Below are 57,671 nucleotides of genomic sequence, written 5' to 3' on the forward strand. Positions count from 1 at the left end.
CGCTGGGCGACGGCTTCGAAGCCGGCACGCAACGCATCCACCGTTCCGTCAGCACCGAGTCGAAAATTGACGCGCATGAAGAACCGATTATTGGCCGCATCGTCAAACTGTTGTGCCTCCAGAATATTGCAGCCCCGGTCCGCCAAATAGGTGGCGACCTGTGCGACCAGGCCGGGACGGTCGGCACATTGCAGACATAGTGTACAGTCAGTCGTCATGTCGAAATCCAGTAAAGTAGCGATGGATCAATGCGCTCGTGCATAGTCGGCGATCCACTGCGCGGTTTTTTCGAGGCCCCCAAAGGGATAGAAGTGCAGGCGAACCAGCCCGTGTTCGGGACCCAGACCGCGCTCGAGCTCATTCAGGAACTTGTCGGGGCCGGCGGAGCCCAGCAGACTTCCGATGGAAATGCCATATTTTGAAAGAACCGAGGTCGATGCGCCGACGCCGCAGCGGGCCGCGAAGCGCACCAGGGTCTTTATGCCGGCAGGACCGGGAACGCCCAGTCGTACCGGCGCATCAATCCCCTCACGCCGCAATTGGGCGAGCCAGGCAAGGGTATGGGGCGCGTCAAAAGCGAATTGCGTGACGATCAGGGGAGCCATGCCGCGCGCGGTGATCTCACTGCACTTTTCGCGCAATACCGCCAGGCATTGGGCCGGGGACATGTTGGGATGTCCCTCGGGATGTCCGGCGATCCCAATAACCTTGATCCCCGCTTGTTCGAATGCGCCTGTTCGAACCAGCGCCATACTGTCTGCATAAGGCCCCTCGGGCTGGGCGCTATCGCCCGCGATAACGAAACAGCGGCGGACCCCCGCTTCGCCGACCGCCGCATGCAGATATTCCAAGAAGTCGTGCTCGCTGGTGATGCGCCGCGCGGAAAAATGCGGCATCGGCTCGCAACCGAGCAAGCGGATTCGCTTGCATGCCGCGATCCGCATCTCCGCGCTTTCACCTGCCAGGAAGGTGACCGCGATCGGGATATCCTTCGGGATGAGCCCGGCGGCTTTATCGAGCGATTCGATATCCTTCGCGGTCATCTCCAGCGAAACGCCGTGAACGATATTCTCCTGTGGCAAATGCCAGCCTGGATGAATCATGGGAGCATTCATTTGCTGATCCTTCAAAAAGACCGACGCACTGCAACGACCGGGTGATCACCTCCCGCCCGCTGCCGGATCACGCCGGGGTGCGATCGCGCGATGCTGCACGGGCGGAAGCATCATGGCGGTGACGCTATTTGTAATAGACGTCACTGTAGGGAACGCGGCAGACCTTGGCCCTGATCGGTGTCTGAACATGCGTTTCGACATGGGCCTTGCCGGCACCGCCGTCCTCTTCGCCCCAGACGACGACGACTTCGTCGCCGACTTCGACAGCCGTATCGAGGGTAGCAAGCGAGAGCATCTTGCGTTCGTTGTAGGTGTACCCGGCGAAAGTTGAGAGCCCGGTCATCGTGTCGCCACTCAGAACCTTGTCATAGGGCCAGGTCGAAAAGCTGGTGACTGGAAATTCGAACCCTTTACCCGGCGTCCCTTTTTCGAAATGCGAGGCCATCACACCGAGCACGTCCTGGGCATTCCACTCGAGCGTGACCTTGCGCCGCTTGGGCTTGTCGGTGACCGCTTCCAACGCCTCGCGCCCGACGAAATCATGATCGAACGCGACCAGCCGCGTATAATCGAGGTCATGGGGCGTCAGATAAAAGTCGCTAATGTCGTTGGACGTGAAGCTGCCGCCCAATCCGCCGGTCGCTTCGAAACCATTCCCGGGCAACCACGACCGGTATTCTTTCAGCGCGTCGCCGGAGTAGATTGCGGGCAACGGTGCCGGAACCCAGCCCGATTCGAGCGCGGCGGAGCCGGGGGAACGCGAGCCGTTTGGCATCAGGCCGAATTCTTGGCCGGCCTCAAGCAACGCCGCGCGGATGCGCGCGGCATCGGCCCACGGACCGATGAGTTCCAAACCCTGCGAGCGCGCCATGCCATGCCCGAGCGCGATGACCTGCGTTCCGTCGATCACCAATTTCGTCGCGCGGAAAAACTTGATCTCCGGTATCTCACCGCCGCCACAGGCCTTGCGGAGCACGTCGAGCGCGCGCGGCCCCTGAAGCTGGTATCGATAAATCTCCGGGTGACCGGCAGGGTTCATCGCCGTGGGAGCGTCGCGCGAGAATTCGACATCGAAATCACCGGTGGCGATATTGAACTCGATCCAATTTGGCGCTGCTGCCGTGCCCGCCAGACGGATCGCCCCATCGTCGAGATATTCGGCGATAGCGTCGCCGATGAAAAAGCCGTCCGCATTGACGGCGACAAATTGCTTGGCGCGACCCGGCTTGAAGTTGGCCCACGAGTTGACGCCGAGATACGACACCAATCGCAGCGCGTCTGGACCGCGTAGCGTGATATCGTGCATGTGATGCGAAAGATCGAACATCGCACAGGAATCGCGCCAGCCGGTCTGCTCGTCGCGCCAGTTGGTATAATCGGCTCCGCCGATCGCTCCGACGTCGGTCCGTGCACGGGAATTCCGTAGCAGCGTGACCGCGCTCCCGGCCTGCTGAATTTTGTCTTCGAGGCTGTCAGTCATCCAAAGGCTCCTATTTTCATTACGGCATTAGTGCGTTTGCAGGCTCGGCTGCGATCTTAACACTAGGTATCAAGGCTCCCCCGACGCGCGCGATCAACCGGCGATCAGCACATCGCAGCCGGGCGAACGTGCGGAAAATGTGGGAAAGCAGGGTAAGGGTGCGGTGACGTGGCCCGCACGCATCGCGATGACCGGTAACGCGAGCCACCTTGGCCAAATGTCGTCGAAGCCATATGCCAGCGTCCTCACCCGTCGTCGCCGCGGCTGACTCGAAGCCGCGATCGTCAAGGCGTGTTACGCGAAGCACATATTGCTGTAAAGAAATATTGGAAATTCGGATCTATATTCTACGATACGGCTCACGATTGGCTCAACGGGTCGGGCACCCGCCGTGCGCGAAGGGGCTCAATCTGTCGGCGGCAGTAGGATGGTGTCGAAAAAGGCGGATAAATCCTCAACCGCGTCGAGCGGGAAAATACCGGCTACATATTGGTCGGGTCTCACGACCACGATGCAACCTGCACGGTTTATGCCGTGCACATCGAAAATGTCCCCCTGCTTGGCATCGACGCAGAACATCTTCTCATAGTCGCGCAGACCGTATTTTCCTTTCGAGGGTAGGAAAACCTCGGGCATCTGCTCCAGTACAAGACCACGATGCCGCTGTTGGAAGATCGCGTTGACGTCGATAAGGGAGTCGATGTCAGAGTGCGATGGCGTGTACCGCAATACCGGCGACGCCGGGGACGACGACAGATATTCGCTTAAAGCCGCTATCGACGAAGACCTATCGGCGGGATTGTCTTGGCCGCCGAACGCAAAGATGCGCCAGCGTGAGTCGGCCTTTGTGACATGGCCAAGGTGCATGGGCTTGGCGTCGCTCAGCCGCACCACCGGCGCGGAATGAAAGCGCGTCCCGATGAACAGCCCCTTTGCGAGGTGTTGATGACGTGCATCTCCGGTCAGCAGCGACGGACGGTAGTACGTCGCCGTTCCCGCGGTATAATGCCCGTGCTGCACGAAGTAGCGCTCGACGTCCGCCGGATCGATCCCTGCCCCGTCCGGATCGTTCGCGGCGCGATGTGGCGCACTTAGCATCGCCGCCCATTCTTGATCGAAATCGATCAATTCCTTGGCGATGGAGCGGCGCTCTCCCGAATAGCTGTGCAGCAGGGCCGGAGCGGTGCGGTCTCGAAGCACCGATACTAGCTTCCACCCAAGGTTGAAGGCGTCCTGCATGGAGACGTTCATCCCCTGCCCCGCCTTCGCGCTGTGCGTGTGGCACGCATCGCCGGCAATGAAGACACGCGGCGGGCGCGTATCCCGTTCTGCGGGGGGCACATCGTCGAAAGTGTCGCACAGGCGTTGCCCGATCTCATACACCGACCACCAGGCAACCTCCTTCACCACAAGCTGATAGGGATCGAGAATCCGTTTCGCCGCGGCGATCAGCGTTTCGAGCGTGATGTTGCAGTTTGTGACGCGTTCGCCCTCGGGAAGCTTGTCCAGTTCGACGTACAGACGCGCGAGATAGCCGCCTTCGCGCGGAATCAGGACGATCGTCCCTTGATCCGCAGATTGGATCACCGCCTTCAGGCGAATATCCGGGAAATCGGTGACCGCCAGTAAGTCCATGACGCCCCACGCCTGGTTTGCCGAATCGCCGCGCAGTTCCAAACCGAGTTCCCGGCGCACCGCGCTGCGCGCGCCATCGCAGCCGACCACATAGTTCGCCCGAATCGTCGCGATCTGCGACTCCTTGCCAGCTTCGGTTCGCTCCAGTTGAACGGTGACGGGGAACTTGGTTGCCTCCTGGTCGATCTCCAGCCCCACCAGCCGGCAGCCATAATGCGGGAGCATTTGGTCGGCGAGCGCCGCATCACGTCCAAATACAGGTCCTGCACACGCGCCTGGTTCAAGATGACGTGCGGAAATTCCGAAAGACCTTCCTCGACATCGTCGACACGCCCTGTCCAGACAATCGAGTTAGGCGCGGCATCGTCCGGTCGCCAGAAGCTGGTTTCATTGATCCAATGGCCTTCCTTCATCACCCGTTCGGCGAAACCGAAGGCGTTGAACATTTCCATCGTGCGACACGCGATGCCGTCGGCCTGGCCGCGCAGCAACCGTCCGGCTTTCTGCTCGATGATGCAGGTGGTGATGTCGGGAAAAGCGGAAAGCTGCGCGGCCAGCGTCAATCCCGCAGGTCCGCAACCGACGACCAGGATATCGACATTCGCCGGCATTTCGCCTGCGGCACCTTCCGAATATTCGCGTTCGTCCGCATCGTGGAGTTCAGGATCGCCAGGCTGATACCCATTCAGGTGAAACTGCACGATCCTGCTTCATTTTCTCAAACATGCATAATTCCTACATTATCGGAATATCGCCGTAAATAAAGGGACCGATCGGACGCAGTGCAATCTACAAGCCCTCCGGCTAACCGTGCAAGGCTGAGCTTACGGCCACACCAGCGTCGCGCACGGCTCGCACTGTCGCATCAAGGTACTGCGGATGCTGCGCGAAGACGTGATGCCGCACGACCAAGCTGATGCTGTCGATGACCTGGCCGTCCGGGCGGAAGATCGGCGCGGCGATACCCAGGACGCCCGCATCGATTTCGCCTTGAGACACCAAGACCCCGGGCCGGGCGAGCTGCCGCATCGTTTTTCGAAAATCGCCCCAGTTCTCCCCCAATCCCGCGGCGGCGATCGCCGAGGGATCGGCATCATAGAAGCGACGTAGCGGCCGAAGTGGCATGTTCGCCAAGATGATCTTGGACGCCGCCCCCCCGCGTGAACGGCATGAGCCGGCCGCGTTCGTAACTGGTTTCAAGGCCTAGCGGGCGCGACATCGCCTGATCGACGCACATCACCTTCAGTCGATAGACACGGCACAACAACCCGATCGCTTTGCAATCGACCGAACAAATCAGCGAACGGAGCGGTTCATCGGCGGCGTGGATGAGCGGATCAAAACGACGCGTAACGCGGTCGAGCGCGATCACTGCCGGCCCGATCATGTATTTGGCCGCTGCGCCTGCGATCAGCAGATCGGCCTGGACCAAGCTGCCGACATATTGATACACCGTACTGCTCGAAAGCCCTAGTTCGGTAGCAATCGCCTCCACCGTCCATTCCGGGTGCTCGATCGTAAACAAACCCAAGATCGAAAGAACGCGATCGGCCGTTGCCATATAACCCATCCCGATCTGCTGCGAGGCCATCGAACCCCATTCGGCATGCCTGATAAAACGAGCCACACTGAAACGCCCGATCGCCGAACGCGCCACCCTTCATCGGTTTCACCCGTCTCGCAAATACGCGAGATTCCTCCCATATGCGCGATCGTCTGGTCCGGCAAACAAAGCTGCTGCGCGGCGCTTGCGGTCGGACGCTCGGATAAGTCGACTGTCCAGGAGTGCGCAACGATGTCCGAAAAAGAACAGATCGACGGCGTGGCCCGGCTCCTCGCCGAAGCCGAAATCGCCCGCTTCGTAGTGCGGTATGCGGCGCTGAACGATACCAGCGATTTTGCGGCACTGGCCGCATTGTTTACCGAACACGGTGTCCTCGTCCGGCCATCGGACGGACAGTCAATCACCGGGCGGGCGGCCATCCTGGATTCCTTCTTCGCCAGACCACCGCGCCATTCGCGCCATCTTAGCAGCAACATCCTCGTCGATTTTGCGGGATCGAACGCGGCAAGCGTGCGCAGCAATATGCTGCTCTACACCGCGCCGTCGGGCCCCCTGCCGGCTGTGGCAGCGTCGCCGGCGCTGCATGGCGGGTTCGAAGATCGCCTCGTCCGCACGGTCAAGGGCTGACGCTTCGCCGAACGTCGCGGCTGGATCGATTTCAGGATTGCCGCGCAATAAGGAGCGACCGCCGCGCCTGCGTGTCCAGTTGACAAACCGACCGCGGCGCGTCGACACACTGCTGATGGATATGCCCCTCATGAATACGATCAAGGAGATGATCCTTTCAGGCGCGCTGAAACCCGGCGAACGCGTAACCGAGGCGGGCTTGGCCGAGCAACTTGCCGTATCGAGAACGCCGGTGCGCAACATCATGCCGCGCCTTGCCGCCGAAGGCTATCTCGAGGCGGTCGGACGGCGCGGCTATCGCATCAAGACCTTCGGCGAAAGCGAGAGTCTGGAAGCACTCGATTTGCGCGCCTTGCTGGAGGGTCACGCCGCCAGGATGGTCGCCTCGGCAGGTGCATCCACGGCAGTCCTCACCGAGCTCGACGCCTGCCTCGCCTTCGGGGATCGGCTGTTCGAAAAGCGGAGCCTCGATCGCGAAGACGAACATCAATATGGCGTGATGAACGGCCGCTTCCACAAGATCGTTATCGACGCCTGCGGATCGCCAACGCTGCAGGCCTTCATCGAACGGCTCAATCGCGTGCCGTTCGTGGCACCGTCGGTGATCCTGTTCGATCGCATCGGGCTCGACCGCGCGTTCGATCTGCTATTCCGCGCGCACGGCGTGCATCATGCCATCGTCGAGGCAATTCGCCAGGGCGATGGCCACCGCGCCGAGGCGTTGTTTCGCGAACACGCCCACCAGCAGCGGATCAGCATGTTCTCGCGCCGGCCCGCTATGGGCGGCAACGCCGGCCGGCCAGCGCGCGCGCGCGCGAAACGACCCTCCGCCTCCGATCAGCCCGCGGCGCCCGAATAAGCGCCGCGCGGTCAGGCGGCGACGGTTTCGCCGACAAATTCGCGCTGCACCACCGCCCAGCGCCGCCCGGTCTCGGTTCCGCCTTCCCGGTAGGAATCGGGCAGGCTGGTGTAGGGCGGGCGCGTCGGGCCGGGATCGATCAGACCGGCGGCGGCGAAGCGCAAATGGCCGATCGGGATGCTGTAGTTCATGAACGCTGCGAGATCGCCGCCTACCATCATCGCCTCCGTCGCCCAGGAGCAGCGCGCGGTGATCCGCGCGGCATCGTCCCAGTCACGTGCCGCGATGGCTTTGGCCAGAGCGACGAGCGGTGCGGGCGCGCAGGCGGTATGGCCCGACCATGCGGCAGTAACCAAATCGGGCTGCTTCCGGGCTGCATCGAGCCAATGGTCGTTGACCGGCAGGATGCGTAGCGAATCGCCGACCGCCGCGACATCGCTGTCGAGTGCCGGGCCACCGACATGCTTTGCGGCGACGACCTCGGGAATTTTCGCCAAAGCGATATAGGCGTCCTGATCGATCTTGCCCTTGAAGGCGACCGGGTTGTCATAGACGATCTGCGGCACGCCCGGCATCGCCTCGGCGAGGTCGCGGTGGAACTCGACGATCTGCTGTTGCGTCATCGCCAGCCACATCGGGCGCCCGATGAACAGGCCATCGGCACCTGCCGCCAGCAAGGCCTTGCTGCGGGTGATCGTATCACGCGTGTTCAGCGTGCCGACTCCGGCGAAGAAGGGCACCCGCCCGGCGATCGTCTGTGCCACACAGGCGGTGAAGGTGATATGCTCGTCGGCCGTCAGCGTCGCGCATTCGCCAAAGGTGCCGTTGGTCAGTACGATGTCGATTCCGGCATCGACGACGATGCGGATCATCTTCTCGGTTTCGGGCAAGTTAAGCGAGTCGACCGTGCTCCATTTGTCGCCATCGGGCGAGGCGGGCGTAGGCACGATGCCGACCATGCCGTTAATGTCTGCTGGATGAATGCGCATGGGATAGTCTCCGGATCAACTCAGGATCAATGGGGTGGATGCGTCTTGGCGCGCGCCGCTTCGCGCCAGACCGACCAAGGCCGGTCGATCTGCCCCTCATTGGCAGCGTCCGCCGCGGCAGCCTCCTGCTCGGTCAGGAAGGTAATCGGGCCGAGCGGCAGCGCCGCGAGTTGCAATCGCGCGTTCAGCTCCGTGTAGATCGCGCGGAACGCGGCGATGCGTACGGTGGACCCCACTGCGGTCATACCGTGCCCGCGCATCAGGATGACGGCGGCCGATCCCAGGCTTTCGGCCAATGTCCGCGCGAGCGTGCGATTGCGGATCAACATATCGCTCGCCGCGCCGGCGTGGTCGCGAATTTCGAACACGGGTGCGCCCACCCCAAGAAAGCCGCAGGTATGGCAGATCGGCTGCAACCGCGTCGTCGACGCGACGCCGAACGGAATGATCGACGGAGCGTGCGAATGGACGATGCCGTGCACATCGGGCCGTGCGCGATAGATCTCGCCGTGGATGAAGCGTTCGAGATACGGGCGCGGCGCGTCGGCCTCAAGCGCCTCGGAATCGAGATCATATTCGACGATGTCGGCGGCGGTGACTTGCGCCGGGGCGAGATTGCGCGCCAGCAGGAAGCGGTCCGTGCCGCTGCGCGTGCTGACATGCCCGAACGCATCGAAGATGCCCTTGTCGGCCAGGATATGGTTCGCGTCCACCAGGTCCGCAACAATCTGCCGATCGGTCATCGGTGCGCGCCTGCAAGGCGCACGCGCGCCGATCCATGCTCAGCCGGGACGAGCCACGCCTCCAAGGCTGCGTTGACCGCTTCGGGGGCCTCGACCGGCGCCATGTGCCCGCAACTGGGAAACACGACATAGCTTGCGCCCGGGATGGCAGCGGCGATCGCTTCGTGCTGGCTGGGCGGGCTCCAGTCGTCCTCGGCACCAACCGCAATTAGCGTCGGACAATGGATGTCCGACAACCACGCTACCGCATCGGGCCGCGACAGAAGCGCCGCGATCTGCGCCTTGAAACGGGTTGGGGTCATGCGCTCGACCATGGCGAACAACGGATCCATCAGCGCCGCATCGGCATGGTGCAACGGATGAACCATCGGCGGTAGCCAGCGCTCGGCCAGCGCCCGCATTCCCCGCTGCTGAGCCAGATCGAGCAAGGCCGTGCGCGCGTCCGCTTCGCCTGCGCGGACACCGTGCGTCCCGGTGTCGAGCAAGGCGAGGCGCGCGACCCGGTCGGGTGCTGCCCGAACGATCGCCAAAGCGACCCGCGCGCCCATCGAATGGCCCCCCAGGGCGAACCGATCGGGAGCCTCGTCGAGAACGCGCGCGGCCATCGCCTCGAACGTCTCGAGCTGACCCCAATCGGGAACTCGCACATCGTAGCGCGTCCCGAAAGCGGCGATCTGCGATGCCCATACGGTCGCATCGCACAACAGCCCCGGGAGCAGATAGAGAACGGGACGATTCATCGCGATTCGGGCACCCGGCGGGTCTGCATGAACGCTTCGAAGCTTTCGCCGCGCATGATCGCATAGACTTCGAGATTGGTTTGCTTAACCACGCGCGCCCATTTCTCGAGGACGAAGAAATTCACGCCATATTGCACGATACCGAGCCAGTCGCGCGCGCGGACCAGCGCCTTTTCCTGGCCGTTGAGGCCAGCGGCGACCATCGCGGCTTCCTCGTCGGCATGAAAAGCGGCGCGCGCCTCGGCGTGGATCATGTCCCAGAAAAACCGGTTGAACGCGAGCGTCCGGTTGCACGTGCGAAGATCGAACGGATAGGTGCCGGCGATCATTTCGATCCCGTCGAGCTGCGGATTGGACATTCCGCTCACGCCGCTTCCAGCGCCGCTTGCGTCGCCTCGGCCGCGGTGGCGACTTCTTCATAGAGCACGACCGTCATCGCTGTCGTCGTGGCGAGATAATAATTGCGGTGCAGCTCGCGCAAATGCGGGCCCATCGCGCCGCGCATCGCCAGCCACATGATCTGCTCGACGCTTTCGGCCCCACCGCGCCGGACATAATCGGCATGGGTCAGCGCGGTCAGCGCCTCCGGGTCGGTGCGCAGCAATTCGAGGAATTCGGCATCCCACTCGACATTGTTGAATCCCGTGCGCTCGCCGTGAATCTGGTGCGACAATCCGCCGGTACCGACGACGACCACGTCGAGATCCTCCGGATAGCTTTCGATCGCGCGGCGCACGGCCTGGCCCAGCCGATAGCAGCGGCGCGCGGTCGGCAGCGGATATTGCAGCACGTTGATCGCGATCGGTACCAGCGCGCCAGGCCAATCGGGTTCGTGCGGCCATAGCAACGGCAGCGGCGAGGCGATGCCATGATCGATCGGCTTGTTCTGCAGAAACGTCAGGTCGAATTCGTCGTTGACGAGCGACTCGCCGATATGCACCTGCAAGTCGAGATGGCCTTTCAGATCGGGCAGGTTGCGCAGGCCCGCCCCTTCATCGGCCACCTGAAACCGCTCGCCGACGCTCAGCGCAAAGGTCGGGTACGCATCGAAGAACAGAGTCGTTGCGTGATCGTTATAGAAAAACACCAGCACATCGGGCTTTTTTTCGGCAAGCCAATGCGCGACCGGCTTGTATCCCTCGAACAAGGGTGCCCAGGCCGGGTCCTCTTGGCGACCCTTGTCATAGGCGACGCCGATCGTGGGTACGTGCGAGGTTCCGATCGCCCCGATGATCCGTGCCATATTCAACCTTTCTGCGACATTGCTCATTCCTCATCATGGGACTGAGCTGCCAAATTACGGAATCACGCCTCGGCGGGGACCCGGATGCGCTCCGGCGCCAAAATCGTGTCGAACACATCGTTGAGCGCTGCATACGGATTCTCGGCCATTTCGGTCGCCCGCCACGCGATGAATCGATCGGGGCGGACCAGGATGGCGCCTTCGGGACCATGCTCGCGCGCGCGCCCCCAGGCCCCACGCAGATCGAGCCAATCACCGGCCGTGCCGCCGATCACGATGGCATCGAGCGCAATCCCGCGTTCTTGCGCGATCCGCTCCGCAGCATCGCGCCAGCCTTGTCCTTGCTCTCCCGCAATCAGCACCAGCTTGCCGCGCGCGACGATATCCCCCAGCGCTATCCGGCCGACCAGCGTGTCGACCCAGATATCGGGGATCGAGCAACCGGGGCGCGTGCTGGGGTGAAAGGGCTCCAGTGGATCATGCGACCAGCGGCTTGGCGTCCCATCGGGCATCAGCGCACCCGTCTCATAGCTATAACCAAAGCCGACATTGAGGCTGCTATAGTTCGGGAGGATACCGACCACCGCGTTGGCCAGCTCCTTGCGCGTCGCATCGCCTTCGGCATCCTCTTGCCACACCCGGCGAACATTGGACCAATTCTGTTCGGGCGTGTTCTTCGGCGAGAAGCCGATCGCCATCATCATGCCGCGCTGTTTTTCCCAGCCACCGAACGACGTCGCGACGATATGCTGGGCGAGCGGCCGACGTTCCGCCTCGTAACTATCGAGCAACGAGTCGCCTGCCGTTCCCTTGATGACCGCAGCCAGCTTCCAGGAGATGTTATAGGCGTCCTGGATCGCGGCGTTGAGACCGTGCCCGCCCGTCGGCGGATTGCGATGCGCGGCATCCCCCAGCATGAACGCGCGCCCGACGCGGTAGCGCGTCGCCACGACCGCATCGAGTGGCCAGCGATTGATGACGTGAACCGTGCAATCGAGGTCGGGAAGACCAAGGCAGTCCTTCATTGTCTGGATCGCCGTCGCGTCATCGAACAGCTTGTGATCGCCCTTGAGCGAGCCTAGATGCACCAACCACTCAGTCGTCTCCGCGCCCCATTTCTCCGGCCCCATCGGCACGAGCACGCAGGGCAGCGCCGCATCGGGGTTCAAGATGCTGCAAGTGAGCGCCTCGGTATCGCGGAACCAGGGTGAAAGATCGGCGCTGAAGTGGATCGACACGCTGGTCGCAACGCCGAGCTCGCCCTCCATCTCGACGCCGACCTGCGGCCCGACCACCCGCCCGCCGTCGCAGGCCAGCAGATACCGCGCGCGAACCTCATACGTGTCGCCGCTCGCGCGGTCCTCGATCGTCGCGACGATGCCATCCTCGACTTCCTCGAAGCGCAGGAAGTTGCGGTAGAAATGAATGTCCTCCGGCGCGAGTTCGTCGGCTTTCGCCTTCATCAACGGCTCGAGCTGGCTTTGCATCAGATTGGTGCCGAGCACGCTGCTAGCCGCGACCCAGTCGACGTCCTGACCGCCGCGACCCCATGCGCCGACGCGTACGATCGGACGGCCATGGTCCGGACCGGTGCCGCCGAAGCCGGCGTAAAACCCGGCATACCGCATATTCTCTTGCGGAGTAGAGTTCCTGCGGACCGCGTCCTCGATGCCGAGCTCGCGGAAAATCTCCATCGTCTTGATGGCGATGACGTGCGCCTTGGGCAGATTGGACGTTTTGTCGTATTTGCTGACGAGATGCGTCTTTATGCCATAGCTCGACAGCAGCATCGATGCAGCCAGTCCCGACGCACCGCCGCCGACGATCAAAACGTCACATTCGTTGGATGGAATCACGCGCCGCTCTCTCCCAATTCGCATCACCCGGTGCATCGCCGCTTCGATGCGGCGCATGCGGTCGATTGACCGACTCGCCTGTATCGCTGCGGTTGATAGCAAGCGAAGCCATTTTAAACCTGCAGGGCCTACTATACCAAAACGAACCGTTAGAATACTGGAAAATACAGGTTGCTTTGGAGATTATCGCAAGCGTAGGAGACACGCAACACGACGTTATGCCGGCATCAGCGGCAGTACGACGCCCTAGGAGGAGGAAGTGATGCAACTGACAGCAGGTTCTCCGCGCAGCGAGGCACGGAAATGACCGATAAGATAGGCTATTCGGAAACCGACGTCTTGATCGTCGGCACCGGCCCCTCGGGCGCCACCGCCTCACTCGCGCTTGCATCGTACGGCATTTCGAACATCTGTATCAGCAAATACAGCACGTCGTCGCCAACGCCGCGCGCGCACATCACCAACCAGCGAACGATGGAGATCCTGCGGCACTTCGATCTGGAATCGCAGGCACTGGCGGTTGCGACACCGCAGCATCTGATGGGCGATCAAGTCTATTGCACCTCGCTGGCGGGGCTGGAGATCGCGCGCATCAAGACCTGGCACACGCAGCCCCGCTTCAAGGCCCAGCACGATCTCATCAGCCCGTGCTCGATGGTCGATCTCACGCAGGACCTGCTGGAACCGATCTTGCTCGCCGGCGCGATGCGGGCGGGATCGCGCATTCGCTTCGACACCGAACTGGCGGATTTCGTGCAGGACGAAGACGGTGTGACCGCCACCCTGCTGGATCGCCTGACCGGGGCGACGTCCACGGTCCGCGCGAAGTATCTCATCGGCGCGGACGGAGCGCGGTCCATTGTCGCGAACAAGCTCGATCTGCCGCTCAAGGGGCCAAGCAACGTCGCGGCGAGCGTCGGCTTCTATTTCGATGCGGATCTGTCGCACCTGATGGAGCATCGGTCGGGCGTCCTGTACTGGATTTTCCAACCCGGCAACGGCATCGGCGGCTATCCGATCGGCGGTTTGCGCATGGTGCGTCCATGGCATCGCTGGGTAGCCAGCTGGGGCCACGACATCGCCTCGGGCCCGCCGCAATATACCGACGAAGAAGCGGTCGCGGTCATCCACCGCCTTATCGGCGATACGTCCGTCCCAGTGAAGATTCGCGGCATCTACACGTGGCCGATGAACCGCGTACAGGCCGAAGCTTACGGCCGTGGTCGGGTCTTTTGCATGGGCGACGCCGTTCACCGTCATCCGCCGATGAACGGACTTGGCACCAACACCTCGATCCAGGACGCGTTCAACCTGGCGTGGAAGCTCGCTTATGTGGTGCGCAGTGACGCAGGATCCGGCTTGCTCGACTCGTACGAGGCGGAACGGATGCCGATCGGCCACGATCTGGTCCGCCGCGCCTTCGACAATTTCAGCGTATATGCCCCCGTTGCCGAAGCGCTCGGCTTCACGCGCGGGGAGCAGCCGGCCGAACGCTTCGACACCTTGGCAGAGCGCCTGGCCGACCCCTCGCCCGAGGGCGCGAAACGGCGCGCGGACCTGCGCGATGCGGTGGCGAACAACGTCATCGGCTTCAGTGCGCTGGGCGGCGAACACAACCAATTCTATCGCTCGAACGCGGTCATCCCGGACGACCAGAATTTGACCATCGAAGATCCGGAACTGCATGTCATCTTCGGTGTCGAGGCAGGACGGCGCTTGCCGCATGTCTGGCTCACTCGCCACCAGCAGCGTGTCTCGTCACTGGACATTTGCCAGCCTGGCCGGTTCACCTTGCTGACCGGCATTGCCGGCGGCGCCTGGTTTGATGCCGTGACGCAGGTGATCGCGGACAAGGCGCTTCCGCTCGATGTGGTGCAGGTCGGGCCGGGGCAAATTTGGCAGGATGTTTACGGTGACTTCGCACGGCTGTGCTTGCCGGACGAAACCGGCGCTGTGCTGGTGCGACCCGACCTCTACGTCGCGTGGCACATGGCCACGCAGCCTTCCGATCCGGCGGAGGCGCTGAAGGCTGCGCTCGACGGCGTGTTGGGGCTCGCCCCCGCCGCCTGATTATCGGCCGGTCGGATCGTCAACGCATGGCATCCGGCCGGCAATATGCCTTCCTATGGTGAGGGATCGCCTGCGAGGTTGGCCACTCGCGCGCGTGGCGCGAGCACATGTCGACCTTTGCGACGAGTCGTTGATCGCTGCGCCAAGCGAAAACAGTTCAGATGACAGCGCGTTTCAGCGGGAGGGTGGTTGCCTGACCACCCTCCCGCACTTCAATCAGGCAATAGTCGTGGTGATTTCGCCGATACCCGCGATTTCCATCCGCACGACATCGCCCTTGTCGATCCAAGTGCTCGACTCGGCACCGACGCCAGCGGGCGTACCGGTCAAGATCAGATCGCCCGGATACAGCGTCGAGAAGCGCGAAAGCGCCTCGATCTGTTCCGCGACCGAGAAGATCATCGTCGCGGTGCTCGCGTCCTGGCGCAACTCGCCATTGACCCAGGTTTTCATGGCCAGCGCTTGCGGATCGCCGATCGCCGCGGCCGGCACGATCCACGGGCCGAGCGGGCAGCCCCCGTCGAAGTTCTTGTGGCCATTCCAGTCGAAGCGGAACGGCGAACCTTCGGCCAGCTTCGTGCGCATGATACGGTCGCGCGCAGACAGATCGTTTGCGACGGTATAGCCGGCGACGTAATCAAGCGCATTGGCGGCCGAAACGCCCCGTGCCTTGCGGCCGATGACGACCGCAAGTTCGACTTCATAGTCGAGCGCCTGCGTGTCCTTGACGACATCCGCGATCGGCGACACGACGGTGCGCGGGGCTTTCATAAAGAAGAAGGGGCCGACCCCCATTTCCTTCGGGCCAGGCTGTAGAGGCATACCGCGATGCCGCGAGACGGCGTCCATATGCTCCTGATAGTTGGCGCCCGTGCAATACACCGCATGCGGATACAGGACCGGCGCGAGCAAATTCGTCGGGTCGATCTTCATCCCGCCACCATTAGCCTTGGCAGCGGCTTGACCGAGCGCCTCTTCGGCTTCGTCCCACTGATCGAGAATGGTGGTCGTTGAAGCATAATCCGCGCGACCGGTGATGTCCGCCACATCGTAAAGGAGATCGCCAACCACGATCGCGGCGCGCGGCCCACGTTCGGACGCATAGTTTGCCAGCTTGAAACCGTTCATCTCATCCTCCGTTGATAGCACGGGTCGTGCTCTTATCGCGAAACCCTACAGTATCTTTTTGGAAATCGAATTACTATTTCCATTGGAGCGCTGTGTGCACGTGCTTGATCTGGGTGAACTCGAGCAACTCGTCGATCGATTCCTCGCGGCCGATGCCGGATTGTTTGAAGCCACCAAAAGGGGCCCCGGGGAAATGCAGGCTGGTGTTATTTATCCAGATGTAGCCCGCCTCGATCGACGCTGCGGCGCGGTGCGCGGTGGTCAGGTCGCGCGTGAAGATCGCCGCCGTGAGGCCATATTCCACGCTATTGACCTGGCGCATGAGTTCGGTTTCGTTACGCCAGCGGATGACGGACAGGACCGGCCCGAAAATTTCCTCCTGCGCGACCCGCATGTCGGCTGTGACATCGGCGAAGATGGTTGGCTCGACGAAGAAACCATCCGCAAGCTCGGGTGCGGCGGGAGCCCCGCCGCCCAGAACCAGGCGCGCGCCTTCCGCTTTCGCCAGTTCGATGTAATGCAGCACCTTGTCGCGTTGCGCACGCGAGATCAGCGAACCCATCGTGGTCGCGGGATCTGTCGGCAGACCAGGACGAAACGCACGGGCGCCTGCAACCACCTTTTCGAGAACCTCGTCGTGGATCGAATCATGGAGAAAGAGCCGGGACGTCGACCCGCAGGATTGCCCCGCCCATCCAAAGTTCATGCCCTTGACCGCGCCCGCTGCGGCGCGGTCGATATCGGCATCGGGATAGACGACCATCGCGTTCTTGCCGCCAAGCTCGAACATCACCCGTTTCAGCCGATCGGCCGCGCCGCGCATGATCGCCCGCCCCGTCGCGGCCGAGCCGACCAGCGTCACGATCGGAATATCGGGATGTCCGGTCAGCGCCTCGCCACACGCCACGCCCCCAGTCAGGACGTTGAGCACGCCGGGCGGTAGAATGCCGTCGATGAGTTCCATCAACCGATAGGCCGAGAGCGGAGCCTGCACCGGCGGCTTCATGATCACGCAATTTCCCGCCGCGATCGCTGGCGCCATCTTGCCGCACAGGAACAGCAGCGGATGATTGTACGCGACAATCCGCGCGCACACGCCGACCGGCTCGCGATGACTGACGTTGATCCAATCGCGGCCCAGCGGCATCGAAGAGCCTTTGATTTCGGGCGCGAGTCCGGCGAACAGATCGATAAACGTCGCCGACGCCCAGCTATCCTTGATCGCCTCGCTGATCGGGTTGCCGCAATTGACCGCGTCGATCAGCGCCAGTTCTTCGGCATGGTCGCGAACGACGGTTGCAATCCTGCGCAGCAGCGCGCCGCGCTCGAGCGGCGGCACATGGCGCCATTCCGCGAAGGCGGCCTTGGCACTGGCAACAGCGGCATCGACATCGCGCGCGTCGGCCTCGGCGACTGGCCCCAGGCTTTCGCCTGTTGCAGGGCAGATCGTCTCACCATACCCGCCGATCGGGTCGTGCCAGGCACCGCCATAATATAGCTTCCGATTGTGCGGCAGCGGCGGCAGGACGGGTTTGGTCACAACCATTGGCTCGGCGGCACGGGCGAGAGCTGGGTCAGTCATCGGATTCTCCTTGAAATTCATGCGCGCGCGGCACCAACGCGCGCGACGCGCGCCGCCAATCTACTCCGGTCGCTTCCTGCATCTCGCCAAACGGATCGCATGCCGACGGAAGCCGTTCAGGCCGCCCGCTCTTCCTTGAGCAGGCCGAACTTGCGGTAGATTTCCCGGTTGCTCGCCAGGAAAAGACGCGCCGGCCCCGTGGCGCAGCGGTGGCTGATCCATTGGTCTTGCGGAAGCGCAATGACGTCGCCTTGTTCCCAGGCGAGCACCTCCTCGCCGATCCAAGTTTCGCCCGCACCCTCGGCCACAACGCAGAGCGTGCTGGCTGAACTGCGCGTCGCTTGCGTCGCGTCGCCTTCGCCGATCTGCGTCAAATAGCAATCTATCGTCGGCAAAACAGCGCCGCCACTCACCGGATCAGCATAGCGCACCGTGCGCGACCCGTCCGAATCCGCTGGCGCGGCAGCGACCGCCCGCTGCGCGTCGGCCCAGGCGTACCGAAAAACCGGCGAATAATTCTTCGGATCGGCTTGCGCGACCACCGGCACGAAGGATGCGCCCGTAAAGGCCGAATCGGGCAATGTGGATGTGGCGTTCTGGATCGGCCCGGGCTGGAACCGCGCGGTGCCGAACGCCCGATGGAACGCGACGTCGAGAATATCGACCCACAGGGTCGGCGCGCCGCCGGCATTGCGATGCTCGTGCCAAGTCCAGCCCGGCGTCACGACCAGATCGCCGGGCTCCATCGCGCACACCTTGCCTTCCACGATCGTCTCGGCTCCCTCGCCTTCGAGAACGAAGCGGAGCGCGTGCATGGAATGCCGGTGCGGTCGCGCAAGCTCCCCCGGCATCAGCGCCTGGAGGCACCCGCTGATCGTGCCGCTCGTGGCCTCCGCCGATACATGGGTCGCGGTCGGATTGGCGAGGTTAAGGACGCGTCGTTCCAAGATCGCTGGGATCGTGATCTTTGCGCTTTCGAGCAAAACGGGTCGAGTATCGCGCCAATGCCATACATGCGCTTGCTCGCCTTGCCCGGGCATCGGCGCCGGTTGGCTTTCCCACAAGGGACGAAGATCATTCGTTCTGTAAGCCTGGCGAAGTGCGGGCGAAACAGGATCAGACTCAAAATTGGCGGAAGGTTGCGCACTCATTATCGCTCTCCGAAGATCGGCTCGATCACCGATCGTATCGTTCAAAATAGGCAGCGCGGAGCCTCGTGTCACGAGTTTTTTGGAAACTTTCTCTTTGATTCCGGAATCTGGGCCTTACATAAGAATGATAGATAGACGCTAGGAGACGTGATTATGCCTGCAATTGCTGTTTCGGATTTAGCCCATGTGAGGCTTCGTGCGCCCGATCTCGGTCAAGCGCGTAGCTTCGTTGAGTCTTTTGGTCTGGTTACGACAGAGGCGGAAGCGGGCACGGTCTACTCGCGCGGTACCGACGCCAATCCGCGGTGCCATATATACGAGCTGGGAGAGCCGGCGTTCGTTGGCGCAGCCTTCCTGGTCGAGTCCGAGGATATTTTGCGCGCAGCCGCAACGCGCGATGATGCCTCCGCGATCGAACCGATCAATGAGCCTGGAGGCGGTGTCCGCGTGCGATTGCACGATCCCGATGGCTTCGCGGTCGACCTGATGCACGGCGTCGAGATTTTGCCGGAGATCGTCGTCGACCTGCACCCGGTCAATTCCGCACACGCCCGCAAGCGCCCGGATGGGAATTTCTACCGTCGCCCGCCCGGTCCTTCGCAGATCAAGCGTCTCGGCCATTATGTGACCTCGACGCCGGATGTGAAGCGCATCCGCGCCTGGTATCGCGAAACGCTCGGCCTACTCGGCACCGACGATATCTATGCCGGCAGCGAGGAAAACATCGTGGCGACCTTTAACCGGCTGCCGCGCGGTCAGGAATATGTCGATCACCATGTCTTCATGACGCATCAGTCGCCCGAAGCCGGGCTCAATCACCTCGGTTTCGAAGTGCAAGATTATGATGACATCTTTTTTGGTCATTATTTCATGAAGGAAGCAGGCCTCACGCATCGCACGGGAATCGGGCGACACCGGCTCGGCAGCCAGGTTTACAACCAATGGTCCGACCCCTGGGGACGCGGTTATGAGCATTGGACCGATACCGACGTCCTCAACGAGGAATACGAACCGGCCATGCATCCGATCGACGTTGCGATGAAATCGCAATGGGGCGAGCCTATCCCCCGGCTCAATCAATAAGCGATTAGAAAGGGTTTATCTGGCGGCCATATCGGTGGCCGCCAGATAGCCAAAGGTAATCGCGGGACCGATATTGCAGCCGCCGCTGGGGTTCGTTCCCATGGTCGGGTTCGCCATATCAGGGCCCGCGGCGTATAGTCCTGCGATCGGGACATTGTCGGCGCCCAGCACGCGCGCCTGCGCATCGACCACCAGGCCGCGCGTCGTGGCGGTGTCACCTGGATACAGCCGGATTGCGTAGAATGGTGCCCGCTCGATCGGGCCGAGGCTGGGGTTGGGCTTGTGCTCAGGATCCCCCTGCGCGCGACTATACGGATCCCCGCCCTTACCGAATTCCGGATCGTCCCCCGTCTCCGCATAGAGATTGTTACGCTTGACGGTTTCCGCCAACCCCGCTGGGTCGGCACCCAGTTGCGTCGCGAGCGCCGCGATCGTGGATGCGCGGACGAGATAGCCGTCGCGAATTAAGTTGCTGTATCCGAACGGTGCCGGCAACACCATGCCGAGGCCGTATTTGCGCAGAAAATGGTGATCGCACACCAGAAAAGCCGGTACGGCGTTCGCGCGGTACATGCCCAGCACGAAATCGGAATAGGCCAGACCTTCGTTGACGAACCGGCGGCCATCGGGGCCAACCGCGATCGCTCCCGGTCGACAGCGGTCGAACGCAAAATGCGGGAATCGCAGCTCTTTGCCGCCGCGCGGGGTATAGTGGGAAACGGGGGTCAGGCAATGATCCGACAAATTGCCCTCTCCGAAGCGCGCGCCGGCCGACGTGCCCAGCGCCAAGCCGTCGCCGGTATTTGTGGGCGGCGGTAGCGACAAATGCACCTCCGCAAAGGCAGCGAATTCGCGCCGCATGGCGGCATTGCCGGGAAAGCCACCGGTGGCGAGCATCACGCCGCGCCGTGCGGCAATGGTCGTCTCGGTACCCGCCGCATCGACATACCGCACGCCGCGCACCCGACCGTCCTCGATCACAAGGCTGGTCGCCTCGCTTTTCAGGCGAATGTCGATGCCATGATCGCGCGCCGATTTGAACAGCGCGCCCACCAGGGCATTGCCGAACACGAGCCGTGGCGAGCGCCCGTACCGCAGCTTGCCTACATAATGCCGCGCGAGGAGCCGTGCGGCATATAATGTCGCGCGGGGCGAGCGGGTGGCTTTGACGAGTTGGGCGATGTCGCGGTGATCGACCTGCATGCCGCCAAAGATCATCGTCGTCGGCAAGGGCTGACGCAGCCGCTTCAAATCGCGCCCCAGCACGCTGCCGTCGAACGGCACTGGCATCACGGTGCGCGGTGAAGTGGTGGCGCCGGGCATGTTCATCCGGTAATCCATCCCGCCGGCAGCGGCGAAGCGCACGACGCTGCATGCTTCGAGCGCGGCCAGGGCCTTTGGTCCGTTATCGAGATAGGCATCAACCATCACCGGGTTCATCCGGCCCTGCATGTTATGCGCAAGATATGCCCGAGCAGCCGCAGGGTCGGCTTCCTGCGGTAGCTGCGCGGCACCAGGCAGAAACGCACCGCCGGCGGCATAGGCGGTCGCCCCGCCGACCAGGTCGGTCTTTTCCAGAACCGTCACCGATAGCCCGTGCGACGCGGCGATCAAGGCCGTCGTGAGTCCCGCTACGCCCGACCCGAGCACGACGACATCCGTACTTTGCATATCCGCTCCTTTGGCAGCGTCGATTCAGCGATGCTCGCTTGTGCGTGTTCGTAGATGCATATAGCGCTATGTCAACACTTTGGAAATTTCGCTGATCGGCTGGTAGCAATATGCCGGCGGATGACGGGCTTCTTGCCATCTTTAACGGCCAGCGCCGTCTTAGCCGCGCGATGAGCATGTTCGGGTTGCGCGCCGGCGCAGGATAAATCTTGCACGCGACGCTTGTCGTCGGGATGCTTGCCGGAATAGGCAGTCGGCTTGTTCGTGGGCATTACGTATTTTGGAAAGGACCCGACGATGAAGCGCTCATTGAAAGCGGAAGCGGCGGACGACGATACGTCGGGTCGCACGATGGCCGACATCGTCTACCGAAAGTTGCGCGACGATATCGTCGTTGGAGTGCTGGCGCCCGGCACGCCGCTGCGATCGGATGAGATCAGGGCGGCTTACGGCACCGGTATCAGTCCGCTTCGGGAAGCCCTGACACGCCTGACCGCCGAGCAGCTCGTGACATCGATCGGCCAGCGTGGTTTTCGCGTGGCACCGTTAAGCGCGGAAGATGTGCTCGACACGATGGAAACACGCATTCTAGTGGAAACGGAGGCATTGCGTCTGTCGATCGCGCGCGGCGGCGTCGCGTGGGAGGCCGAATTGGCAGCGGCAGGCCATGCCCTTAAGCGCACACCGTTTCCAATCGGTCCGGGCGCCGAGTCCGACACATGGGCACCGCTCCATTGGCAATTCCATTTCGCGCTGCTGTCCGCTTGCGGTTCCAAATGGCTGCTGCGGCTGTTCGACATCCTGTTCGCACAAGCCGAACGCCATCGGCTGCACGCAATGACGCTGGGCCAGCCGGCACCACAAGTGCGGGACAGGGTCGGCGAGCACGATGCGATCTTCAAGGCGACGATGGATAGAAACGCGCGACTAGCAACGGCGGAGCTCGACCGGCATTATCGCTTGAGCGCAGAACACGTTGCCGCGGTGCTGCGTGGCTCTGAAAGCGGCAAGGATGCGCGAAGCGTCACCTTGGAAATTGCCAACTAGCCGACCGGCTTCGGATTTTGGGTCAGCGCCGGTTGTGGCCGAGCACTGACTTACCAAGATAGGCTAGTTTCTAGCTTAAACTCTTGATTGTGTCCCATTCGCCCGGGGCAGGCCGCTTTGGCGCAATGATTATCGTTCTATCGAACCCAAAAACTTGTTGTCCCCGCGGACTTTGCAATCTAAGCGAGGAATATCCAAAGTTACCGGGAATCGGGAAAATCCGAGCCGTTCCATAGGGGAGAGATGATGAAAGCGATTATCCTGGGTAGCTGCACAGTCGCGCTGGGCGTGGCACTTGCTACATCGGCGCAGGCGCAGCAGGCGGCTTTGCCTTCCAAAACGCCGGCAGCACCGGCTGCGTCTCCACAGAGTTCGGACGCCGGGATCGGCGACATCATCGTGACGGCGCAACGGCGGTCCGAATCGCTTCAGAAGACTGCACTGTCGGTTCAGGTCCTACAAAGCGGTGCGCTGACGAAGGCCGGCGTCACCAATTCCCTCGATCTGACGTCCGTCGTTCCGGGCGTTCAAATCGGTTCGGCCGGACCTGCGCCATCGGTCTATGTGCGCGGCGTCGGCTCCTATTCGTCAACGGCCGGCCAAAGCCCGGCCGTCCCTTTCTATACGGACGGTGTGTATATCGCTCGCTCGCAAGGCTTGAGCAGCGAATTTTACGATGTAGACCGGGTCGAGGTTCTCAAGGGGCCGCAAGGCACGCTGTACGGTCGAAATGCGTCGGGCGGCGCGATCAATGTGCTCACCAAATCGCCGCAGCTCGGCGTATTTGGTGGTCACGTGGATCTGGAATTTGGGAATTATGGTAACCAGACGGGCGAAGCTGCCATCAACGTGCCGATCGGCAAGACCATCGCGGTGCGACTGTCCGGCCAAATCGTCGACAAGGATGGGTACACGAGCGAGAAATATGGTGACGACAAGCACCAATCCGGCCGCGTCAAAATGCTATGGGATCCGGGTGCGGACATAAAGGTTCTGCTTAATGCCAGTTACGGACATATCGGGGGGCGAGGTCCGGCAAACGTCCTGTTGAACCGCGACGTTCCAGGCTGGTACCCGTGGCTTGATATCAGCAGTCCCCAGGTTCGCAACATCGCCAACGCATTGCCCGTGAACGGGGCGTTTAACCCCGCGCTTGGCCAGTTCGGTCCGGGCACGGTCGTCGCCCCTGGCCCTGAACAGGGTAGGCAGGATATGAACTTTTATAACATCTCCGGTCAATTCGACTGGACGATCTCGCCCTCTGCGACGCTGACTGTCATGCCAGCCTATCGGTACAGTTCCATTCGACACAACACGCTGATCGGCGGTACTTTATTTTCCAACGGGTATGGCGTCGGCAATTTGCCCGCAGACCCTGAGACGTCCAAGCAGACGTCCTTGGAAGTTCGCCTGACGGGAACGCTCGGCGCGTTAAAATATGTAGCGGGCGGCTATTATTTCAACGAGGACCAATTCCAGCTTTACGGAATTAGGGGTGGTGCGCTTCAGAATAACGGCGTTGGTTCGAACTTCGGAACCAAAAGCTATTCCGCCTTCGGTCAGGCGACGCTCAAGATCGTCGACCGTGTTCGCCTGATTGGCGGATTACGCTACACTTCCGACAAGCGTTCCATCTCAAACGGCGTGAGCTATTACGTCGCGCCACAAATCCTCTTGCCGACCGATGCCTGCTTCGTAGCCCTGGCCGTGCTTGGACAAGCGCAATGTGCGACGGACCGCTATGCTGGAACCAAGACGTTCACCGACGTCTCCTGGAAAGGCGGCGTCGAAGCCGATATTGCCGGCGGGGGCCTGGTCTATGCGACCGTATCGCGCGGGTTCAAAGCGGGCGGCTTTAACACGCAGAGCACGGTGGCGAAGCCCGGTAGCGGGACAGTGGTCGGCGGGGCGCTGCCGTTCGAGCCGGAGACGTTGATTTCCTATGAGGCTGGACTCAAGACCCGGTTCCTGGACAACAAACTTCAGGTGAATGTTGAAGGCTTCTACTGGGATTACAGCAATCATCAGGAGCCGCGTATCACCTTTACCCCCGCCGGGGCGTTGAACCTGATCTATTTCAATGCCGGCAAAGCCTATTCTTATGGCGGTGCCGTGGACGTGATCGCCCGCCCCTGGCGGGGCGCTACGATCTCGTTCACGGGCGAATACACCAAATCGAAATATGTCAATTTCGTCTATCAAGTCCCAACCGCCTTCTTCAATCCCGCGTCGAGTGGCTGCAAAGTCGGGGCTTCGGTCGGGGGTCAGACCCCGATCGATTGTTCGGGATTTCAACTGGCACGGACGCCTGAGCTGACGGGCAGTGCCAGTGTCGCGCAGTCGTTCGACCTTGGCGCAGGAAAAGTCGTCGCAAATGCTGACATGACGTATGCGGCTTCGCGCTGGCTCGCGGTTGATTTCATTCCGATCGAACGGGCCAAGGCCTATGCAACGCTCGGTTTGGCGCTCACCTATCGCGCGCCACGTGATCGGTATTCCGTCACGGGCTTCGTCAGGAATGTGACCAATGCGACGCCCTATACGTTCTCGATCACCGGCGGGCTTTTTCCGGTCTATTCGGCCAACCTTAGTTCGCCGCGCAGCTATGGTGTACGGATGTCCGCAAACTTTTGATTAGGCGGACACGGGCTTCGCCACGTAACGACCGGCAGCGACGTCGGTAAAATAAGAGAACGAAGTAACATGACGACGGCACATCTGGTGGGCAGCATCAATCTGTCGGACGCGGCGGAGGTCTTCTCATCGGTTGCGTCGGAAATGGGCCAATGCATCGCGCGCATTCCCGATGGCGAGACCGATCGACCGTTCGTGCAATGGATGATGTCGCAGGTGATCGGCCATCCGGACGTCGAAATGTTGCCCGGCGGCGCGCTGGGGAATGTTGTGCCCCGGCTGGCCTTGAATAGCGACGCCGTCCGGTTCGACGAATTCGGTTTTGCCGATGCAGCGCGGAAATCCTTCGCCGTCTTCAGCGATCTGAAGCGCCGCGGCGCGGTGCCCCAGGCCACGCGGTTTCAGGTCAGCATTCCCACGCCGCTCACGATCGCCAGTGCGGTGTGCCCGCCCGAACATCAGCAGCGCATGGCGGCGGCGCTCGAGGATGCGTTCCTGCGTGACGTGACCTCGATGTGCGCCACGATCCCGCATGACGAACTGGCGATCCAATGGGACATGCCCGGCGAGATCGGTGCCATGGAAGAATATTTCGCGACGTGGTTCGGCACCGATACGACGCCGATAGCCAAGCAGACACAGTGCTTGTCCGCCGCCGTACCGGAGGCGGTCGAGCTGGGGTTTCATCTGTGCTACGGTGATCCGCCCCCCGCCGAGGGCGAGCATGGCAAGCATTTCATGGAACCCCGCGATACCGCGATTCTGGTGACGATGGCGAACGTCATCGCCGCCAATACCGGCCGCCGGCTCGACTGGATCCATCTACCCGTGCCGATCGCGCGCGACGATGCGGCCTATTTCGAAGCGCTCGCACAGCTTGCGATCGACAGCCGCACCGAAGTCTTTCTCGGGCTCGTCCATGAGCAGGATGGCGTCGAGGGCGCGACGCGGCGTGCCGCGGCGGCGCAGCGGTTCTGCGGTGCTTTCGGCATCGGCACCGAATGCGGGATGGGGCGCCGGGCGCCGCACGAGATTGCGCCGTTGCTTCGGCTGCATGCCGACGTCGCAGCAGCGGTAGACGCGCAGGCGAAACAGCCGCAGGCGGCCCGGTGACCAAGGCACAATAAGGCCGCGCGTTTTTGGCACACAGACTTAAATGGATACCAAGGGTGCATTAGATCTCTTATTAACGCCCTTCATGGCGGTTTGTGGGATACCGTATTGCCAGAAGCGCTAGTGCGTCCTATGAGGGCAGAAACGACGGAGGTTGCTATGAAGAGTCTGCAGGATAGGATCGATGGGGCCGGTGGGCCGCTGCCCATGTTGCGCGGCTCGAAGATCGGACAATATGTTTTCCCGGTCGCACCCGAGTTCAGCAACTGGCGCGACGAGCAGGAGGCATGGGCCAACACCGCGGTGCTGCTCGACCAGTCGCACCACATGACCGATCTCTATGTCGAGGGTCCCGACACGATCCGGCTGCTCGCCGACCTGTCGATCAACAATTACAAAAACTTCGGCCGCAACAAGGCCAAGCAGTTCGTCGCGTGCAACCATGACGGCTATGTCATCGGTGACGCGGTGCTGTTCGGGCTCGACGATTACCGCGTCAATATCGTCGGACGGCCGCACGTGCCGAACTGGGTCCAGTATCATGCGCTGACCGGCGGCTACGATGTCGTCGTCGAACGCGACGAGCGCACGATCGTCAACGGCAACGGCCGCGGGCGCCGCAGCTACCGCTTCGAGGTACAGGGGCCGAAGGCCTGGGCGATCCTGGAAAAGCTCAATGGCGGGCCCATCGACGAGATCAAATTCTTCTCGATGGGGCAGATCACCATCGCCGGGCGGCGTGTCCGGGCGCTGAAGCATGGCATGGCGGGTGCGCCCGGTCTTGAATTATGGGGTCCGGCGGCCGAGTCGGAGCTGATCCGCGATGCCATTCTCGAGACGGGCCGCGAATTTGGTCTCGTTCAGGGCGGCGCGCGTGCGTATTCGACCGCCAGCACCGAATCGGGCTGGTTCGCATCAGTGCTACCTGCGGTCTACACCGATCCCAAGCTCGCCGACTATCGCGCCTGGCTGCCGGCCGCAGGGTTCGAGGCGACCGGATCGCTCGGCGGCAGCTTCGTTTCGGACCGGATCGATGATTATTACATTCGCCCGCTGGACGCGGGGTATCGCTTCATCGACTTCGAGCATGACTTTATTGGCCGGGACGCATTGCTCGCACACAAGGATGAGCCACACCTAAAAAAGGTCACGCTGACCTGGGACATCGAAGATGTCATGCGCATCGCGCGGTCACAGTTCAACGATGGCGACGAGCGCTTCAAGTTCATGGAGGCACCGGCGGCTTATTTCGCAACCTTTCCGTTCGATACCGTTCTGGTCAATGACGAGCGGGTCGGCTTCTCGACCTACGTCGTCTATAGCTCGAATCAGCGCCGCTGGATCTCGCTCGCGTTGGTCGATGCAGCGCGCGTCGCCGACGGCGACGTGGTGGAGATCGTCTGGGGTGAGCCTGAGGGCGGATCGCCCCGTCCGATTGTCGAGCGTCACCAGCAGACCAGGGTCCGCGCGATCGTCGGCCCGAGTCCGGTCGTCTCGCAAATACGCGAAGGCTATCGTCCCTATCTAGACCACTCAGCCTAACGAAAGCGCCACTACGTATCCGAATCCTATTTGATGAAGGCTGGCACGCGTCGCACGTAGCGCCGGCCAGCCTTATCGATCCGGCCAGAGTTGGTATTATAGCGACGGCATACCTATCGCAACATTACCGCTATGAGTCCGTCAAAAGTACAAAGGTCAATGAAGAGATATTATAAAGTACCCTATACACTCGAAACAGTTGTGCTGCCGAAATAGCGATGCATTGATTGAGCAGATTTTTTTAATTCGAACTATTCTCCGCTAGAGGATTTGGGGCATTTGGGGATTAATCAGCCGCTGGACTTTGCATACCCTTTCGTATTGCTCGATGACGCTCGCGTTGTAAACGCTGGATTAACTCGCCTTTACCGCAATCCGGTCGAAATCATTAAGACTGAAGAACGCAATCAGATACCCGACTGCCTTGCTGAACTTCGCGGCGCCGCCGGTCGCGGTCTTCATGCTGCAGGCTGGATCTCCTACGATGCGGGCCCGCCCGGTGAGTCCTGTGTTTCCTCGGCCTACGGACCGCTGCTGTGGTTTGGGCTTTTTAGCGAATACCAGATCGTGAAGAACGTTCCAACCTTGCTGCCCGATCCAGCCGGCGCTTGGGCAGGGCCGCCGGTACCTCAAATTGATGTAGCCGGTTATGAGGAAGCCTTTACACGCGTTAAGAAATATATTGTCGCTGGCGACATCTATCAGGCCAACTTAACTTTCCAGACGAGCTGCGCCGTACTGGGCGACCCCCTAGCTCTTTACGCGCGTATCCGCGGCCATGCGGCCGCCGGCTGGGGCGGCATTGTTTTCGATGGGAGGCATACATTCTTGTCCTTCTCGCCGGAATTGTTCTTTCGCCTTAACCGCGACCAACTCGAAGCCCGTCCGATGAAAGGAACTGCTAAACGCTTTGCAGATCGGCGCGCAGACGCAGCGACGGCGACCGCGTTACCTCTGGACGAAAAACAACGTGCCGAGAACCTGATGATCGTCGACCTGTTGCGAAACGACCTATCGCGGGTAGCGATTCCGGGGAGCGTAAAGGTTCCTGCACTCTTCACAGTCGAAACCTATCCAACCGTCCATCAGCTAACATCAACCATCGTCGCAACGCTGGCGGACGGCGCAGATGCAATCTCGGTATTAGAAGCTTGTTTTCCGTGTGGATCAATAACCGGAGCGCCTAAGCTGCGCGCGATCGAAATTGCCGCCGAAGTGGAGGCAGGTCCGCGCGGAATCTATACCGGGACAATCGGGCACATCGATCAAGGGGGGGACGCAGCCTTTAACGTAGCGATCCGAACCATGGTATTAAAGGATCTTCCATCTGCGACAACGGAAGCGACGCTTGGCATCGGATCAGCAATAGTAGCTGACTCCACATGCGAAGCGGAATGGCAGGAATGCCTCCTAAAAGGAGCCTTCATTTCCTCTGCGATGGTGCCTTTCGATTTGGTCGAAACGATGCGTTTCGAAGTGGATAAGGGCATTTTGGATCTCGATCGACATTTCGTGAGACTTCGGGGCGCCGCGGCGGCCTTCGCGTTTTACTTCGAGCCACAACTTCTGATCAAACAGCTGCAAGCAGCAACCTCCTTGCTGTTGGTCGATAGCCGGGTGCGCTTGCAATTATCTCGATCAGGCAATGCAGTAATCGATGTGCAGGCGCTCCCGCACACGCCGATCTATCCTATCATTGTGCCGATCGTTCCTCTGCCCGTTTCGGAAAATGACTTTCGGTTACAGTACAAGACCAGTGACCGCAGCTTCTATGATAGTGCGCGCGCGAACTATTTCGAGGTGCTGTTTGTACGGAACGATGGCCTGCTGACCGAGGGCAGCTTCACTAACTTATTCGTGCCACGTGAAGACGGTATTTTACTTACGCCTTCGTTGCGTTATGGTCTTCAGTCGGGAGTTTTGCGCCAGCGGCTTATCGAACAGGGAGCTGCAGTCGAAGCCGACCTGATGGAGACTGACCTGAAGTCAGGCTTCAAGATCGGGAACGCCGTGCGCGGTCTGCTGAACGCTCGGTTACCCTAAAACGCGATTTTTCGGTTAATCTCGACGTCACCCTGTTTCTCCCGGGCGCTTAGTGGTCATTCGTGGCTCTGGTCGAATGAAAAAGGTCGAAGCCCACGATAGCCTGCCCGAATATCGGCTCTTCCTCAAAGACGTCGTTCCTAGGTCCAGTGACCTCATAGGCTCCAAAACGGCCAACTTGAAGAACGGGAGGGGAACATTTCTGTGCGATTGACTGTTGCGATTGGACATCGAAAGATCGGGTCTTCAGTGGTTGGGAGCAGATGATGTCGGTCGGCGATGCGGGCGTTGCGGAGGGGACCTACTTCTGCACTGGAGAATTGGATTTGACGATCTGGCGCTTTTGGAAGCCAAGCCCTTGTCCTCCCGCCTGGGATTTGCCGTGCAATTGCTGACCTGTCGCGCGACGGGCCGTTTTGTGAGAGTCCATCGGGAGCTTCCTAGTGCGGTCATCGCGTATCTGGCGGAACAGACCGGCGCTCGCGTGCCCGAATTGGCGGACTATGACTGGCTCAGCAGGTCCGGGCGGCGTCATCGCGCAGAAATCCTTAGGGTCAGGACCCATTGATGTGAGAGGCGCGATCTGATTCAGGCTCTGCGAGGAGACTGGCGATGAGCAACCTGTACTGGCTGACGGACGACCAGATGGCGCGGCTGGACCGTATTTTCCCAAGAGCCACGGTAGGCCGCGGGTCGATGATCGGCGGGTGTTGAGCGGCATTGTTTTCGTGAACCGCAACGGGCTGGGTTGGTGCGATGCGCCCAGGGAGTACGGACCGCACAAGACCCTCTACAACCGGTGGAAGCAATGGGGCGAGAGGGCGTTTTCCTGCGCATGATGGAAGGACTGGCTGCTGCGAGCGCCACGCCCAAGACGATCATGATCGACGCGACCTATCTCAAGGCACACCGCACGGCATCGAGCCTGCGGGTTAAAAAGGGGATCTCGGGCGCCTCATCGGTCGTACCAAAGGGGGCATGAACACCAAGCTGCACGCCGTCAGCGATGCAGAAGGTAGACCGCTCAGCTTCTTCATGACCGCTGGCCAGGTCAGCGATTACACCGGCGCTGCAGCGCTGCTCGACGATCTGCCCAAGGCGCAGTGGATGCTGGGCGACCGCGGCTACGACGCAGACTGGTACAGGGACGCCCTTCAAGCAAAGGGCATAACACCCTGCACTCCGGGACGAAAATCTCGGAACGTGCCCATCAAATACGACAAGCGCCGCTACCGAAGCCGCAGCCGCATCGAGATCATTTTTGGCCGCCTGAAGGACTGGCGCCGCGTCGCCACCCGCTACGATCGATGCCCGACGGTCTTCTTCTCTGCCATAGCGCTCGCCGCCACTGTCATCTTCTGGCTCTGGTCAACGAGTCCTGAGCCTAGTGCAGCCGTTCGCCTTGAGGCCCGCGCGGTTCGCGAAGCGGCAGGTAGAGCAAGCGGAGATATTCGTCGGCAAGCGCGCGCGCGGTATCGGGCAGCAGCTTCTTCACGGTCCCCGTAAACGAACCCCCGACAAAGAGTGGCTCGACGCCGGACGCCTGACGCTCATCTCGACGGAGGACATCCCGGCCGGGGGGCTAATCCGGCCGATGGCCGCAGCCTACCCGTCCGATGCGCCGCCTGGCCCAGCCGGGCGCTGGCTGATCAACCACTTGAAGCAAGCTGCGATGAGTAGACAACCGCGTCCCAAGCCCGACATTCATAACGGCAAGAGCGGTTCGCATTAGACTGACGGGATAGCTTACTGCGGGTGCTGGCACCGCATGACGACCATGTTCGGCGAGCGGTTTGGCGTGATCCCCGTTCCCCCGACAGAGCGGCTGCGTTGGCCATCCATGGATCTATGAGGCTCGAGAAGAATGCCTAGCAGCCGCTTGCGCTTTCTTGCCATGGGTGCCCATGGCATAGGAAGCGATGTCCTTCAGCGTCCGGGTCGTGTCCGCCAGCAGGGGCGCCGACAGAACGAGGCGTTGTTCGACCAGCGCCTTGCCCTGGACGTAATCGCGGGTCGCGTTGACGCAATCGAGTGCGATGACGGCTCCCCGTTTCAGATAGACGACAGAGAAACTACGGCTGGCGACGGCGCCGCGCACGATCGCCTGGTCATGGTCGATCGATAGGCCGACGGTCTGCAGCTTCAGGTCGTATTGCTGTGACCATAACCAAGGCACGGCGTGGTAGGGTTCTGGCGCTCCGGTGATCGCCTTGGCGACGATGGTGGCCATGTCGCTGGCGTTCTGGACCGATTCGAGGCGGATGGCGCGGCCGTCGGCGAAGCTGTTCGCGTGCATCGCGCAGTCGCCGATCGCGTAGATGTCGGGCAGCGAGGTGCGGCACTGCGCGTCCACATCCACGCCGTTGTCGCCCGCAGCTCCTGCCTCGACCAGCTGTTGCACTGCAGGCACGATGCCGATCCCGACGATCACCATGTCGACCGCAACCCGCTCGCCGCCCGCAAGCCGCACCGCCGCGGCGCGGCCGTCGCTCTCCTCGATGCAGTCGACTACGGTCGACAGCCGGATATCGACACCGTGGGCGCGGTGTTCGGCCTCATAAAACCGCGAGAGCGGCTCGCCGGCAACGCGGGCGAGTACGCGCGGCAGCGCCTCCAGTGCTGTGACGTGCTTGCCGAGCTTCGCAAGCACAGCGGCCGCCGCCAGCCCGATATAGCCGCCGCCGACGATCGCGACGCGCACGGTGTTGGCGAGCTCGCCGGCCGTCCGATCGACATCCGCCCGGCTGCGCACGCTGTGAACGCCCGACAGGTCATGGCCAGCGCAGCTCAGTCGACGGGGGTGACCGCCGGTCGCCCAGAAGAGCGTGCCGTAGCCGAACGTGCCGCCATCCGAAAACGTCCCCCGGTGATCCGCCGGCTCGACTGCGACAACGCGCCGCTTGGTCATGATCGTGATTTCCCGTTCCGCATAGAAGACCGGCGGTCGGATCAGGCTGCGCTCGAAGCTCTTGTCGCCCGCCAGATAGTCCTTGCTAAGCGGCGGCCGCTCGTAAGGCAGATCGGGCTCTTCGCCCACCAACGCGATGGTGCCAGCAAAGCCGCGCTGGCGCAGCACGATGGCCGCATGCGCGCCGCCATGCCCGGCGCCGACGATCAAGACGTCCGCCTCGCTCACGTCGGTCTCCGGCATCAATCCTCCGGCGCGATCGTGACCCGCAGCCCGTCAAGCACATCGACCAGCGCGATCTGGCAAGATAGCCGCGAGTTCGGCTGCCGGTGATTTGAACTGTCGAGCAGCTCGTCCTCGTCCGGCGTGATCGCAGGCAGCTGATTGCTTCCATCGTCCACATAGACGTGGCACGTCGCGCACGAACAACAGCCGCCGCACATGGCGAGCAGCTCGTCGAAGCCATTGTCGCGGATCGCTTCCATCACCGATATGCCTGCGGGTGCCTCGACGTCGGTCGCCAAACCCTCACGGGTGATAATGGTCAGTTTCGGCATCGCATGTCCTCGCCCTGATGTGCGCTCACCGTGCCGAGGGCCGCGCCGTGCCAGCGCAGATGGTCGGCCATGAACGTCGAGATGAAGTAATAGCTGTGGTCGTATCCCGGCTGCATCCGAAGCGTCAGGTCGATGCCCGCCGCGTCGCATGCGTCCACGAGGAATCCAGGTCGGAGCTGATCGTTCAGGAACGCATCGGCATCGCCCTGGTCGATTAGCAGAGCTGGCACACGCGCGCCGTCCTCGATCAGCGCCACCGCATCGTGCCGGCGCCAGCCTGCGCGGTCGTCGCCGAGATAGCCGCCCAGCGCCTTCTCGCCCCATGGCACCTGGCTCGGCGCGACGATGGGCGCAAACGCCGAGACGGACCGGAAGCGGTCGACCCGCGTCAGCCCGATGGTCAGCGCGCCATGGCCGCCCATCGAATGGCCCATTATGCCCTGCCGTGCCATGTCCACCGGGAAATGTTCCGCGACCAGCGCGGGCAGCTCCTCGGTGACGTAGCGCCACATCTTGTAGTTCGCCGCATAGGGCGGCTTGGTGGCATCGACGTAGAAACCGGCACCCAGGCCGAAATCATACGCGCCGGCGGGGTCGTCCGCCACGCCCTCGCCGCGCGGCGACGTATCAGGCGCGACGAAGATTAGCCCCAGTTCGGCGCATGCAGCGCGGTACTCGCCCTTGTCGGTCACGTTGGCATGCGTGCAGGTGAGGCCGGACAGATACCAGACGACCGGCAGTTTCGCGTCGTCGGCATGCGGCGGCACATAGACCGAGAAGGTCATGTCGGTCCCGGTCGCGGCCGATGCGTGTCTGTACACGCCCTGCACGCCGCCATGCGCGCAGGAGGTCGAGACCGTCTCCATCAGTACACCACGACGCTGCGGATGCTCTCGCCGGCGTGCATCAGGTCGAAGCCCTTGTTGATCTCGTCCAGCGACAGGACGTGAGTGATCATCGGATCGATCTCGATCTTGCCGGCCATGTACCAGTCGACGATTTTGGGCACGTCGGTCCGCCCCTTGGCGCCGCCGAACGCGGTGCCGCGCCAGTTGCGCCCCGTCACCAGCTGGAACGGGCGCGTAGCGATCTCCTTGCCCGCCTCCGCCACGCCGATGATGATCGACGTGCCCCAGCCGCGGTGGCAGGCCTCCAGCGCCTGGCGCATCACCGTCGTGTTGCCGGTGCAATCGAACGTATAGTCCGCGCCGCCGTCGGTAAGTGCGACGAGGTGCTGCACGATGTCGCCGTCCACCGTCTTCGGGTTCACGAAGTGGGTCATGCCGAAGCGCCTGCCCCAATCCTCGCGGTCCGGGTTGATGTCGACCCCGACGATCATCCCCGCCCCCGCCATGCGCGCACCCTGCAACACGTTAAGCCCGATGCCGCCCAGACCGAAAACGACCACTGTGTCGCCGACCTGGACCTTGGCGGTGTTGACCACCGCGCCGACCCCGGTCGTGACGCCACAGCCGATGTAGCAGGAGGACTGGAACGGCGCGTCCGCGCGGATCTTCGCCACCGCGATCTCGGGCACCACGGTGAAGTTCGAGAATGTCGAGCAGCCCATGTAATGGAAGATCGGCTGCCCCTTGTACGAGAACCGGGTCGTGCCGTCGGGCAGCAGCCCCTTCCCTTGCGTCGCGCGGATCGCGGTGCACAGGTTGGTCTTGCCGCTGAGGCACGACTTACATTGCCGGCACTCCGGCGTGTAGAGCGGAATGACATGGTCGCCCGGTGCCACGCTCGTCACCCCCGCGCCAACCTCGCGGATGATCCCTGCCCCCTCATGCCCCAGCACGCTCGGGAACAGCCCCTCGCTATCGAGACCATCTAGCGTGTACGCATCGGTATGGCAGATCCCCGTAGCCATGATCTCGATGAGCACCTCGCCAGCACGAGGGCCTTCCAGATCGAGCTCGACGACCTCCAGCGGCTGCTTCGCCTCGAACGCTACCGCTGCGCGGGTCTTCATGCGTGTTGCTCCAGATAAAAAGAATACGACGTCATGCCGCTGCCACGATCCGATTGCGCAGCGTTCCCAAACCTTCAACGGTCGTCTCGACGATGTCCCCGGCGCGTAGATAGGTGCCGGTCGCCTGGCCTACACCGCCAACGGTGCCGGTCGCGAAGATATCGCCCGGCTCCAGCGTCATCATCGTGGATGCGAAGGCGATCTGTTCCTCGGCCGAAAAGATCATGTCGCCGGTGCTGCCCTGCTGCTTGACCTCACCGTTGACGGCCAGCCGCAGCGTCTGCGCATCCGTCGCGCCGGCGAACGCGCGCGGCACGAACAGCGGGCCCATCGGCGCGAAACCGTCGTGCGACTTCGAGGACAGCCAGTCCGTCTTGAAGTTCGGCCGGTCGGCGCGCCACAGCAGGTCGCGGCAGCACAGATCGTTGGTGACCATATAGCCGGCGATGTGATCGGCCGCATCGGCGACCGCGATGCCCCGCCCGCGCCGGCCGATCACGACCGCGAGTTCGGCCTCCCAGTCCATCTGGTGCTCGCCGGGCGGCAGCGCGATGTCGTCATAGGCGCCGGTCAGTGCGCTCGACGCCTTGAGAAAGAGATAGGGCTGCGCCCCATCCTTCTCGCCGGTGAAGCGCCTGGCCGGGTCGGCGTTGCCGGCAGCGACGTTGTAGGCCGCCATTTCCTTCACGTGCTCGCCATAGTTCGCCCCGGCATGAAGCATCTTACCAGGGCGTGCGATTGGAGCATGGTAACGCAGCGTTTCCCGCTCCAGCGCTTCCGCAGCCGCAAACGTGCCGGCGCCGACATGCCGCTCGAGCGCGGCGACGCTCGCGTCCCAATCGTCCAGCAGATCGAGAATGGTTGCACCCACCCAGGCCGGATCGAGCGCGTCGAGCCGGACGATCCGCTCGTCCGCGGCAACGCCCGTAAAGGTGGCGTCCCCCCGCGAGAAACGGCCCAGCCCGAAGCTCACAGCCCAATCACCCGGCGGGCGTTGTCGATCTCGATCGCGCGACGTGACGCGTCATCGACTGGCAGGGCATCGACGGCGGCGATCGTCCCCGTCATCAGCTTGCGCCCGCCTGCAAAATCGAACGGCGCATCCGATGCGAACAAAATATGGTCCGTTCCGAAGAAGGCGTGCGCGCATTGCGCCGCGGCGGCAGATCCGTTGAGCGCGGTGTCCGCGTACAGCATCCGGTAATAGTCCAGCAGCGGCTTCTTCAGGCCCGCCTTCTCCGCCAGCGGGTTGTGGCCCTCCGCACCGTCGAAAATCTGCGTGAAGCCGATGGCGATCTTTTCCGCGAAGAACGGGACCATGCCGCCGCCATGATGGGTGATGATCTTCAAGCCGGGGAGCTTGTCGTAGATGCCCGAGAAGATCAGTCGCGTGACCGCCGCACTGGTCTCATAGGGCCAGCCGAAGGTGAACCAGATCTCGTCGGCCGAGACGTGCTCGGTCGGGTAATCGGCATGGTGCGGCCCGCGCATCGGGTGGATCCACACCGGCTTGTCCAGCCGTGCCATCGTCTCGAACAGGGGCAGGAACTCGGGCGCGCTTAGCGGCTTGCCGAGCACGTTGCTGTAGATCTGGATACCGCATGCGCCGAGTTCGGTCACCGCCCGCTCGGCTTCCACGACCGCGGCGTCCGGGTTGTTCATCGGCAATGCGGCGGTGAAGCCCGGGAAGCGATCCGCATTGGCCTTCTGCACTTCGGCCAGCGCGTCATTGGCGAAACGGGCATACTCCGGCGTGACGTCGGGCGTGCCAAGCAACTCGATCGGCGGGTTGGAGAGCGACAGGATCTGCTGATAATCGGGGTATTCGTCCATCAGCCGCAGGCGGTGGTCTAGGCTCCACAGCTCCGGCAGCTTCTCGAAGCTGAGCAGTCCGAAATTGCCGGGCAGCAGCCCTTGGAACCGGCGGAACACCACCTCGGGCAGGAAGTGACTGAAAACGTCAAGGCGCATTGGCATATCCTTCACAGAACCGAATGCTGGACGAAACTCGCCGGCGCATCGTCACCCCATTGCGATGCGAAGCCGACATCGACCGAATGCGACCCTTGCGGATGGCTGGCGTTAAGCACGTCGCTGTCGGTCCAATGCTCGTGGATGCGGTTCCACGGGTCCTGCCAGTAATCGAAGATCTGGCTGCCGAGAAAATGGCGGCCGATGCCCCAGCTGTGTTGGTATTTCTTCGCTGCCTTCAGATGCTCGTGCCCCGTCATCACGTCGTCGAGGTCCTGCACCTCGAACGATATGTGGTTGAGCCCGTTGCGTTTCTGCTGAACGACGAAGAGGACGTGATGGTCGACCATCTCGTCGCCGCGATCAAGCCGATTGAAAGATGCGATCACGTGATCGGGCTCGCCGACCCATACGTCGTCGGTGCCGAGCATGCCGAGCTTGTCGCGATACCATGCGACGGTGCCGGGTAAATCGGTGGCGTGCACGACAGCATGGCCGATCCGCTTCACCTGCGACGCGCCGAGCGTCGGGCGCATCAACTCGCCAGGACGCATGATCCCGTGCGCGCCGACGTTCAGGTGCTGACGCTTGACCGGCATCGCCGGCAAACGGGTCACATCGGCGAGGATCTCGATCTGGAACCCCAATGGGTCGGTCAGCACCACACGCTTGCCACCACCCGGCTCGTCGAGGCTCTCCACCGCCTGCGGTCCGGCGAGCTTCGCCAGGTCCGACGCATCGGTCGCGAGATAGCCGAAGCCGACGACCTTGGGCTCGCCCAGCTCGGTGACGTGGAGATGATGGTTGCCGTCGGTACCGCGCATGTACAGCGCGGTCGGCGTCCGGGCCACCTTCGCCAGACCGAAGTCAGTCAGAAAGGCTTCGGCCTCGTCGAGATCGGGCGAGCGAAGGCGGATGAACGCGAGTTCGGGAACCTTGACCTGGGTCTCGATCATGCGACGGGCTCCTGCAAGAGATTGCGGTCGAAGAAGTCGAGCGTCAGCGCCAGCGCCTCGTCCGCTTCGGGCTGGCTGTAGGTCAGGCCACCATGGCGCGCGAAAGCATGGTCGGCATATGGGTACTGGTGGATGGTAACGAGTGGACTGGGACTCAGCTTGCGCATCAGCAAATCGTTGACCTCGCGCTGCACCCACCGGTCCTTCATCGCCATGTGCAGCATGAACGGGCGGTGTAAGTTACCGACTTCGCGAATTTCGTGTTCGATATAGGTGCCATAATAAGCGACCGCGCATGCGATGTCGGTGCGGCAGCACATCAGGTAACAGAGCTTGCCACCCAGGCAGTAGCCGACCGCCCCAACCGGGACATGAAACTGTTCGTTCAGCCAGCCGGCACAATCCTCCATGTCGCGAACGGCCAGATCATAGTCGAAGTCATAATAGAGATCGAACGCCTTCTCGACATCTCCCGGCACCCGGTCCGAGAGTTCGACACCCGGCTCCTGCCGCCAGAACAAATCGGGCACCAGGCAGATATAGCCTGCCTCCGCGAACTCGGTTGCGTGCGCGCGCATCGTGTCATTGACTCCCCAGATCTCCATGATCGCGATAACCGCGCCTTTCGGCGGGCCATCGGGGACTGCAAGCCAGCCACCCATCGCGCCGTCGCGTAATTCGATCCTGACCGCTTCCTGCTTCATTTCGATCCTCCCAGCCGATTGACGGCCGCCGTTATCCTGTCCTTGTGGTCTTGCGTTCCATGAGCCAGAGCCTGGAACGCCGCCGACAGCTCGAGCACGCTTTCCAGGCTCGCCGTCTGTGCCTCACGGAGCAGCCGCTTGGCCATCCGCAATGCCTGTGGCGGGTTCTGCGCTATCTCGACCGCTAATGCATGGGCGCGCGGTAGCAGCTCGTCGTCGGGCACCACTTCGGAAACCAGTCCGCAGGCCAGCGCCTCGGCGGTATCGATCGTCCTACCCGTGAACGTTAGTTCCGCCGCTTTCGATATGCCGACGATCTTCTGAAGCAGGAATGCGCCACCGTCACCCGGAATGATCCCGAGTTTGACGAAGCTCTCGGCAAAGCGCGCCGACTGGCTCGCGATGCGGATGTCGCACATGCAGGCGAGGTCGAGCCCGGCGCCGATCGCGGGGCCGTTGATCGCTGCGATCACCGGCACCTCCATGTGGAACAGCGCCTTGGGAATGCGGTGGATGCCGTGTTTGTAATGATAGCGATCATCGACGGGCTCCAGCGCCGGATCGGCCCCACGCGCGACCATCGCCTTTATGTCCCCGCCTGCACAGAACGCCTTGCCTGCGCCCGTCAGCACCGCCGCCCGTACCGACATGTCCGCCTCGAGCCGGTGACACGCCGCTTCGATGGACGCATATTGCTCGTCATTCGCCAGAGCATTCCGGCTTTCGGGTGCGTTAAGGGTAAGCGTCGCCACGTGATCCGCAATCTCGACACGGACGAATCCATTCATATCACGCCCTCCTGTACCAATTTGACCATTCGAGGACCAAGGCCAAGCCCTTCGCTGAGGATCGCGTCATTATGCTGCCCCAAGGTGGGTGGCGATAAACGGTAGACGATCGGCGTTGTGGACAGTCGGAGCGGATTTGCGACGAGAGGGGTCGATCCTGCGACGGGATGGGGCAGATCCACGCGCATGCCGCGGGAGACGATCTGAGGATCGGCGAAGACGTCGGCAAGCGTGTTGATCGGGCCGCACGGCACGCCGATTGCCTCGAGCGCCGCCACCCATTCGCTGGTCGTGCGGGAGACGGTGGCGCCGCCGATGCGCGACACCACCTCTGCGCGCGCGGCGACCCGGCCGCTGTTCGTGGCGAAGCGGGGGTCCCGCGCGAAGCCCAGCAGCTCCCAGAGCCGCGCGAACTGCGCATCGCTGCCGACGGCCACGATCATGGCGCCGTTTAGCGTCGGAAAATCCTGATAGGGCACGATATTGGGATGCGCGTTGCCCATCGGTTTCGGGCTGTCACCAGACACCAGATAGTTCATCGCCTGGTTGGCCAGGCAAGCGACCTCCACGTCAAGCAGCGCCACGTCGATATGCTGCCCCTCTCCGGTCACGTCGCGGTGGGCGAGTGCGGCAAGGATGCCGACGGTGCCGTACAGCCCGGTCAGGATGTCGACGACCGCAACACCGACCTTCTGCGGTCCACCGCCGGGCTCATCGGCTTTGCTGCCGGTGATGCTCATCAGCCCGCCCATCGCCTGGATCAGGACATCGTATCCGGCGCGCGTCGCATATGGCCCGGTCTGCCCAAACCCGGTGATCGAACAATAGATGAGGCGCGGATTGATCGAGCGCAGGCTCTCGTAATCGAGACGATAGCTTGCCAACCCGCCGACCTTGAAGTTCTCGATCACGACATCGGCGCCAGCTGCCAGACGTCGGATGATCTCCTGCCCATCGGGGCTGGCGATATCGACGGTCACCGAGCGCTTGTTCCGGTTGGCCGCGAGATAATAGGCGGACTCACGGGTCGGTATGCCCTCCGCATCGGCGAGGTATGGCGGTCCCCAGCCGCGCGTGTCGTCTCCGCTCCTGGGCCGCTCCACCTTGATGACGTCGGCGCCGAGATCGGCAAGCAACTGGGCCGACCATGGCCCGGCGAGGATACGCGACAAATCGAGGACGCGCAGTCGGCCGAGCGCCCCCTGCCTATCGCTCTGGACCGCCCAACCACCCTGCCCCCCATCGTCGAGCATTTTTTGCTCTGTCAAGATCGCTCTCCTTCGGTGTTGGTTTAAAGGCAGCGCTACGATAGTGATAATGCCGATTATCTATCAGGACGATTGAAGCGCTCGATGATCCCACCCCGCTCCTCCATAAAGCTGCGTCAGCTCGAATATTTCCTGGCGGTCGCTCGGACCCTGAACTTCTCGAAAGCCGCCGATTCGATCTTCGTCACGCAACCGACGATGTCCCACCAGATCGCGGAGCTCGAAAGCCAGATCGGCGCGGTCCTCTTCAACCGTAACGGCAAGGCCGTGCGCCTGACCGAAGCAGGTATCCTCTTCCGGGCCTATGCGATGCGATCGCTGGCCGAACTCGAGGCGGGACGGCATGCGCTAGAAGAGCTGAGTGGGCTGCAGCGCGGCACGCTGAGGGTCGGCGTGAGCCAGTCCTTCGTCCGCAAGCTCCTGCCGCCGATCCTGGGTGCGTTCATTGGCCGCCACCCGGCGGTGCAGCTGACCGTCACCGAGATGACCGCAGGGCAGATCGAGCTTGCGCTGTCGCAGAGCGAACTCGATCTCGGCATCGCCTTTGCACCCGCGGTGCTCGACGAGACGGTTCTGGAACCACTCCTGGAGGAGCGGCTGATGCTCGTGATGCGCGCGTCGCACCCACTTGCGGTCCATGATCAGGTGGCGATGCGTCTGCTCGACGGCGTGGCCATGGCCAGCTTGTCCGAGACGTTCTCGACTCGTTCGATGATCGATCATTTCCTCGCACAGGCTGGCGCCAGCCCGGTCATCGCCTGCGAGACGAACTCGATCGCCGTCATGCTCGGAGTCGTCGCGTCGTCGGACGTGGTCGCCATCATTCCCGAAGGCGCGATCATTCCGGCTCGGGACATCAGGATCGTGCAGCTCACCGACCCCGCGCCCGTGCGCGTCTCGGCGCTGCTGTGGTCACGGCACAGTTTCCGCAGCAATGCCGCCGAAGCCTTCGCGATCATGCTCCGGACGAACTTCCAGAACCTCCTATCGGTAGCGGCATGAGGCGATAGAGGTTTTCTATTGATCCGATAGAATAATAAACATTCAGATATCCCGATCCGGGCCTAATCTTCACGATACCGACACCCGCAAGAGGTGCGACGCCCGGGAAGAGGATAACTGATGGCCGTTACGGCATTTGGGTTCGTGCGCGCACAATCGTTCATGATTAAGCCAGTCGGTCTGCTGACGACCTGCGCGGCGATCGCAATCGCGAGCGGCGCCACTCCCGCTCGGGCGCAGAGCGTCTCGACGCCGGCCACGTCGCCTGCCGACCCGGCGCCTGCCGATCCACAAGCGGATCCGAATACGGCGGACATCATCGTCCACGCGCTGCGCCGATCCGAAACCCTGCAGAGCGTGCCGGCCGCGATCACCGCCTTCACTGCGACGCGCATCGAGGAGGCGGGCATCACGAAGCCGGCCGACTTCATCGCGCAGACGCCCAACGTCACGCTCGTCCAGACGCAGAATGCGGGCACGTCGTTCGTTGTCATCCGCGGCATCGGCCAGGCGCGAAACAGCGAACCCTCGGTCGCCGTAGTCGTCGACGGCGTACAGCAGGTGAACCCGTCGCAGTTCAACCGCGAACTCTTCGACGTCGATCAGATCGAGGTTCTGAAAGGTCCGCAGGGCGGCGTCTACGGGCGCAATGCGATCGGCGGCGCGATCGTCATCACGACGAAGGCCCCCACCGACACGCTGACCGGGCGCTTCAAGGGCGGTTTCGACAATGGTCCCGGCTTTCGCGTGCAGGGGGTACTGAGTGGCCCAATTACGAAGGGCGGGGACCTGAAGTTCCGCGCCGGACTGTCGTACTACGACACCAACGGCTTCATTCCCAACGTCTATACGGGCAAGAACGCAGACCCGGTGCGCGACCTGTCGGGCAGCGCGCAGCTGCTGTGGGAACCGTCCAGCACGCTGTCGTTCGATCTGCGCGGTTCAGTCGATAGGCTGCGTACCCGCGGCTATTACTTCAACATCGTCTCCGACGTGAACGACACCAGCGTGCCAGTACAGGTCAACAACCCCGGCATTGACAACCGCGACATCTACGATGTGTCGGCCAAGGTTTCCTACGATGCCGGCTTCGGCACGTTCACGTCGATCACTGCCTATGATCGCCTGACCGAGATCGTGACCGGCGACGGCACAGACTTCAAGCCGCGCGAACAATCCCTGCTTTATGGCTATTTCGGCTTCGATCTGGCGCAAAGCCAGTTCCTCCAGGTCGAAGCGGTCAGCCAGGAGGTACGCTTCGCATCGCCTGTCTATCGGCCCTTCAGCTTCATCGTCGGTGCCTACGGCCTGCACACTGACCGCTACATCTCGACCAGCAATCTGAAGGATATCGGCGAGGGCGTGTTCCCGGTCTACCGCACACCCAGCACCAACCCGCGCAGCCCACAGTATAGTTTCCTCGCGGACTCGCAGAACAATTTAGCCTGGGCGGTGTTCGCAAACGTCAACTGGAAGCTCGCGCTCGGCCTGGAATTCGACGGGTCGCTACGCTATGACTCCGATCGTCGTCGGCAGACGACGCTGACGCCGACCGCGTATCTGCCGAACGTGCCGGGCTTCCCGCAGGGACTGACCGGCGACGTGCGCGCCAAGACCTTCAAGGAACTTCAGCCCAAGGCCACGCTGCGCTACAAGGTCGGCAATCCACTCCTGGTCTATGCCAGCTTCAGCCGGGGTTTCCGCAGCGGCGGCTTTAACCAGACAGGGGTGGCCGCGATCGCCGCGTCGAGCGGGGTGGTCGGCATCCGCGACGTCTATGACGCTGAGGTCGCCACGACTTATGAGATCGGCGCCAAGACGCAATGGTTCGACCACCAGCTCGATATCAACGTCGCGGCGTACACGACCAAATCGCAGAACGGCTATTTCTTCTTTTATCTCGCCACCAACGGAACGCAGAACCTCGGCAACGTGCCTGAGGCGAGGTACAAGGGCTTCGAGGTCGAGGTGAACGCGCGGCCGATGCGCGGCTGGGAACTCAACGCTGGGTTCGGCTACACGGACAGCGCAATCCGCAAGTTCCCCGATCCCACGGTGATCGGCAACCACGCCCCGCTGGTTTCGGAATATACCGTCAACGCCGGCACCCAGTATAAATGGGCGCTGGGCGGCAGCGGCATCGAGGCGGTGGCGCGGGTCGACTATCAGCTATTGGGCAAGACATGGTTCGATGTCGCGAACAGCACCGTCCGCCGCCCAGTCGGGCTCGTCAATACGCGACTCGGCCTGCAACGGAACAATTCCTGGACCGTCACCGCATTCGCTAAGAACCTGACGAACCGGCTCTACAATGCCGAATACGCGCCAGGCGGCTTCGTCTTCAAGGCCGAGCCACGGCAATATGGCGTGGAGTTTACGAAAACGTTCTGATCTGTGACCGGGGTGCTGCGTCTGGTGAGCGACGCGGCATCCTAAGGGATGGCGCGCTTTGCGCGCCAAGTCGGGAAGTGCGTCTCGCGCACGAACAGCAGGACGATCAATCCGAGCAGAAGTCCGGCGATCGCCATCGGTAAGATGGCCTGGATGCCGTAGCTATGGGCGACGAAGCCGGCGATGATCGGTGCTACCCCGCCACCGAAGATCTCGCCGACGCCGATCACGAGGCCGGTGGCCGAGGTCATGAGCGCTGGCGGCACAGCCTCGATGCTGAGCGGCCCTGCGGTAAGCGGGATGAGGTTGTGCAGGAAAAAGGCCGTACCGAACAGAAGCATGAACAGCGTCGGGACGTGCGGACCCGCTTTGGCGAACAGCGCGAGAAACACGACCGATCCGATGACGTCGATCAGGCCCACCGTCCGGCGCCCGATACGATCCGACAGCCACAACATGACCAGATCGCCTGCCGTCGCGCCGAAGCCGATGCCCGACAACGCCAGTCCCATGCTCGGCAGATCGAGCTTCAGATAGGCGATCATGTAGCTCGGCAGCATCGCGGTGATGACGATCAGCGCATTGAGCCAGCAGAGCATGGCGATCATGTTGAGCGGAATGTTGGGGTATGCGAACACGTCGCGCCAGCTGTGCGACACCACATCGCGCACCGTCGTGTGAAGCGCCAGCTCTGCCAGTGGAACCGGACGCAGACGGCGCGCCAGCGCCCAGGCCACCACAAGCCCCGGAATCGTGACCAGCGCGAAGATGATCCGCCAATCGACGACGTTGAGCAGCTGGGTAACGACCAGCGGAGCGATCGCCATGCCGAACAGCGGCAATGCGGCCTGCTGGAAGCCGATGTTGCGACCTTGGCTCGCCGGGTCGGAAGCCTCGACCGTGGCCACAAGGGCCGCGGGGGTATACCCCCCCTCGAAGACCCCCATCAGGACGCGAAGGAGGACTAGGCTGAGCAACCCGGTTGCTAGTCCCGACACACCGGCCAGCGCGGAGAACAGGACGATCGAGCCGACGACGACGCGGCGGATGCCGATCCGCCGCACGAGCGGCCCGGCAAGGATCGAACAGAGGCCCCACGATATCGCAAGTGCACCGGTTATGAGACCGAGATCACGGTAGTCGAGATGTAGATCCCGTTGTAGAACGGGAAACATGGGCAGGATCATGAACCGATCGAACCCCACCAGTCCGAAACCGCCCGCCAGCAGTCCGATCGTGAGCGTGTCGTTGCGCGGTCGCGTCACGCCTCCCACCGTGCAGGCAGGTTGACGACGCCGCGGAAGCGCCATCCTTGCGTACGGACGGAGTGGTCCTGATCCAGTGTTACATTATGCAGCGTACGGTAGGTTTCCTCCAGCGCGATCCGGCCGATGTTGCGCGAGAGATAGTGGCCCGAGCAGAAATGGGGGCGGTAACCGAACGAGGCATGGCCCTTGCGCTGGCGATCGATGCGGTAGGAGTCCGGATCGTCCCAGCGGGTCGCATCGCGGTTCGCAGACGACAGGATGTTCGCCACGACGGCGCGTTCGGGGATGACGACGCCGTTCAACTCGAACTCCCGAGCGGCCCGCCTGGTCGTGACGCCGATCGGAGCGATCCACCTCAGACCCTCGTCGAAGGCCTTCAACGCGAGCCCGACGGGATCGGCGGCGACCATGGCGGATTGATCGGGGTTCTGCAGCAATCCGAACATGGCGTTCGCGGCACCGTGACCCGGCTCCTGCAGCGCACCCAGGATGATGACGTGCATCGTGGGCATGATCTCCTCCAGCGAGCGAATCTGGCCTTCGGGCATGCCGCCGCGGACGACGTGCGACGTGACGCTCTCATCGGGTTCCGACACGACTCGCTCGTACACGGGACGCATCGCCTCCGCGATCTCGGCCTTGATCGCGTCCAATGCCGACCAGATCGCAGGATCGTCCGCGACGTTCTGCGCGCCTGCGTTCATCGCATGGAACCACCGCGCCAGCGTCGGACTGTCGACCGCCTCGAGCCCCAGCACGTTGGCGATGCAGCGCACGCTGATCGGCTCGAAGAGCTCGGTGGTAAGGTCCCCCTCCCCGCGTCCGCGTATCGCGTCGAGATAGGATCGCACGATGGGCCGCGCGAGCCCATCGACGTAGCGATCGACCGGCTCGGGCGCGAGCTGCGCGTCAATGCCTGCGCGCAGGCACTTGTGGGTCTCGCCGTCCATCGTCAGGACGTTGGGGATACCCATGGTCTTGACCATCGGCTGAAAGGCGTCGGACGGCCCGAAGACCTTGTCCTGCCCGCCTACCGTCTGGCAATCCCGCCAGCGACTTATAAGCCACTCTCCGGTCGGTTCATAGTAATGGACTGGAGACTGCTCGCGCAACGCGGCATAGATCGGGTAGGGATCGTCGAACAGATCGTCGGGCGTGAAACTTTGCAGGTCGATCGTCATAGTGGCCTCTCAGTATTTGTACCCGGCGGTAAACCCGAACGTACGCGGCGGCGCGAACGAGGCGACATGATTGCCGAAAGCGACCGTGGTTGCATTGGCTCGGACCTTCGCCTGGGTCAGGTTGTCGGTCCATACCGATAGCGAATAGTGATCGTTCGCCGATGTCCAGCGCAGCTTGCCGTTGACCTGGACGAACCGGGGCTGGCGGATCTGGTTGTCGGGTTCGGTGAACCACCCGGAATTGTACGAGACGGTGGCGTTGGCGTTCAGCTTCGCGCCGCTCGCCAGCGCATAGGTATAGTCGCTGCCGAGCGTCCCCGTGAAGGTCGGCGCGATCGGCAGCCGGTTGCCCGTGGCCGGGGCGACGCGGACCGGCGTCCCGCCCTGAAGCGTCGACAGCGGCGCGGCGGGGAAACTGCCGAACTTGGTGCTAAGAAGCTCGATGCCGCCGGTCAGCCGGAAACCACCGCCCAGCTTCGCCGCCAGATCGACGTCCAGTCCATAAGCCCTGGCCTTCGCACCATTGATGATACCGAGCGATCCGTCCTGCTCGATCCGCTGGATCTGGATGTTACTGTAGTCGTAATAGAATACCGACGCGTTGGCCGTCAGGTGACGGTCGAACAGCGTCGACTTCAGGCCTGTCTCATAGGCGTCGAGGACTTCGGGGCTGAACGGTGCGGCGCCGAGCTGTCCGGCGTTGAAACCGCCGCTCTTGAAGCCGCGGTTGAACGACGCATAGACCAGCACGTCGGTGAACTGATGGTCGAGCGATGCGCGAAACGTCGGCTTCCGGAAGGTCGCACTGTCGTGCTGCTCCTGCGGAACCGGGATGAACGCGCCGCTGGTGAGGCCTAGCGTTCGCGTCACGTCCGCCTTGCGCGTTTCCGCGGTGTAACGCAGCCCTACCGTTAACGTGGTCGCGGGCAGCACCTCGTAGCTGGCCTGGCCGTATCCGGCGATTGATTCTGTGCGCTGTTCGCCGAACGTTCGGATCGTCGTCAACGGGAACATCGGATCGATCAGCGCGCCGAGCAGCCGCACGTCGAGCGGATCATATTTGGAATTGGCCTTAAAGTAGAACGCCCCCACGGTCCATTTGAATTTCCCACCCGAAGCCGACTGGAGCTGAAGCTCCTGGCTGAACTGCTGATCGCGCTGGACGTCCTGAATGCCCTGGAACGGCGTGGACGTCGCATCCAGATCGAGCGCATTAGCGTAGTAGAGCTTGCGATAGGCAGTGATGCTCAGCAGATTGAGATGACCGAGGCCCTGCTCGATCTTCAGGCTGCCGCCACCGCTCTCGACGTTGTTAAAACCCTCAAGGTCGCCTGCCACGTCCCAGACGCTGCCGCCATACACCGGTCCCGTGCCCGGTGCGGGGGTGGTGCCGAGTTCGAGCCGGTTGGTCCCTTGCGTGCCCTTGGTGTTGGAATAGTCGCCTGACAGCACGATCTTGGTGTCCGCGCCTGGCGTGAAGACCAGCTTCGATCGCAGATTGATATCGTGATCGGTCCGCTTGGTATCGCGGTTGAGCGTGATGTTCCGGCCATAACCGTCGCCTTGGAACTTCACGAGCGCCGCGAGGTCGAGCGCGACATCGGGCGCCAAACCGCCCGCGACGTACAAGGACCCAGTGCTGGTGTTATAATTGCCGTAGCCGGCGCTTGCCTGGAGCGCAAATTCCTGGGTCGGATCGCGCGTAGTGACCTGGACCAGCCCAGCGACCGCGTTGCGGCCGAACAGCGTTCCCTGCGGACCCTTCAGCACGCTCACCTGCTCGACGTTGTTGAACGAGAACAGGGCGCCGGTGGCCGAGGCATAATAGACGCCATCGACATAGACCGCGACACCGGGCTCGATACCTGGGCCCGCCGTGGACGAGCCGATGCCGCGAAGGCGCGGCGTCACGTTGTTCTGGATGTTGCTGAATGACAGACCCGGCACCAACACCCGAAGGTTCTGCAAGCTGGTGATGCCCGCCGCCGTCAGCTGTTCCGACGACACGGCCGCGACCGCGATGGGAACGGTCTGCAGGTTCTCCGATCGCCGCTGGGCGGTGACGATGATGTCCGCAAGCCCGTTACTCGTTTCGGGCGTCGCAGCCTGCGCCGACGCGGTGCCCGGCGAAGTCGGGCTTGGGAGAGATGCCGGTGCCGGAGGGCTGGTCTGCGCCTGTGCATGGAGCACGCCAGGCATGAGCGCACTCGACACCAGTAGCAGGGTTTTCACCAGAGATCGGCCCACATCATCCTCCAAGTTCATGCTCTGTCGTCAAGCTTAAGCGTTGGATTAGATGCCATGGTCTCAGAGGAGAAATGCTATTAGGGAATGGACACGATAGATCCTGTCTATCGGTAGATCATTCCTGCCGATTGTGCCACCCTACCCTATCTGTAGTCACAACCCATTTATCTGCATGCCGCGATCTGGTTCGAGCTGGGCGAAGGAGACCGCGGACGATCGATCTGTAAGGGCTAACCGAGCAGCAGATAGCGGAGCTTCGCCGTGCTTGTCCAAGAGCGGCGCCTAAAAAGGAATGGATAATCGGTGGGCCGTTCGCATGAAATGCGGCAGGTCGAGCAGACGATTGCTGATATAGGTCAGCGCCACCACCGTGAACCGCCAGGCTGGGGATCAGCGTTGACGGCATGATGCGCACCTGTCGGGCCTGGGCGCTCGCATCGCGCTAGATCTCGGCATGGCTGCCGAGTTCAACCACGCGGTTGATCGGCAAGCCGAAGAACGACATCGATGTCTCCGAATTGCGGACCATCGCGGCGAACAAATGGTCCTGCCACAATGGCATCCGCGCGGAAGAGGGGCTCAATTTCGCGCTCGACGCGGCCAATATGGGAAGTTGGACCCTCGATTTGGAAACAGGGATCGCGCTGCGCTTCTTGACGCCCCCCCTGTTTTTTAGTCCATTTTGAGCGAGAGTTTACCGGCCTTGAGACGCCTTCGGGCAAGGAGCTGGACATGAAGAAATCTAGGTACACCTACGAGCAGATTGCCTTTGCGTTGAAGCAGGCCGAAACCGGCACGCCGGTGGCCGAAGTGATCCGGCGAAAGGGGATTTCGGAGCAGACGTTTTACCTTTGGAAGAAGGTGTACGGCGGTCTCGGCGTCGGCGAATTGTGGCGTCTGAAGCAGCTCGAAGATGAAAACCGACAGCTTAAACAGCTCGTCGCTGACCTAAGCCTGGACAAGCATATCCTGCAGGACGTTCTGAAAAAAAGCTCTGACGCCTGGACGACGACGCGACCTCGTCGCGTACGTCCAGGCGACCCATATTGTCAGCGAACGACGCAGTTGCTCGGCGCTGGGCGTCGAGCGGTCGTCGGTGCGCTACATCTCGCACAAGCCGGATCCGACGCCGTTGGTGATGCGCATCCGTGATCTGGCGGCAACGCGCACGCGGTGCGGCTATTTCCGGATCTATATCCTGCTGCGCAGGGAAGGATGGGTCGCGAACCATAAACGTGTTTACCGGCTATATCGGGATGATGGACTGAGCCTTCGGCTCAAGAAACCAAGGCGCAACGTCAGCGCCGCCAACCGCGAACGGCAACCTGCGGCTCTGGCGGCGAACGAGATGTGGTCGATGGACTTTGTATCGGATGCGCTGTTCGATGGCCGACGGTTACGGGCGCTGACCGTCGTAGACGCCTTCACCCGGGAAGCCTTGGCGATCGACGTCGACCAAGGGATCAAAGGCGAGCAGGTGGTCGAAGCGATGGGGCGGATCTCATCGGTCCGCGGCGCGCCCAAGACCATTCGTGTGGACAATGGCCCGGAGTTCATCTCGAAGGCGCTCGACCGCTGGGCGTATGAGAATGGGCGTGACGTTGGACTTCAGCCGACCGGGCAAACCGACGGACAATGCCTTCGTAGAGTCGTTCAACGGTCGCCTTCGCGACGAATGCCTGAACGCGCATTGGTTCCTGTCCATCACCGACGCTCGCGCCAAGATCGAGGCTTGGCGGCGGGACTATAACGAGAGGCGTCCTCACACATCGCTTGGCTGGCTGACGCCGATCGAATATGCTGCCGCGACGGCCAAGATCGCCGCCGAATGAACGCCGGAAACTCACCTTCGAACTGGATGAGAAACCGGGGGACCCTCATGAATGCCGGAAACTCACCCTCAGGTTGGATGAGAAACCGGGGGACCCTCAAACACTGGCCGGTCTCTGGTTGCCGCTGGATGAAAGGCGGGGGTCACGTCACCTTAGACGCACTTGCAGACATTCAGCGCCATATTGATAGTCCCCGAGCTCGGTTGCTCTTTCATTCGACATCCTCTCGGAGCAATGCCCAATGCATGGTCATCATAAGTCCGACAAGAGCGCGCAGAGCCCAGCCGCAGCGCCGGAGTTACACATTGCGGCAGCGACAACAAAGCTCCGCAGAAGCTGTCGCTACCACCACTTAACTGACAATCTTTACCTCACAGCGACGGATCGTGCCAGCGGCGCTCCTTGATGGTTACCGACGCCGTCGGCCCGACCAACTCCGCATCGCTACCGACGGCAAAGGCGTAGCGTCCGCTCGGCATGGTCCAGCCATTGTCGCGCCAGTCGGCAAGTAGCCGCGGGTCGATGTCGATGGTGGCGGTGGCGGACGCACCCCCCGCAAGGTCGACGCGGCCATAGCCGACGAGGCGCCGCATGCCTTTGCCAGCGCGGGAGACGAGATAGAGTTGCACGACCGTCGCGCCGGAACGGTCGCCGGTGTTCTTCACGGTCACGCGTGCCTGGGTGCCCGTGACTTGCGGCGTGGAGGTCGTGAAGCTGGTGTAGGACAGGCCATAGCCGAACGGGAATGCGGCCTTTGCGCCTTGGCGTGCATTCCAGCGATAGCCGACATCGGACCCTTCGATGTCGTAATCGGCGATCAGCGGCATAGTCCCGTGCGGCGGATTTCCGGCGAAGTCGGGTTCGAGTTCAGCGAAACCATCGACCGATTTCCGCGGCAATTGGTCGGTGCTGGCCGGGAAGGTGATCGGCAGCCGTCCCGAAGGATTGGTACGGCCGAACAGGACGGACGCGATGGCATTGCCGCCGCGCGCCCCGGGATACCAGGCCTCGATGACCGCTGCCGTTCGCTTCAGCCATGGCATCAGCACGGGGCCACCGGTTTCCAGCACGACGATCGTGTTCGGGTTGGCCGCAGCGACGGCTTCGATCAGGGTATCCTGGCCGTTCGGTAACGACAGGTCGGGCTGGTCCAACCCTTCGCTCGCCCATTGCGTCGCAAAGACGACGACAACATCGGCCTGTCGCGCCGCCGTGACGGCATCGGTGATGTAGCGTCCGTCGCGGAATCGGAAAGACGCCTGTGGGGCCAGCGCCTTCATTGCATCAAGCGGGACCGACCGATGATAGGATTGCGTAAGAAACGCAGCGAATGACCCGGTGCCGCCGAGCGAAATCGACAGCGCTGGGCCGCCCTGGCCCTGCACCTGACTGGACCCAGCCCCCGACAACACCCCTGTGTCGGCATAGCCGCCGATCACCGCAATCCGTTTCGCCGTGGCCGCAAGCGGCAGGACGTTGCGTTCATTGCGCAGCAGGACGATGCCCTGTTTGGCGACATCCTCCGCTACCGCGGCATTGGCGGCAAAATCGATCGCCCCGCCCGGTTTGGCCGGAGAAATATCCATGCCATGTTCGTAAATCGCCCGCAGGATGCGGCGGTTCATGTCGTCGACGCGCTTGGCGTAGGCTGGATTGACGCGAGCCTCCTTCGCCAGCGTGTCGCTGAAGAAGACGGCTGGGTCAAGCTCGGCACCAGATTGCTGATCCAATCCCTTCATGGCTGCGTCCAGACCCGGCACCGCCCCCCAGTCCGACATAACGAAGCCATGATAGCCCCAATCCTGTTTGAGCACGTGGTTCAGCAGCCAATCGCTGGCGCAGGCTTGCGAGCCGGCCACCCGGTTGTACGCACACATGACCGCGCCGGGATTTCCGATTTCCATGCCGATCCGAAAAGCGAGCAGATCGCTTTCCCGCGCCGCCGCTTCCGAGATTTTGACGTCGACGAACTTGCGGGCGGTTTCCTGGCCGTTCAGCGCGAAATGCTTGATCGTCGAGATGATGCCGTTCGACTGAATGCCGCGAATTGCATGCCCGGCAAGACGACCGGCGAGCAACGGGTCTTCGCCCAGATATTCGAAATTGCGGCCGTTGCGCGGATCGCGCATCAGATTGGCGCCGCCTGCCAACAGGACGTTAAAACCCTTGGCCTTTGCCTCGCCGCCGATCATCCGGCCGCCCTGTTCGATCAGTTCGTTGTTCCAGGTCGAGGCCATGGCCAGGCCGGACGGCAACGCGGTCGCCCCGTCGTGACGCAGCCCCATGATGTAGGACACGCCGAGGCTGGCATCCGTTTCGCGTAACGCTGGCACGCCCAATCGCGGAATCCCCGCGATGTAACCGGCACCGAAAATGGCGCCTGACGGCAGCGGCGGCGACTTGGGTCCCAGGGGCAGTGGCATGATGCCATGCGTCAGCACCGTCTTTTCGGCCGGTTGCATCCGGGCGAGCGTCTTCTCCGCCCGCGTCGCCGCGTCAGCAGGCGCGGGCTTGGCTTCCCGCGCCTGCGCAACAGATGTGGTCGCAATGACGACGATCGCCGTCTGCAGGAGAAGGGATCGTACCGTCATCGTCATTCCTCATACTGTCGTTCCGGCCCGGAGCTTCGCCCGACATCGGACGGTCATCCGGCCCTTTTCAGTGGGCGCCGAGTTTCACGTCCAGGATCACGCCGATCGTCCGGATCGCAGCCGATGTCAGCTGCGCATTCTGATAGCTGCCACCATTGCCGATCGATGCGACGAAATGCTTGTCGAACACATTGCGGGCGAACACCGCCGCACTCCAACGGCCATCCGACGATCGCACGCCGATCTGGCCACCGGCAATGCCATAACCGCGCTGTGCCGACAGCGGATCGCCGTTTGCGCTGAAGTTCACCGAACTGCGATAATTATAGTTGGTCCGCAAAAAGCCCGTCGTCGTGGTCGACAACGGCAGATCATAGCTGGCGGTCAACGCGTAGCTGAACTTGGGAGAATTCGGCAAGATGAGACCGGTATTGTTGAAGAACCGCGTCGCCGGAACGACCGTCGTCGTACCCGGAATCGTCGTGCTCAGGAAACAGCCCGGCTGGGTCGGATAATTGCAGGTGCCGTTCGGGAAATCAGCGAACTTCGCCTCGATATAGGCGGCGTTGCCGGTGATCGTCAGACGCGATGTCGGGCGCGCGGAGAAATCCATTTCCACGCCGCGCGTGCGCACCTTGCCGGCGTTGGCGATCTGCAGGATCGCCAGGTTCGTGCCGTTGAAGATGAACGGGGTGGCGACTTGCGTCTGGAAATCCTTGATGTCGGTCGTGAAGAGATCGACGTTGAAGATCAATTTCCGGTTCAACCACGACGTTTTGAGACCGACTTCGTAATTGGACGGAATTTCCGGGTTCGAGAATAACGGTTGGCCGAGCTGATATCCGCTCACCAGGCCGATGCCCGGCCCTTTATAGCCGCGCGCATAGGTCGCATACGCCATGACGTCGGGCGTGACCTTATATTGCGCACCAAGTTTGAAGGAGAAGTTGTTGGCTTTGCGGTTGCTCGGATAATTGTCCTTGTTGAAGGACAATGGGGCGGCCCCAGGGAATGGCGCGTCCGTGCTAGAGACCAAGGTGCGATTATAGTTGACGAGGGTCAGATCGTCATGGGTGTAGCGGCCCCCGGCGATGAGCGTCAGGGTCGGCGTGACATGGATGTTGGCCTGCCCGAACGCCGCGTAATTGAGCGTCTGGATATCCGGCTGCGCCTTGCGGCTGAAAACCGTGGTCGCCGCCGGGAAAGCCAGCTGCCCCTGTTGCGGATAGGCCGCTTTCAAGTTCTGGTTGAAATAGTACAGCCCCGTCACGTAATCGATCAACCCACCCTTGGGTGAGGCGAGCCGCAATTCCTGCGTCAATTGCTGTTGGCGCTCGTCCGCGCCGTTGACGGGAAAGACCGGCGTGTCGGTGAAACCGGTGTCCGTATTATCGTGCAAGACCCAGCGGCGATACGCGCTGATCGAGGTCAGCGTGTAGCGGCCGAAGGACTTGTTGATCTCCAACGACCCACCCCACTGGGTCATGTTTTCATACACCGCACCGCCCACGTCGGTCTGGTTGTTGTCATAACTCGGGACGATACCGTACACCGCGAGGCGGGAGACGACGTAATTGTTCGGTGCGGCGCCCACGGTACCGATGATGACCGACTGGCAACAGGCCGATGTATGCCGCGCCCAATCGCCTGCGACCAGCACGGACAGGTCGGCATTCGGTTCGTACAGCAACTTGCCGCGAAATCCGCCCTCCGACACGCCCGCCAGGGTCTGCTTGGTGAAGACGTTGTTGATGAACCCGTCACGGCGATTGAGATAGCCGTTCACCCGCAATGCCAGTTTGTCGGTGATGGGCGCGTTGAGAATGGCGTTCAGCTTCGTCTCGTTATCGGTGCCGTAAGACAGACGTCCTTCGGCGGAAAAGCTCTGTGTCGGATTGCGCGTCGTAATGCTGACGACGCCGGCCGACCCGCCCTTGCCGAACAGCATGCCCTGCGGCCCGCGCAGAACATCGACTTGCGCGATATCGGAAAGGTCCCCGGTGCCCATGCCCGGACGGCCGAGCACCACCCCGTCGACCACGACGCTGACGCTTTGTTCGGTCCCGTCGGCAAAGGCGAAGGTGCCGACGCCGCGTACCGCGAAGCCTTCGCCACGCACGTTGTTCGATTCGGCGAACTGGACGCTGGGGGCCAGGAAGCGGATGTCGGTGATGTTGGTGAGGTTCGCGGCCTTCAGGCTGTCGCCGCTGATCGAGCTGACCGCGACCGGAACGTCTTGCAATCGCTCGCTACGTTTTTGCGCGGTGACGACGATGTCGGCAACGCCCGTGCCATCATCGGTCGCAATCGGGGTTGGGGTAGAGGTCGATTGGGGCAGGCTCGTCACGGCTTGGGCGTTGGCCATAGCGGGGCACGCCACCATTAAAACGCCTAGTGAAATCGATCCCAGCAGCGCGCACTTCATCATGGTTCCCCTCCCAAGGTTTGACGGTTTACCGCGCATTCACAGGCAGCTGATGCTCCCGACGAAGGCTCGCTCTGTGGCGATGAACGGAACCGCGAAAAATTGTCGTACTATGCGTGTCGTGCATACCGTTTATCGGCATGTCATGCACTGAGTATGTGATCTCACGCCGTCAGTCAACAATATTTCATGTAGTGTATGCGCATATGCCTTTAATACGCATTTCGATATACACGGCTGATTATGTTACAGCATGCGGCTGATGATGATGAAAAACAGCGAGGGGCATAGCAAACACCCGATGCCCGTGTGAAACGTGGCCGTCAGCGCTCCATAAGGGACAAGGCGGGCGTCGGTCGCCGCAAGGCCTCCGGTAACGCCGCTCACCGTGCCCATCAGGCCACCGAAAATCATGGCGCTACGCGGGTTGTTCAGGCCGATCAGCGGGGCGACGAACGGGGTCGTGGTCATGACCAGAACCGCCTTCAGCACGCCGGTCGCTATCGACAGGGCGATGATCGGGGAGGACGCGCCAAGCGCCGCGCCGGTCACGGGCCCGACGATATAGGTGACGGCCCCGGCGCCAAGCGTCGTGAGCGTGACGGCATCGCGGTAACCGAACGTCCAGGCAATCGCCACGCCCATCACGAACGGCACGATGGTTCCAAGCGCAAGCGCCGTCACCCCCATCATTCCGGCGCGGCGTGCCTCCGCCACATCGACTTCGAAGGCGGTCGCGACAATCGCAAAATCCCGCAACATCGCCCCGCCCAACAGCGTCAATCCGGCGAACGCGGGAATGTCGGCAAGTCCCTTCTTGCCGCCGGTATAAATCCCGCCCAGCCACGCCAGGAACAGCGCGCAAACGATCGCGAGGGCGCTCGCGTGGATCCGACCGAAAGTGACGGTGCGCGATACCCAGGCACTCACCAGCATCAGCGCGCCGACGGCGACGAACGCGACGATCAGACCCTGCTCGCCCGCCAGCTTCTGCAGGATCTCAATCATGTTGGCGATTCGCCACCCGGCCGAGCAGCCCGACCAACGCGAAACAGACGACGATCACCGCGAACCCGGTCAGCAGCACCATCGGACCGCCCTCGACCGCCGCGACGACATTCTGTTGTGCCGCCATCGCGACGACGATCGGAATGTATAGAAGCGCCCAGAATTCGATCCCGAGCCGCATTGATGGGGTTGGTCCGCCGCGCTTTACTAGCCACGCCTTGGCGAAAAGCAGCATCAGCATCGCCAGCCCGACGCCGCCGACATTGGCCTTCACATGAAGCGCGATGCCGAATTCCTCGCCGAGAAACGCGCCCAGCAAGGTACAAAGGGCAAGCAGCGCCGTGCCATAGATCGCCATTTCACTCTCCCCCCGTTGTGCCTTTTTCTGATCGCGTCCGCTCGTTCGGCGCCCGCCTTCGAAAGATGACCGTCTTCGTCCAATGCCTACGCGCCATGCCTCGGGCGCGGCCGACAAGAGATGTTATTTTGCCGTGAACCGCACAAACGCGATGGCGGCATTGCCCATGTGCGCGCGCATGCACCGTGCTGCCTCTTCGCCATCGACGCGCATTATGGCTCTGATCAACTCGCCATGCTCTGCCCGCGAACGATCCAGCCGACCTGTTTCGCGCAACTGTGTCCGCCGGAAAGCGGCCATGCGATCGCGGAAGGTCATCGCCTGCT

The 57,671-nt window shown here is 62.2% G+C and carries 48 protein-coding genes and 3 pseudogenes (2 of these 51 running past the window's edge); 14 read left to right on the plus strand and 37 right to left on the minus strand.

Annotation, left to right across the window (positions count from 1 at the left end; translation table 11 throughout):
- From purU to ABIB28_RS13945, 7 genes and pseudogenes are all read right to left on the minus strand, one after another.
- Positions 1 to 218, minus strand: partial view of a formyltetrahydrofolate deformylase gene (gene purU, locus ABIB28_RS13915; protein WP_354288714.1) — the beginning only. Its footprint begins 640 nt before the window's first position; the window shows 218 of its 858 coding nt (coding positions 1-218); it begins with the start codon at positions 216 to 218; the stop codon falls past the left edge of the window.
- 27 nt (positions 219 to 245) lie between these two features.
- Positions 246 to 1,115 (minus strand): methylenetetrahydrofolate reductase, encoded by an 870-nt coding sequence (locus tag ABIB28_RS13920; RefSeq protein ID WP_354288715.1) that lies wholly within the window; start codon positions 1,113 to 1,115, stop codon positions 246 to 248.
- 124 nt (positions 1,116 to 1,239) lie between these two features.
- Complete coding sequence (locus tag ABIB28_RS13925; protein ID WP_354288716.1) at positions 1,240 to 2,595, minus strand: aminomethyl transferase family protein; 1,356 nt, start codon at positions 2,593 to 2,595, stop codon at positions 1,240 to 1,242.
- A 405-nt stretch (positions 2,596 to 3,000) separates the two neighbouring features.
- A complete protein-coding gene (locus tag ABIB28_RS13930) occupies positions 3,001 to 4,455 on the minus strand; it encodes an FAD-dependent monooxygenase (protein WP_354288717.1) in 1,455 nt (484 codons plus the stop codon).
- A gap of 203 nt (positions 4,456 to 4,658) precedes the next feature.
- Positions 4,659 to 4,841: pseudogene (locus ABIB28_RS13935) on the minus strand (FAD-dependent monooxygenase); the annotation flags it as partial.
- A gap of 193 nt (positions 4,842 to 5,034) precedes the next feature.
- The gene (locus ABIB28_RS13940) at positions 5,035 to 5,355 is read right to left on the minus strand and encodes an IclR family transcriptional regulator domain-containing protein (RefSeq protein ID WP_354288788.1); all 321 of its coding nucleotides are present in this window, start codon (positions 5,353 to 5,355) and stop codon (positions 5,035 to 5,037) included.
- Entirely contained in the window at positions 5,324 to 5,887 is a 564-nt protein-coding gene (locus ABIB28_RS13945; protein WP_354288718.1) for a helix-turn-helix domain-containing protein, read from the minus strand. The genes ABIB28_RS13940 and ABIB28_RS13945 overlap by 32 nt, the downstream gene beginning before the upstream one ends.
- A gap of 138 nt (positions 5,888 to 6,025) precedes the next feature.
- Between ABIB28_RS13945 and ABIB28_RS13950 the strand changes: the two genes are divergently transcribed.
- Both ABIB28_RS13950 and ABIB28_RS13955 read left to right on the plus strand, forming a co-directional pair.
- Positions 6,026 to 6,421 carry a nuclear transport factor 2 family protein gene (locus ABIB28_RS13950; protein WP_354288719.1) on the plus strand — a complete coding sequence of 132 codons (396 nt, stop codon included), beginning with the start codon at positions 6,026 to 6,028 and terminating at the stop codon, positions 6,419 to 6,421.
- Between the two features lie 115 nt (positions 6,422 to 6,536).
- On the plus strand, positions 6,537 to 7,280 hold the full coding sequence (locus tag ABIB28_RS13955) for a GntR family transcriptional regulator (RefSeq protein WP_354288720.1): 744 nt from the start codon (positions 6,537 to 6,539) through the stop codon (positions 7,278 to 7,280).
- 11 nt (positions 7,281 to 7,291) lie between these two features.
- Here ABIB28_RS13955 and ABIB28_RS13960 read toward each other — a convergent pair whose 3' ends face one another.
- The 6 genes from ABIB28_RS13960 to ABIB28_RS13985 all read right to left on the minus strand — a co-directional run bounded on the left by ABIB28_RS13960 (position 7,292) and on the right by ABIB28_RS13985 (position 12,851).
- Positions 7,292 to 8,269: a dihydrodipicolinate synthase family protein gene (locus tag ABIB28_RS13960; protein ID WP_354288721.1), complete on the minus strand. Its 978-nt coding sequence runs from the start codon at positions 8,267 to 8,269 to the stop codon at positions 7,292 to 7,294.
- 26 nt (positions 8,270 to 8,295) lie between these two features.
- Positions 8,296 to 9,012, minus strand: coding sequence for a class II aldolase/adducin family protein (locus tag ABIB28_RS13965; protein WP_354288722.1), 717 nt, complete (start codon positions 9,010 to 9,012; stop codon positions 8,296 to 8,298).
- Positions 9,009 to 9,752, minus strand: a complete 744-nt coding sequence (locus tag ABIB28_RS13970; protein ID WP_354288723.1) for an alpha/beta fold hydrolase — start codon at positions 9,750 to 9,752, stop codon at positions 9,009 to 9,011. Before ABIB28_RS13970 ends, ABIB28_RS13965 begins: the two co-directional genes overlap by 4 nt.
- The gene (locus ABIB28_RS13975; protein WP_354288789.1) at positions 9,749 to 10,111 is read right to left on the minus strand and encodes a hypothetical protein; all 363 of its coding nucleotides are present in this window, start codon (positions 10,109 to 10,111) and stop codon (positions 9,749 to 9,751) included. Before ABIB28_RS13975 ends, ABIB28_RS13970 begins: the two co-directional genes overlap by 4 nt.
- A 5-nt stretch (positions 10,112 to 10,116) precedes the next feature.
- Positions 10,117 to 10,995 (minus strand): gallate dioxygenase, encoded by an 879-nt coding sequence (locus tag ABIB28_RS13980; RefSeq protein WP_354288725.1) that lies wholly within the window; start codon positions 10,993 to 10,995, stop codon positions 10,117 to 10,119.
- A gap of 62 nt (positions 10,996 to 11,057) precedes the next feature.
- Positions 11,058 to 12,851 carry an FAD-dependent monooxygenase gene (locus ABIB28_RS13985; protein WP_354288727.1) on the minus strand — a complete coding sequence of 598 codons (1,794 nt, stop codon included), beginning with the start codon at positions 12,849 to 12,851 and terminating at the stop codon, positions 11,058 to 11,060.
- A gap of 303 nt (positions 12,852 to 13,154) precedes the next feature.
- Here ABIB28_RS13985 and ABIB28_RS13990 point away from each other — a divergent pair, with 303 nt between their 5' ends.
- Positions 13,155 to 14,921, plus strand: coding sequence for an FAD-dependent oxidoreductase (locus tag ABIB28_RS13990; protein ID WP_354288728.1), 1,767 nt, complete (start codon positions 13,155 to 13,157; stop codon positions 14,919 to 14,921).
- 216 nt (positions 14,922 to 15,137) lie between these two features.
- Here the strand turns inward: ABIB28_RS13990 and ABIB28_RS13995 are convergent, their stop codons facing one another.
- The 3 genes from ABIB28_RS13995 to ABIB28_RS14005 form a co-directional block, all read right to left on the minus strand.
- A complete protein-coding gene (locus ABIB28_RS13995) occupies positions 15,138 to 16,049 on the minus strand; it encodes a fumarylacetoacetate hydrolase family protein (protein WP_354288729.1) in 912 nt (303 codons plus the stop codon).
- 73 nt (positions 16,050 to 16,122) lie between these two features.
- A complete protein-coding gene (locus ABIB28_RS14000) occupies positions 16,123 to 17,631 on the minus strand; it encodes an aldehyde dehydrogenase family protein (protein WP_354288730.1) in 1,509 nt (502 codons plus the stop codon).
- A 116-nt stretch (positions 17,632 to 17,747) separates the two neighbouring features.
- Complete coding sequence (locus ABIB28_RS14005) at positions 17,748 to 18,578, minus strand: cupin domain-containing protein (RefSeq protein WP_354288731.1); 831 nt, start codon at positions 18,576 to 18,578, stop codon at positions 17,748 to 17,750.
- Positions 18,579 to 18,935: 357 nt separating this feature from the next.
- Here ABIB28_RS14005 and ABIB28_RS14010 point away from each other — a divergent pair, with 357 nt between their 5' ends.
- Positions 18,936 to 19,865, plus strand: a complete 930-nt coding sequence (locus tag ABIB28_RS14010) for a VOC family protein (protein ID WP_354288732.1) — start codon at positions 18,936 to 18,938, stop codon at positions 19,863 to 19,865.
- Positions 19,866 to 19,880: 15 nt separating this feature from the next.
- Here the strand turns inward: ABIB28_RS14010 and ABIB28_RS14015 are convergent, their stop codons facing one another.
- Positions 19,881 to 21,536, minus strand: a complete 1,656-nt coding sequence (locus ABIB28_RS14015; RefSeq protein ID WP_354288733.1) for an FAD-dependent oxidoreductase — start codon at positions 21,534 to 21,536, stop codon at positions 19,881 to 19,883.
- A 71-nt stretch (positions 21,537 to 21,607) separates the two neighbouring features.
- A complete protein-coding gene (locus ABIB28_RS14020) occupies positions 21,608 to 21,808 on the minus strand; it encodes a hypothetical protein (protein WP_354288734.1) in 201 nt (66 codons plus the stop codon).
- A gap of 25 nt (positions 21,809 to 21,833) precedes the next feature.
- Between ABIB28_RS14020 and ABIB28_RS14025 the strand changes: the two genes are divergently transcribed.
- The 7 genes and pseudogenes from ABIB28_RS14025 to ABIB28_RS14055 form a co-directional block, all read left to right on the plus strand.
- Positions 21,834 to 22,583 (plus strand): GntR family transcriptional regulator, encoded by a 750-nt coding sequence (locus ABIB28_RS14025; protein ID WP_354288735.1) that lies wholly within the window; start codon positions 21,834 to 21,836, stop codon positions 22,581 to 22,583.
- Between the two features lie 246 nt (positions 22,584 to 22,829).
- Positions 22,830 to 25,217, plus strand: coding sequence for a TonB-dependent receptor (locus ABIB28_RS14030; RefSeq protein ID WP_354288736.1), 2,388 nt, complete (start codon positions 22,830 to 22,832; stop codon positions 25,215 to 25,217).
- Between the two features lie 69 nt (positions 25,218 to 25,286).
- On the plus strand, positions 25,287 to 26,330 hold the full coding sequence (locus ABIB28_RS14035; protein ID WP_354288737.1) for a hypothetical protein: 1,044 nt from the start codon (positions 25,287 to 25,289) through the stop codon (positions 26,328 to 26,330).
- A 159-nt stretch (positions 26,331 to 26,489) separates the two neighbouring features.
- Positions 26,490 to 27,872: an aminomethyl transferase family protein gene (locus tag ABIB28_RS14040; protein ID WP_354288739.1), complete on the plus strand. Its 1,383-nt coding sequence runs from the start codon at positions 26,490 to 26,492 to the stop codon at positions 27,870 to 27,872.
- A gap of 321 nt (positions 27,873 to 28,193) precedes the next feature.
- Positions 28,194 to 29,915: an aminodeoxychorismate synthase component I gene (pabB, locus tag ABIB28_RS14045; RefSeq protein ID WP_354288741.1), complete on the plus strand. Its 1,722-nt coding sequence runs from the start codon at positions 28,194 to 28,196 to the stop codon at positions 29,913 to 29,915.
- Between the two features lie 253 nt (positions 29,916 to 30,168).
- Entirely contained in the window at positions 30,169 to 30,483 is a 315-nt protein-coding gene (locus ABIB28_RS14050) for a DUF4158 domain-containing protein (protein ID WP_354288742.1), read from the plus strand.
- A 44-nt stretch (positions 30,484 to 30,527) separates the two neighbouring features.
- Positions 30,528 to 31,280 (plus strand): annotated as a pseudogene (locus ABIB28_RS14055) (IS5 family transposase); the annotation flags it as partial.
- Positions 31,281 to 31,761: 481 nt separating this feature from the next.
- Here the strand turns inward: ABIB28_RS14055 and ABIB28_RS14060 are convergent.
- Genes ABIB28_RS14060 through ABIB28_RS14105 form a run of 10 tightly spaced genes read right to left on the minus strand, consistent with a single transcriptional unit; the run spans position 31,762 to position 41,027 of the window.
- Positions 31,762 to 33,066 (minus strand): NAD(P)/FAD-dependent oxidoreductase, encoded by a 1,305-nt coding sequence (locus ABIB28_RS14060; RefSeq protein WP_354288744.1) that lies wholly within the window; start codon positions 33,064 to 33,066, stop codon positions 31,762 to 31,764.
- Positions 33,066 to 33,380: a 2Fe-2S iron-sulfur cluster-binding protein gene (locus ABIB28_RS14065; RefSeq protein WP_354288745.1), complete on the minus strand. Its 315-nt coding sequence runs from the start codon at positions 33,378 to 33,380 to the stop codon at positions 33,066 to 33,068. Before ABIB28_RS14065 ends, ABIB28_RS14060 begins: the two co-directional genes overlap by 1 nt.
- A complete protein-coding gene (fghA, locus tag ABIB28_RS14070) occupies positions 33,368 to 34,246 on the minus strand; it encodes an S-formylglutathione hydrolase (RefSeq protein WP_354288746.1) in 879 nt (292 codons plus the stop codon). The genes ABIB28_RS14065 and fghA overlap by 13 nt, the downstream gene beginning before the upstream one ends.
- Positions 34,246 to 35,355, minus strand: coding sequence for an S-(hydroxymethyl)glutathione dehydrogenase/class III alcohol dehydrogenase (locus tag ABIB28_RS14075; protein WP_354288748.1), 1,110 nt, complete (start codon positions 35,353 to 35,355; stop codon positions 34,246 to 34,248). Before ABIB28_RS14075 ends, fghA begins: the two co-directional genes overlap by 1 nt.
- Before the next feature lie 31 nt (positions 35,356 to 35,386).
- Positions 35,387 to 36,328: a fumarylacetoacetate hydrolase family protein gene (locus ABIB28_RS14080; RefSeq protein WP_354288750.1), complete on the minus strand. Its 942-nt coding sequence runs from the start codon at positions 36,326 to 36,328 to the stop codon at positions 35,387 to 35,389.
- On the minus strand, positions 36,325 to 37,326 hold the full coding sequence (locus tag ABIB28_RS14085) for an amidohydrolase family protein (RefSeq protein ID WP_354288751.1): 1,002 nt from the start codon (positions 37,324 to 37,326) through the stop codon (positions 36,325 to 36,327). Before ABIB28_RS14085 ends, ABIB28_RS14080 begins: the two co-directional genes overlap by 4 nt.
- 11 nt (positions 37,327 to 37,337) lie before the next feature.
- Positions 37,338 to 38,282 (minus strand): VOC family protein, encoded by a 945-nt coding sequence (locus tag ABIB28_RS14090; RefSeq protein WP_354288752.1) that lies wholly within the window; start codon positions 38,280 to 38,282, stop codon positions 37,338 to 37,340.
- Positions 38,279 to 38,986, minus strand: a complete 708-nt coding sequence (locus ABIB28_RS14095; protein ID WP_354288753.1) for a dienelactone hydrolase family protein — start codon at positions 38,984 to 38,986, stop codon at positions 38,279 to 38,281. The genes ABIB28_RS14090 and ABIB28_RS14095 overlap by 4 nt, the downstream gene beginning before the upstream one ends.
- Entirely contained in the window at positions 38,983 to 39,774 is a 792-nt protein-coding gene (locus ABIB28_RS14100; protein WP_354288755.1) for a crotonase/enoyl-CoA hydratase family protein, read from the minus strand. Before ABIB28_RS14100 ends, ABIB28_RS14095 begins: the two co-directional genes overlap by 4 nt.
- On the minus strand, positions 39,771 to 41,027 hold the full coding sequence (locus ABIB28_RS14105) for a CaiB/BaiF CoA transferase family protein (RefSeq protein ID WP_354288756.1): 1,257 nt from the start codon (positions 41,025 to 41,027) through the stop codon (positions 39,771 to 39,773). The genes ABIB28_RS14100 and ABIB28_RS14105 overlap by 4 nt, the downstream gene beginning before the upstream one ends.
- 99 nt (positions 41,028 to 41,126) lie before the next feature.
- Between ABIB28_RS14105 and ABIB28_RS14110 the strand changes: the two genes are divergently transcribed.
- Both ABIB28_RS14110 and ABIB28_RS14115 read left to right on the plus strand, forming a co-directional pair.
- Complete coding sequence (locus ABIB28_RS14110) at positions 41,127 to 42,044, plus strand: LysR substrate-binding domain-containing protein (RefSeq protein WP_354288757.1); 918 nt, start codon at positions 41,127 to 41,129, stop codon at positions 42,042 to 42,044.
- Between the two features lie 162 nt (positions 42,045 to 42,206).
- Complete coding sequence (locus ABIB28_RS14115) at positions 42,207 to 44,435, plus strand: TonB-dependent receptor (RefSeq protein ID WP_354288759.1); 2,229 nt, start codon at positions 42,207 to 42,209, stop codon at positions 44,433 to 44,435.
- Between the two features lie 41 nt (positions 44,436 to 44,476).
- On the opposite strand, the gene ABIB28_RS14120 is transcribed toward ABIB28_RS14115, so the two are convergent.
- From ABIB28_RS14120 to ABIB28_RS14135, 4 genes are all read right to left on the minus strand, one after another.
- Entirely contained in the window at positions 44,477 to 45,745 is a 1,269-nt protein-coding gene (locus ABIB28_RS14120) for an MFS transporter (RefSeq protein ID WP_354288760.1), read from the minus strand.
- A complete protein-coding gene (locus tag ABIB28_RS14125) occupies positions 45,697 to 46,884 on the minus strand; it encodes a cytochrome P450 (protein WP_354288761.1) in 1,188 nt (395 codons plus the stop codon). Before ABIB28_RS14125 ends, ABIB28_RS14120 begins: the two co-directional genes overlap by 49 nt.
- Positions 46,885 to 46,893: 9 nt before the next feature.
- Complete coding sequence (locus ABIB28_RS14130) at positions 46,894 to 49,116, minus strand: TonB-dependent receptor (protein ID WP_354288762.1); 2,223 nt, start codon at positions 49,114 to 49,116, stop codon at positions 46,894 to 46,896.
- A gap of 457 nt (positions 49,117 to 49,573) precedes the next feature.
- Entirely contained in the window at positions 49,574 to 49,714 is a 141-nt protein-coding gene (locus tag ABIB28_RS14135; protein WP_354288792.1) for a KUP/HAK/KT family potassium transporter, read from the minus strand.
- A gap of 149 nt (positions 49,715 to 49,863) precedes the next feature.
- On the opposite strand from ABIB28_RS14135, the pseudogene ABIB28_RS14140 reads away from it, so the two are divergent.
- A pseudogene (locus tag ABIB28_RS14140) lies at positions 49,864 to 50,963 on the plus strand (IS3 family transposase).
- 371 nt (positions 50,964 to 51,334) lie between these two features.
- Here ABIB28_RS14140 and ABIB28_RS14145 read toward each other — a convergent pair.
- From ABIB28_RS14145 to ABIB28_RS14165, 5 genes are all read right to left on the minus strand, one after another.
- On the minus strand, positions 51,335 to 53,554 hold the full coding sequence (locus ABIB28_RS14145; RefSeq protein ID WP_354288763.1) for a beta-glucosidase: 2,220 nt from the start codon (positions 53,552 to 53,554) through the stop codon (positions 51,335 to 51,337).
- 67 nt (positions 53,555 to 53,621) lie between these two features.
- Positions 53,622 to 55,919, minus strand: a complete 2,298-nt coding sequence (locus ABIB28_RS14150) for a TonB-dependent receptor (protein ID WP_354288764.1) — start codon at positions 55,917 to 55,919, stop codon at positions 53,622 to 53,624.
- 306 nt (positions 55,920 to 56,225) lie between these two features.
- Positions 56,226 to 56,987 carry a malonate transporter subunit MadM gene (gene madM / locus ABIB28_RS14155; RefSeq protein ID WP_354288765.1) on the minus strand — a complete coding sequence of 254 codons (762 nt, stop codon included), beginning with the start codon at positions 56,985 to 56,987 and terminating at the stop codon, positions 56,226 to 56,228.
- Entirely contained in the window at positions 56,980 to 57,345 is a 366-nt protein-coding gene (madL, locus tag ABIB28_RS14160) for a malonate transporter subunit MadL (RefSeq protein WP_354288766.1), read from the minus strand. Before madL ends, madM begins: the two co-directional genes overlap by 8 nt.
- A 123-nt stretch (positions 57,346 to 57,468) precedes the next feature.
- Positions 57,469 to 57,671: the 3' end of a GntR family transcriptional regulator gene (locus ABIB28_RS14165; protein ID WP_354288790.1), read on the minus strand. It continues 472 nt past the right edge of the window; only the last 203 of its 675 coding nucleotides appear in the window; its start codon lies beyond the right edge, outside the window — the gene reads right to left on this strand; its stop codon occupies positions 57,469 to 57,471.

The sequence above is a fragment of the Sphingomonas sp. UYEF23 genome (genome assembly GCF_040546165.1).
Lineage (GTDB): Bacteria > Pseudomonadota > Alphaproteobacteria > Sphingomonadales > Sphingomonadaceae > Sphingomonas > Sphingomonas glacialis.

What these genes read in the sequence shown, in the direction of transcription:
- ABIB28_RS13920 (WP_354288715.1), bottom strand. Translation starts at nt 1,115, where the DNA reads ATGAATGCTCCCATGATTCATCCAGGCTGGCATTTGCCACAGGAGAAT.
- ABIB28_RS13925 (WP_354288716.1), bottom strand. Translation starts at nt 2,595, where the DNA reads ATGACTGACAGCCTCGAAGACAAAATTCAGCAGGCCGGGAGCGCGGTC.
- ABIB28_RS13930 (WP_354288717.1), bottom strand. Translation starts at nt 4,455, where the DNA reads ATGCTCCCGCATTATGGCTGCCGGCTGGTGGGGCTGGAGATCGACCAG.
- ABIB28_RS13940 (WP_354288788.1), bottom strand. Translation starts at nt 5,355, where the DNA reads ATGCCACTTCGGCCGCTACGTCGCTTCTATGATGCCGATCCCTCGGCG.
- ABIB28_RS13950 (WP_354288719.1), top strand. Translation starts at nt 6,026, where the DNA reads ATGTCCGAAAAAGAACAGATCGACGGCGTGGCCCGGCTCCTCGCCGAA.
- ABIB28_RS13955 (WP_354288720.1), top strand. Translation starts at nt 6,537, where the DNA reads ATGGATATGCCCCTCATGAATACGATCAAGGAGATGATCCTTTCAGGC.
- ABIB28_RS13960 (WP_354288721.1), bottom strand. Translation starts at nt 8,269, where the DNA reads ATGCGCATTCATCCAGCAGACATTAACGGCATGGTCGGCATCGTGCCT.
- ABIB28_RS13965 (WP_354288722.1), bottom strand. Translation starts at nt 9,012, where the DNA reads ATGACCGATCGGCAGATTGTTGCGGACCTGGTGGACGCGAACCATATC.
- ABIB28_RS13970 (WP_354288723.1), bottom strand. Translation starts at nt 9,752, where the DNA reads ATGAATCGTCCCGTTCTCTATCTGCTCCCGGGGCTGTTGTGCGATGCG.
- ABIB28_RS13975 (WP_354288789.1), bottom strand. Translation starts at nt 10,111, where the DNA reads ATGTCCAATCCGCAGCTCGACGGGATCGAAATGATCGCCGGCACCTAT.
- ABIB28_RS13980 (WP_354288725.1), bottom strand. Translation starts at nt 10,995, where the DNA reads ATGGCACGGATCATCGGGGCGATCGGAACCTCGCACGTACCCACGATC.
- ABIB28_RS13990 (WP_354288728.1), top strand. Translation starts at nt 13,155, where the DNA reads ATGACCGATAAGATAGGCTATTCGGAAACCGACGTCTTGATCGTCGGC.
- ABIB28_RS13995 (WP_354288729.1), bottom strand. Translation starts at nt 16,049, where the DNA reads ATGAACGGTTTCAAGCTGGCAAACTATGCGTCCGAACGTGGGCCGCGC.
- ABIB28_RS14000 (WP_354288730.1), bottom strand. Translation starts at nt 17,631, where the DNA reads ATGACTGACCCAGCTCTCGCCCGTGCCGCCGAGCCAATGGTTGTGACC.
- ABIB28_RS14010 (WP_354288732.1), top strand. Translation starts at nt 18,936, where the DNA reads ATGCCTGCAATTGCTGTTTCGGATTTAGCCCATGTGAGGCTTCGTGCG.
- ABIB28_RS14015 (WP_354288733.1), bottom strand. Translation starts at nt 21,536, where the DNA reads ATGCAAAGTACGGATGTCGTCGTGCTCGGGTCGGGCGTAGCGGGACTC.
- ABIB28_RS14020 (WP_354288734.1), bottom strand. Translation starts at nt 21,808, where the DNA reads ATGCCCACGAACAAGCCGACTGCCTATTCCGGCAAGCATCCCGACGAC.
- ABIB28_RS14025 (WP_354288735.1), top strand. Translation starts at nt 21,834, where the DNA reads ATGAAGCGCTCATTGAAAGCGGAAGCGGCGGACGACGATACGTCGGGT.
- ABIB28_RS14030 (WP_354288736.1), top strand. Translation starts at nt 22,830, where the DNA reads ATGAAAGCGATTATCCTGGGTAGCTGCACAGTCGCGCTGGGCGTGGCA.
- ABIB28_RS14035 (WP_354288737.1), top strand. Translation starts at nt 25,287, where the DNA reads ATGACGACGGCACATCTGGTGGGCAGCATCAATCTGTCGGACGCGGCG.
- ABIB28_RS14040 (WP_354288739.1), top strand. Translation starts at nt 26,490, where the DNA reads ATGAAGAGTCTGCAGGATAGGATCGATGGGGCCGGTGGGCCGCTGCCC.
- ABIB28_RS14060 (WP_354288744.1), bottom strand. Translation starts at nt 33,066, where the DNA reads ATGCCGGAGACCGACGTGAGCGAGGCGGACGTCTTGATCGTCGGCGCC.
- ABIB28_RS14065 (WP_354288745.1), bottom strand. Translation starts at nt 33,380, where the DNA reads ATGCCGAAACTGACCATTATCACCCGTGAGGGTTTGGCGACCGACGTC.
- fghA (WP_354288746.1), bottom strand. Translation starts at nt 34,246, where the DNA reads ATGGAGACGGTCTCGACCTCCTGCGCGCATGGCGGCGTGCAGGGCGTG.
- ABIB28_RS14075 (WP_354288748.1), bottom strand. Translation starts at nt 35,355, where the DNA reads ATGAAGACCCGCGCAGCGGTAGCGTTCGAGGCGAAGCAGCCGCTGGAG.
- ABIB28_RS14085 (WP_354288751.1), bottom strand. Translation starts at nt 37,326, where the DNA reads ATGCGCCTTGACGTTTTCAGTCACTTCCTGCCCGAGGTGGTGTTCCGC.
- ABIB28_RS14090 (WP_354288752.1), bottom strand. Translation starts at nt 38,282, where the DNA reads ATGATCGAGACCCAGGTCAAGGTTCCCGAACTCGCGTTCATCCGCCTT.
- ABIB28_RS14095 (WP_354288753.1), bottom strand. Translation starts at nt 38,986, where the DNA reads ATGAAGCAGGAAGCGGTCAGGATCGAATTACGCGACGGCGCGATGGGT.
- ABIB28_RS14100 (WP_354288755.1), bottom strand. Translation starts at nt 39,774, where the DNA reads ATGAATGGATTCGTCCGTGTCGAGATTGCGGATCACGTGGCGACGCTT.
- ABIB28_RS14105 (WP_354288756.1), bottom strand. Translation starts at nt 41,027, where the DNA reads ATGCTCGACGATGGGGGGCAGGGTGGTTGGGCGGTCCAGAGCGATAGG.
- ABIB28_RS14110 (WP_354288757.1), top strand. Translation starts at nt 41,127, where the DNA reads ATGATCCCACCCCGCTCCTCCATAAAGCTGCGTCAGCTCGAATATTTC.
- ABIB28_RS14115 (WP_354288759.1), top strand. Translation starts at nt 42,207, where the DNA reads ATGATTAAGCCAGTCGGTCTGCTGACGACCTGCGCGGCGATCGCAATC.
- ABIB28_RS14120 (WP_354288760.1), bottom strand. Translation starts at nt 45,745, where the DNA reads ATGGCGCTTCCGCGGCGTCGTCAACCTGCCTGCACGGTGGGAGGCGTG.
- ABIB28_RS14125 (WP_354288761.1), bottom strand. Translation starts at nt 46,884, where the DNA reads ATGACGATCGACCTGCAAAGTTTCACGCCCGACGATCTGTTCGACGAT.
- ABIB28_RS14145 (WP_354288763.1), bottom strand. Translation starts at nt 53,554, where the DNA reads ATGACGGTACGATCCCTTCTCCTGCAGACGGCGATCGTCGTCATTGCG.
- ABIB28_RS14150 (WP_354288764.1), bottom strand. Translation starts at nt 55,919, where the DNA reads ATGGCCAACGCCCAAGCCGTGACGAGCCTGCCCCAATCGACCTCTACC.
- madM (WP_354288765.1), bottom strand. Translation starts at nt 56,987, where the DNA reads ATGATTGAGATCCTGCAGAAGCTGGCGGGCGAGCAGGGTCTGATCGTC.
- madL (WP_354288766.1), bottom strand. Translation starts at nt 57,345, where the DNA reads ATGGCGATCTATGGCACGGCGCTGCTTGCCCTTTGTACCTTGCTGGGC.